This is a genomic window from Micromonospora sp. WMMD712 (assembly GCF_029581295.1).
GTDB lineage: Bacteria > Actinomycetota > Actinomycetes > Mycobacteriales > Micromonosporaceae > Micromonospora > Micromonospora carbonacea.
This window is the reverse complement of sequence record NZ_CP120743.1, coordinates 7,277,489-7,335,159: the sequence shown is the minus strand read 5'-3', so window position 1 is coordinate 7,335,159 and position 57,671 is coordinate 7,277,489. Positions and strand designations below refer to the sequence as shown.

General features: G+C 74.7%; 48 protein-coding genes and 1 riboswitch (2 of these 49 running past the window's edge). Of the genes, 23 read left to right on the top strand and 25 right to left on the bottom strand.

What is annotated here, in order from left to right; genetic code table 11:
- A protein-coding gene (locus tag O7633_RS31075; RefSeq protein ID WP_282324945.1) for an RHS repeat-associated core domain-containing protein crosses the window boundary here: on the bottom strand, positions 1 to 1,907 show its start. 4,429 nt of this gene lie to the left of the window's left edge; 1,907 of the gene's 6,336 nt are visible here — the first part of the coding sequence; the start codon lies at positions 1,905 to 1,907; its stop codon lies off the left edge, out of view.
- Between the two features lie 462 nt (positions 1,908 to 2,369).
- Between O7633_RS31075 and O7633_RS31070 the strand changes: the two genes are divergently transcribed.
- A complete protein-coding gene (locus tag O7633_RS31070; protein WP_282324944.1) occupies positions 2,370 to 6,815 on the top strand; it encodes a LamG-like jellyroll fold domain-containing protein in 4,446 nt (1,481 codons plus the stop codon).
- A gap of 100 nt (positions 6,816 to 6,915) precedes the next feature.
- On the opposite strand, the gene O7633_RS31065 is transcribed toward O7633_RS31070, so the two are convergent.
- Positions 6,916 to 7,956: a phosphatase domain-containing protein gene (locus O7633_RS31065; RefSeq protein ID WP_074476020.1), complete on the bottom strand. Its 1,041-nt coding sequence runs from the start codon at positions 7,954 to 7,956 to the stop codon at positions 6,916 to 6,918.
- Positions 7,957 to 8,107: 151 nt separating this feature from the next.
- On the opposite strand from O7633_RS31065, the gene O7633_RS31060 reads away from it, so the two are divergent.
- The 4 genes from O7633_RS31060 (at position 8,108) to O7633_RS31045 (ending at position 12,498) form a co-directional block, all read left to right on the top strand.
- A complete protein-coding gene (locus O7633_RS31060) occupies positions 8,108 to 9,724 on the top strand; it encodes a hypothetical protein (protein ID WP_282324943.1) in 1,617 nt (538 codons plus the stop codon).
- A 64-nt stretch (positions 9,725 to 9,788) separates the two neighbouring features.
- The gene (gene yaaA / locus O7633_RS31055) at positions 9,789 to 10,604 is read left to right on the top strand and encodes a peroxide stress protein YaaA (RefSeq protein ID WP_282324942.1); all 816 of its coding nucleotides are present in this window, start codon (positions 9,789 to 9,791) and stop codon (positions 10,602 to 10,604) included.
- A gap of 121 nt (positions 10,605 to 10,725) precedes the next feature.
- On the top strand, positions 10,726 to 11,409 hold the full coding sequence (locus O7633_RS31050; RefSeq protein WP_282328692.1) for a hypothetical protein: 684 nt from the start codon (positions 10,726 to 10,728) through the stop codon (positions 11,407 to 11,409).
- Between the two features lie 132 nt (positions 11,410 to 11,541).
- Positions 11,542 to 12,498 (top strand): TAXI family TRAP transporter solute-binding subunit, encoded by a 957-nt coding sequence (locus O7633_RS31045; protein WP_282324941.1) that lies wholly within the window; start codon positions 11,542 to 11,544, stop codon positions 12,496 to 12,498.
- Between the two features lie 76 nt (positions 12,499 to 12,574).
- Here the strand turns inward: O7633_RS31045 and O7633_RS31040 are convergent, their stop codons facing one another.
- Positions 12,575 to 13,996, bottom strand: a complete 1,422-nt coding sequence (locus O7633_RS31040; RefSeq protein WP_282324940.1) for a HAMP domain-containing sensor histidine kinase — start codon at positions 13,994 to 13,996, stop codon at positions 12,575 to 12,577.
- Between the two features lie 10 nt (positions 13,997 to 14,006).
- Positions 14,007 to 14,663, bottom strand: a complete 657-nt coding sequence (locus tag O7633_RS31035) for a response regulator transcription factor (RefSeq protein ID WP_074475831.1) — start codon at positions 14,661 to 14,663, stop codon at positions 14,007 to 14,009.
- 136 nt (positions 14,664 to 14,799) lie between these two features.
- Between O7633_RS31035 and O7633_RS31030 the strand changes: the two genes are divergently transcribed.
- Positions 14,800 to 15,138, top strand: a complete 339-nt coding sequence (locus tag O7633_RS31030; protein ID WP_074475830.1) for a DUF952 domain-containing protein — start codon at positions 14,800 to 14,802, stop codon at positions 15,136 to 15,138.
- Positions 15,139 to 15,299: 161 nt separating this feature from the next.
- Positions 15,300 to 15,842, top strand: coding sequence for an acyltransferase (locus tag O7633_RS31025; protein ID WP_074475829.1), 543 nt, complete (start codon positions 15,300 to 15,302; stop codon positions 15,840 to 15,842).
- A gap of 58 nt (positions 15,843 to 15,900) precedes the next feature.
- Here O7633_RS31025 and O7633_RS31020 read toward each other — a convergent pair whose 3' ends face one another.
- The 4 genes from O7633_RS31020 to O7633_RS31005 form a co-directional block, all read right to left on the bottom strand.
- The gene (locus O7633_RS31020) at positions 15,901 to 17,643 is read right to left on the bottom strand and encodes a CDP-glycerol glycerophosphotransferase family protein (protein ID WP_282328691.1); all 1,743 of its coding nucleotides are present in this window, start codon (positions 17,641 to 17,643) and stop codon (positions 15,901 to 15,903) included.
- Between the two features lie 246 nt (positions 17,644 to 17,889).
- Entirely contained in the window at positions 17,890 to 20,235 is a 2,346-nt protein-coding gene (locus tag O7633_RS31015) for a DUF6077 domain-containing protein (RefSeq protein ID WP_282324939.1), read from the bottom strand.
- Between the two features lie 157 nt (positions 20,236 to 20,392).
- Entirely contained in the window at positions 20,393 to 21,355 is a 963-nt protein-coding gene (locus O7633_RS31010) for a Gfo/Idh/MocA family oxidoreductase (RefSeq protein WP_282324938.1), read from the bottom strand.
- Positions 21,352 to 22,452 carry a DegT/DnrJ/EryC1/StrS family aminotransferase gene (locus O7633_RS31005; RefSeq protein WP_282324937.1) on the bottom strand — a complete coding sequence of 367 codons (1,101 nt, stop codon included), beginning with the start codon at positions 22,450 to 22,452 and terminating at the stop codon, positions 21,352 to 21,354. Before O7633_RS31005 ends, O7633_RS31010 begins: the two co-directional genes overlap by 4 nt.
- 204 nt (positions 22,453 to 22,656) lie before the next feature.
- Between O7633_RS31005 and O7633_RS31000 the strand changes: the two genes are divergently transcribed.
- On the top strand, positions 22,657 to 23,736 hold the full coding sequence (locus O7633_RS31000; RefSeq protein WP_282324936.1) for a lysylphosphatidylglycerol synthase domain-containing protein: 1,080 nt from the start codon (positions 22,657 to 22,659) through the stop codon (positions 23,734 to 23,736).
- A gap of 18 nt (positions 23,737 to 23,754) precedes the next feature.
- Here the strand turns inward: O7633_RS31000 and O7633_RS30995 are convergent, their stop codons facing one another.
- The 9 genes from O7633_RS30995 to O7633_RS30955 all read right to left on the bottom strand — a co-directional run bounded on the left by O7633_RS30995 (position 23,755) and on the right by O7633_RS30955 (position 32,596).
- Positions 23,755 to 24,993, bottom strand: coding sequence for an acyl-CoA reductase (locus O7633_RS30995; protein WP_282324935.1), 1,239 nt, complete (start codon positions 24,991 to 24,993; stop codon positions 23,755 to 23,757).
- Positions 24,994 to 25,069: 76 nt separating this feature from the next.
- The gene (locus tag O7633_RS30990; protein ID WP_282324934.1) at positions 25,070 to 26,119 is read right to left on the bottom strand and encodes an acyl-protein synthetase; all 1,050 of its coding nucleotides are present in this window, start codon (positions 26,117 to 26,119) and stop codon (positions 25,070 to 25,072) included.
- On the bottom strand, positions 26,116 to 27,537 hold the full coding sequence (locus tag O7633_RS30985) for an AMP-binding protein (RefSeq protein ID WP_282324933.1): 1,422 nt from the start codon (positions 27,535 to 27,537) through the stop codon (positions 26,116 to 26,118). Before O7633_RS30985 ends, O7633_RS30990 begins: the two co-directional genes overlap by 4 nt.
- Positions 27,534 to 28,289, bottom strand: a complete 756-nt coding sequence (locus tag O7633_RS30980) for an SDR family oxidoreductase (RefSeq protein ID WP_282324932.1) — start codon at positions 28,287 to 28,289, stop codon at positions 27,534 to 27,536. Before O7633_RS30980 ends, O7633_RS30985 begins: the two co-directional genes overlap by 4 nt.
- A complete protein-coding gene (locus O7633_RS30975; RefSeq protein WP_282324931.1) occupies positions 28,282 to 28,521 on the bottom strand; it encodes an acyl carrier protein in 240 nt (79 codons plus the stop codon). The genes O7633_RS30980 and O7633_RS30975 overlap by 8 nt, the downstream gene beginning before the upstream one ends.
- Before the next feature lie 32 nt (positions 28,522 to 28,553).
- Entirely contained in the window at positions 28,554 to 29,186 is a 633-nt protein-coding gene (locus O7633_RS30970) for an acyltransferase (RefSeq protein WP_282324930.1), read from the bottom strand.
- Positions 29,183 to 30,373, bottom strand: coding sequence for a glycosyltransferase family 4 protein (locus tag O7633_RS30965; RefSeq protein WP_282324929.1), 1,191 nt, complete (start codon positions 30,371 to 30,373; stop codon positions 29,183 to 29,185). The genes O7633_RS30970 and O7633_RS30965 overlap by 4 nt, the downstream gene beginning before the upstream one ends.
- A 120-nt stretch (positions 30,374 to 30,493) precedes the next feature.
- Positions 30,494 to 31,426 carry an NAD-dependent epimerase/dehydratase family protein gene (locus O7633_RS30960; protein WP_282324928.1) on the bottom strand — a complete coding sequence of 311 codons (933 nt, stop codon included), beginning with the start codon at positions 31,424 to 31,426 and terminating at the stop codon, positions 30,494 to 30,496.
- A 27-nt stretch (positions 31,427 to 31,453) separates the two neighbouring features.
- Entirely contained in the window at positions 31,454 to 32,596 is a 1,143-nt protein-coding gene (locus tag O7633_RS30955) for a DegT/DnrJ/EryC1/StrS family aminotransferase (RefSeq protein ID WP_282324927.1), read from the bottom strand.
- Between the two features lie 130 nt (positions 32,597 to 32,726).
- Between O7633_RS30955 and lhgO the strand changes: the two genes are divergently transcribed.
- On the top strand, positions 32,727 to 33,923 hold the full coding sequence (gene lhgO / locus O7633_RS30950) for an L-2-hydroxyglutarate oxidase (RefSeq protein WP_282324926.1): 1,197 nt from the start codon (positions 32,727 to 32,729) through the stop codon (positions 33,921 to 33,923).
- 79 nt (positions 33,924 to 34,002) lie between these two features.
- Here lhgO and O7633_RS30945 read toward each other — a convergent pair whose 3' ends face one another.
- A complete protein-coding gene (locus O7633_RS30945; RefSeq protein ID WP_282324925.1) occupies positions 34,003 to 34,638 on the bottom strand; it encodes a TetR/AcrR family transcriptional regulator in 636 nt (211 codons plus the stop codon).
- Positions 34,639 to 34,862: 224 nt separating this feature from the next.
- On the opposite strand from O7633_RS30945, the gene O7633_RS30940 reads away from it, so the two are divergent.
- From O7633_RS30940 to O7633_RS30925, 4 genes are all read left to right on the top strand, one after another.
- On the top strand, positions 34,863 to 35,759 hold the full coding sequence (locus tag O7633_RS30940) for an ABC transporter permease (protein ID WP_074475813.1): 897 nt from the start codon (positions 34,863 to 34,865) through the stop codon (positions 35,757 to 35,759).
- The gene (locus tag O7633_RS30935; RefSeq protein ID WP_074475812.1) at positions 35,752 to 36,570 is read left to right on the top strand and encodes an ABC transporter ATP-binding protein; all 819 of its coding nucleotides are present in this window, start codon (positions 35,752 to 35,754) and stop codon (positions 36,568 to 36,570) included. Before O7633_RS30940 ends, O7633_RS30935 begins: the two co-directional genes overlap by 8 nt.
- A gap of 144 nt (positions 36,571 to 36,714) precedes the next feature.
- Entirely contained in the window at positions 36,715 to 38,214 is a 1,500-nt protein-coding gene (locus O7633_RS30930; protein WP_074475811.1) for a bifunctional cytidylyltransferase/SDR family oxidoreductase, read from the top strand.
- A 42-nt stretch (positions 38,215 to 38,256) separates the two neighbouring features.
- Positions 38,257 to 39,957 carry a CDP-glycerol glycerophosphotransferase family protein gene (locus tag O7633_RS30925; RefSeq protein ID WP_282324924.1) on the top strand — a complete coding sequence of 567 codons (1,701 nt, stop codon included), beginning with the start codon at positions 38,257 to 38,259 and terminating at the stop codon, positions 39,955 to 39,957.
- 16 nt (positions 39,958 to 39,973) lie between these two features.
- On the opposite strand, the gene O7633_RS30920 is transcribed toward O7633_RS30925, so the two are convergent.
- The 6 genes from O7633_RS30920 to O7633_RS30895 all read right to left on the bottom strand — a co-directional run bounded on the left by O7633_RS30920 (position 39,974) and on the right by O7633_RS30895 (position 45,872).
- Positions 39,974 to 40,519 carry a hypothetical protein gene (locus O7633_RS30920; RefSeq protein ID WP_282324923.1) on the bottom strand — a complete coding sequence of 182 codons (546 nt, stop codon included), beginning with the start codon at positions 40,517 to 40,519 and terminating at the stop codon, positions 39,974 to 39,976.
- Positions 40,516 to 41,613, bottom strand: a complete 1,098-nt coding sequence (locus tag O7633_RS30915) for an XRE family transcriptional regulator (protein WP_282324922.1) — start codon at positions 41,611 to 41,613, stop codon at positions 40,516 to 40,518. The genes O7633_RS30920 and O7633_RS30915 overlap by 4 nt, the downstream gene beginning before the upstream one ends.
- Positions 41,614 to 41,784: 171 nt before the next feature.
- Complete coding sequence (locus O7633_RS30910) at positions 41,785 to 42,660, bottom strand: C39 family peptidase (protein WP_282324921.1); 876 nt, start codon at positions 42,658 to 42,660, stop codon at positions 41,785 to 41,787.
- A gap of 220 nt (positions 42,661 to 42,880) precedes the next feature.
- Positions 42,881 to 43,023: riboswitch (cyclic di-AMP (ydaO/yuaA leader) on the bottom strand.
- A gap of 288 nt (positions 43,024 to 43,311) precedes the next feature.
- Positions 43,312 to 44,085, bottom strand: coding sequence for a hypothetical protein (locus O7633_RS30905; RefSeq protein WP_282324920.1), 774 nt, complete (start codon positions 44,083 to 44,085; stop codon positions 43,312 to 43,314).
- 145 nt (positions 44,086 to 44,230) lie between these two features.
- Positions 44,231 to 44,632: a hypothetical protein gene (locus O7633_RS30900; RefSeq protein ID WP_282324919.1), complete on the bottom strand. Its 402-nt coding sequence runs from the start codon at positions 44,630 to 44,632 to the stop codon at positions 44,231 to 44,233.
- A gap of 49 nt (positions 44,633 to 44,681) precedes the next feature.
- Positions 44,682 to 45,872, bottom strand: coding sequence for an acyltransferase (locus O7633_RS30895; protein ID WP_282324918.1), 1,191 nt, complete (start codon positions 45,870 to 45,872; stop codon positions 44,682 to 44,684).
- Positions 45,873 to 46,069: 197 nt separating this feature from the next.
- On the opposite strand from O7633_RS30895, the gene O7633_RS30890 reads away from it, so the two are divergent.
- From O7633_RS30890 to O7633_RS30845, 10 genes are all read left to right on the top strand, one after another.
- Entirely contained in the window at positions 46,070 to 47,392 is a 1,323-nt protein-coding gene (locus tag O7633_RS30890) for a polysaccharide pyruvyl transferase family protein (RefSeq protein WP_282324917.1), read from the top strand.
- Positions 47,393 to 47,482: 90 nt separating this feature from the next.
- Complete coding sequence (locus O7633_RS30885; protein WP_282324916.1) at positions 47,483 to 48,625, top strand: glycosyltransferase; 1,143 nt, start codon at positions 47,483 to 47,485, stop codon at positions 48,623 to 48,625.
- Entirely contained in the window at positions 48,622 to 49,203 is a 582-nt protein-coding gene (locus O7633_RS30880) for a GNAT family N-acetyltransferase (RefSeq protein ID WP_348776310.1), read from the top strand. The genes O7633_RS30885 and O7633_RS30880 overlap by 4 nt, the downstream gene beginning before the upstream one ends.
- The gene (gene pseI / locus O7633_RS30875) at positions 49,200 to 50,249 is read left to right on the top strand and encodes a pseudaminic acid synthase (protein ID WP_282324915.1); all 1,050 of its coding nucleotides are present in this window, start codon (positions 49,200 to 49,202) and stop codon (positions 50,247 to 50,249) included. The genes O7633_RS30880 and pseI overlap by 4 nt, the downstream gene beginning before the upstream one ends.
- A gap of 188 nt (positions 50,250 to 50,437) precedes the next feature.
- A complete protein-coding gene (pseB, locus tag O7633_RS30870) occupies positions 50,438 to 51,421 on the top strand; it encodes a UDP-N-acetylglucosamine 4,6-dehydratase (inverting) (protein WP_074475803.1) in 984 nt (327 codons plus the stop codon).
- 5 nt (positions 51,422 to 51,426) lie between these two features.
- Positions 51,427 to 52,575 (top strand): aminotransferase class I/II-fold pyridoxal phosphate-dependent enzyme, encoded by a 1,149-nt coding sequence (locus O7633_RS30865; protein WP_282328689.1) that lies wholly within the window; start codon positions 51,427 to 51,429, stop codon positions 52,573 to 52,575.
- A 10-nt stretch (positions 52,576 to 52,585) separates the two neighbouring features.
- Positions 52,586 to 53,428 (top strand): hypothetical protein, encoded by an 843-nt coding sequence (locus tag O7633_RS30860; RefSeq protein WP_282324914.1) that lies wholly within the window; start codon positions 52,586 to 52,588, stop codon positions 53,426 to 53,428.
- Positions 53,418 to 55,343 (top strand): class I SAM-dependent methyltransferase, encoded by a 1,926-nt coding sequence (locus O7633_RS30855; RefSeq protein ID WP_282324913.1) that lies wholly within the window; start codon positions 53,418 to 53,420, stop codon positions 55,341 to 55,343. Before O7633_RS30860 ends, O7633_RS30855 begins: the two co-directional genes overlap by 11 nt.
- Complete coding sequence (locus O7633_RS30850) at positions 55,340 to 56,071, top strand: glycosyltransferase family protein (protein ID WP_282324912.1); 732 nt, start codon at positions 55,340 to 55,342, stop codon at positions 56,069 to 56,071. The genes O7633_RS30855 and O7633_RS30850 overlap by 4 nt, the downstream gene beginning before the upstream one ends.
- Complete coding sequence (locus O7633_RS30845) at positions 56,068 to 57,123, top strand: spore coat protein (protein ID WP_282328688.1); 1,056 nt, start codon at positions 56,068 to 56,070, stop codon at positions 57,121 to 57,123. The genes O7633_RS30850 and O7633_RS30845 overlap by 4 nt, the downstream gene beginning before the upstream one ends.
- Positions 57,124 to 57,172: 49 nt before the next feature.
- On the opposite strand, the gene O7633_RS30840 is transcribed toward O7633_RS30845, so the two are convergent.
- Positions 57,173 to 57,671, bottom strand: the 3' end of a protein-coding gene (locus tag O7633_RS30840) for a hypothetical protein (RefSeq protein ID WP_282324911.1). 1,481 nt of this gene lie beyond the right edge of the window; the window shows 499 of its 1,980 coding nt (coding positions 1,482-1,980); its start codon lies beyond the right edge, outside the window — the gene reads right to left on this strand; its stop codon occupies positions 57,173 to 57,175.

The following is a 57,671-nucleotide window of genomic DNA, read 5'->3' as shown; positions in this document are numbered from 1 at the left end:
GTGGCCGGGGCGGTCGTCACCGGGGCGGTGCACGGCACCGGCAGCTCGTAGCTAGGGGAGATCACCGAGCCGGTCTCGGTGGTGATCGTGCTGATCCGCTGCCGGTAGAAGTTGGGCAGCCCGCCGGCCGTGTCGACCCGGTTGGCCAGCTTGATCCCGGTGAACGACACCGACGGCAGGGTGATCGCCGCCGTCGAGCCGCCCGCGCTCGTGTCGTGGCCGGTGCGTTCGATCGACGTCAACCACAGCGTCGGCGACGTGCCGTCGCCGGTGGCCGGCATGGTGTGCGACAGGGCGTACGAGTCGACCGGCTCGTACGCCGACGTGGCCGGGTCGTACTGCTGCGCCTCGATCGACGTCAGCCGGACCGTCGAGAAGAACGACGGGCTCCAGTCGTCGCAGTCGGTGCCGGAGTTGCAGATCAGGTCGAACGGCACGTCCGGCCAGTTCGCCTTGTTCGCCGAGTTCAGCGGCTGGCACGTGCCCGACAGGCAGCGGTCGCCGGTGGTGAACACCACCCGGTTCGGCACGGTGCCGTAGGCGTTGTCACCGGTGAAGCCGTAGTCGATGCGCGACAGGTTGCTGTCCCGCACGTACGACACGTCGGTGGCGCCCTTGTTGCGGCCGTAGAAGTTGGTGGCCTGCTGGTAGTAGTAGGCCATCGCGTTGCCGTGGACGTCCTTGACGTAGTCGAGGTTCCACCGGTAGGCCATCGTGCACACCGACGAGGAGAACCCGGCCGAGTTGTAGCACGGGTCGCCCGAGTGCGGCGAGTAGACGGGGGTGTGGTCGACCGACTTCGTCTCGGCCTTGCCCGACGTCCAGCCCGGCAGGCGGTTACGGCCGAACTCGTACATCGTGCCGTCGCGCAGCGTCACCCGCCAGTAGTCGGTGTTGTAGGTGCCGGTGCCGTTGTTCGCGTTCACGACGTGGGTGACCACCTCGCCGTTGTCCGACTCCGGCTTCCACTTGCTGGCACCCGCGTCCCACACCAGCGACGTCGACGACCCGTTCAGCGACAGGGTCAGGATCGGCCCGTCGTAGCACCGGTCGTAGGTCTTGACCGGCGACGCGCTGCCGCCCGGGTCGTCCATGCAGGAGGCGAAGGTCTGCTCCACGTACGACCGGGGCGTCGACCACCCGTCGCCCACCCACGACGACTGGGCGTTGGTCGAGGCGGTCTGCCCGTCGACGCTGCCCGAGTCGTAGGACAGCGCCACCGTGGGCACCAGGTCCGACGCCGCCGGCGGCACCGTCACCGGATACGAGTACGTGAACGAGCCGGTGCTCCCGCCGCCGGTCCACGAGCCGGATGGCTTGAGGTCGGTGGCCGCGTAGGTGCCGCCGTTGCCGCCCTCCTCGCCGGCCGAGGCCACCGCCGCCAGCACCACGCGCGCGCCGGACGCGGAGGCGGTCATCGGCACCTCGGCCGAGACGGCCCGCGCCGCCGGGTCGTTGGTGGACGCCAGCGGCTGCGCCGTGCGGCATTCCGCCGCCTTCGGCGTGGTCAGTGCGCACTCGGGCAGTCGGACCAGCCGCAGCCGCGACCCGTAGTTGCCGCCGTACGCCTCGGCGAAGCCCGCGTAGTCCACGCCGATCCGCGCCGCGCCCGACGCCCGGTCCGGCGTCACCGACAGCAGCACGCCGTCGACGCCGGCGGCTTCGGCGGCCTTGCGGTCGGCCACCGTCACCGCGAGCCGCTTCGGCCCGGCGGGTTGTCCGCTTTTGACCAACACCGGCTGCGCCCACACCGGGGTGCCCGCCGCCCGCGCCTTCGGCGACCCCGCCGACAGTGCCTGCGGCGCACCCAGCTCGACCTGCGCCGACGCGGCGCTGGGCCACACCGTCCTCGACGGCCGGTGGATCGACTTCGCGTCGTCGCGCGGCGTCACGAACCGTGTCGGCAACGGCTTGACGCCCTTTACCGACGGACCCGGTGACGGCACGGGAGGCCTTGCCGGCTCCGCGCCCCTGGGCTTCGCCGATGCCGGCGCGCCCGACCACAATCCCGCTACCAGAGCCGCCGACGCGATCGCCGCGACCAACCGTCTCGGACGTGCCGACAGACGTGTTCCCCCGTGCCCGAACATGCCCACCCCGTTTCGTGAGACAACCGGAACGACACGCAGGGTGGTGGGATGCGCACCCCCGTGACGCGCCGTCAATGTTTCACGTCCCGGGACGCAAAAGGTCACGCATCGATAACGATGGCGAAGGTCACGACGGCCATATGGGCCGCACTGAGTCCGAAAGGGACAAGGCGACGCGGCCTACGGCACCCCTGTCGCCGCGCGGGCTGATTCACTGTGGCCGCCCACCGGACGCGAAACCGCGTCCGCCGGACACGAACACGGGGGAGATACCACTCCATGTCCAGGAACAGCCCTCCTGTCAGGACAATCAGGTCGAGGGCCCTCGGCTCGGTCGTCGCGCTGAGCCTCGCCGCGGCGGGCGCCGCGACCGGCCTGACGCCCGCGCCTGCCGCCGAGGCGGCGTCGTCGGCACCCGCCGCGAAGCCGGCCACCGGCCCGCTCGGCGTGGACCGCGCCATGACCGAGGCCCGCCGCACCGGCCGACCCGTCGAGGCCACCGCCGCCGGCACCTCCACCTCCACCATGACCGCCCGACCCGACGGCACCGTCGAGCTGACCCAGACCGCCGTGCCCACCCGCACCCGCGTCGACGGGAAGTGGCGCAGCCTCGACCCGACCCTGGTCCGCCACGCCGACGGGAGCATCACCCCGACCGTCACCACCAACCAGGTCCGGCTCTCCCCCGGCGGCACCGGCCCCCTCGCCCAACTGACGAGCGGCGACCGCGCGCTGTCGCTCACCGCGCCGATGGCGCTGCCCGCGCCCACGTTGTCCGGGCCCACCGCCACCTACCCCGAGGTGCTGCCCGGCGTCGACCTCACCGTCCGCGTCACCGGCGAGGGCGGCTTCTCCCACGTCTTCGTCGTCAAGAACCGCCAGGCCGCCCGACACCCGAAGCTGGCCACCCTCGACCTGACCACGTCGACCAGTGGCGTCACCCTCACCGCCGACACCACCGGCAACATCACCGGCCGCGACCGCGCCGGACAGGCCGTCCTCACCGCACCCGCCCCGACCATGTGGGATTCCGCCACCGGCCGCAACGAGCGGCCCACCGCCGCATCGAGTGCCGCCGCGCCGGGCCGGACCGCGAGGAGCGCCCCCATCGGCGTGCGGATGGCCCCCGGCACGCTGCGCCTGTCCCCCGACCGGAAGCTGTTCGACGACCCGAAGACCGTCTACCCCGTCTACGTCGACCCCACGTTCAACTGGACCCCCGTCGGGCCCAAGATGTCCGGCTGGGCCACCATCTCCTACCAGCACCAGTCCACCAACTTCTGGAAGGACACCCCCGACCCGGTCGGGCGGATGCAGGTCGGCAACTCCGGCGTCCAACGCTCCCAGACCCTGGTCAACTTCCCGGTGCCGTACAGCACCCTGACCGGGGCCGAGATCTACGACGCCATCTTCAAGATCACCAACACCCGGTCCTGGAACTGCACCGCCAAGACGGTCAACATCTACGCCCCCGCGACCACCCTGAGCTCGTCCAACGCCACCTGGAACCACTGGGAGGTCGTCACCAAGGGCAGCGTCGTGGCCGCCAAGAGCTTCGCCTACGGCTACAGCGGCTGCGACGCCGACGCCGCCTCCTTCGACGTCACCAACCAGATCGAAGCCGACGTCACCGCCAAGAAGCCCACCCGCACCCTGTGGATGGTCGCCGCCAACGAGGCCAGCGACACCCAGAGCTGGAAGGAGTTCCTCGAAACCAGCCCCACCCTCACCATCCGCTACAACCACAAGCCCAACACCCCGACGGGGATGACCACCTCGCCCACCACGTCCTGCGCGGCCGCCAGCCCCACCGTCGTCGGCGACACCTCGGTCTCGCTCTACGCCCCGGTCTCCGACACCAACCGCGGCACCCTCGGCGTGACCTTCAAGCTGTGGAAGGCCAGCGCCCCCGGGACGCTGCTGGTCAACACCAACCCGAACCTGCTGACGTACTCGTCCGGCAGCACCGCCGTGTACGTCGTGCCCCGCGCGACCCTCGCCGCCGCCGCCGGCGTCACCGGGAGCAGCAACGGCGCGCCGACCACCTTCGCCTGGCAGGTCCAGGCCACCGACTTCCGCACCCCGAGCAACTGGTCGGCCACCTGCCGGTTCACCTTCGACGCGACCCGCGCCGGACCGCCGCGGATCACGCCGCCCGCCCAGACCACCGTCGGCGTCCAGGCCAGCTTCACCGTCGCGCCGCCGGAGAGCGGCACGCTGCCCACCGCCTACAACTACCAGCTGAACGCCGCGCCGCCGGTGACCGTCACCGCCGACGCCAGCGGCAACGCGACGATTCCCGTCCGACCCACCCGGCTGACGAACACGCTCTCCGTCACCAGCGTCACGGCGGCGGGCCAGAACTTCGGCGAGACGGACACCCTGACCTTCAACGCCGTCCCCCCGGCCACTCCGGCCGCCGACGGCGACCTCACCGGTGACGGCCGGGCCGACCTGCTGAACGTGGGCTCCACCAACAACCTCGCGGCGGGGATCTGGCTGGCGGAGAACAACGGCGCGGCCGGCGTCAACCCGAACATCAGCAACATCGGCGCCCGCGGCGACGGCGTCTCCGGGACGAACTCGCCGTCCGACTTCGACGGCGCCCAGGTCGTCAGCGGTCGCTTCCTCGGCGGCAGCTTCCAGGACGTCCTGGTCTACCACCCGGCCGCCGACCCCTTCCGCGCGGAGCTGATCGCCGGCAACGGCGACGGCTCGGTGCTGCGCCCGGAGCGGGTCGAGAACCAGTTCGCCATCGAGGGTTCGCTGCTCAACGACCCGAACGGCACACCGCCGATCCAGCTCGCCAACGCCGGCGACAGCCGGCAGGCCGGCACCGGCTACCCCGACCTGATCGGCACCAGCGGGGACACCGCCAACGGCTACTTCCTCACCTACTATCCCAACTTCGGCATCCCCGGCGGCTACCTCGGCACCCAGCACACCACCGCGTCGACCCCGACGGGTGGCACGGACTGGAACAACTGGCGCATCGCCACCGCCGAGGCGTCGGACGGCACCGCCATGTTCCTGTGGAACCGGACCACCGGCGCGCTGCACCTGTGGACCGGCCTCGCGTTCAGCCAGGACACCGGGCAGCTCACCTACACCGCCCGCACCCTCGCGGCGTCCGGCTGGAACACCGGCAGCAACCTGAGCCTGCGCGCGGGTGACATCAACGGCGACGGCACCGTGGACCTGTGGACCGTGGGCGCCGACGCCGCCACGACCGCCTGGCTGGTGACCGGCCTCCAGGCCGGCAGCGCCACCGTCACGGCCCAGCCGAAGCAGACCCTGATCACCTCGGACCACACCTGGAAGTTCGACGACACCGGCGACGGGGCGGTCACGTCCGCGACGGACGTCACCGGCGGCAGCACGCTGACCGCCTCCGGCGGCGACGCCTACTGGCGCAGCGACGACCTGTTCAGCCCGGCCCTCATCATGAACACCGACGCGACCGGCACCGCCGTGAACCCCACGGGCGACGGGGCGCTGACGGTCAACAGCCCGCTGATCGACACCACGAAGTCGTTCACCATCTCGGTCTGGGCCAAGCCGACCGCGGCGGGCGGGGTCATCGCCAGCGAGGACGGCGCCAACGCGTCGCGCTTCCTGCTGTGGAACAACACGAGCGACAACACGTGGCGCTTCGGCATGGGCAACGCCGACAGCGGCTGGTCGTACACCCAGGTGGTGACCCCGGCCGGGACGGCGCTCGGCGTCTGGACGCACCTGGTGGCGACCTTCAACGCCAAGACCCGGACGATCTCGCTGTACGTCAACGGGGTGCTCAAGGGCAGCGCCCAGTTCACCGCGACGCCGACGTGGCCCAGCGGCGGCAAGTTCGTCGTCGGCCGCTACCTCTACCAGGGCCAGCCCACCGCCTACTACGCCGGGATGATCAGCAACCTCCAGGTGTGGAAGCGGGCGCTCACCCCGACCCAGGTGGGGGCGAGCAACACGACGCCGGCGGCCGGCGCGCGCACCCCGTTCGGCGCGACCACCTGGACGCCGCCCGGCACCGGGACCACCGAGACGGACATCTACACGGCCGACACCGACGGCAACCTGTGGCGGCACCGCAAGCAGAACGCGCAGCTGGGCACCCCTCGGCTGATGTCGACCGGGTGGAACCAGTTCACCGTCTTCGGCATCGCCGACTGGGACCACGACGGCAACCAGGACATCGTGGTCCGCGACAACACCTCCTGCGAGCTCCAGGTCTTCCTCGGCACGGCCGACGACCTGAGCGCCACGCCGACGTTCCTCGGCAACCAGTGGTGCAACTACCGCCCGTACGGGGTGGCCGACTGGAACCGCGACGGGTTCCAGGACGTGATCACGGCGGGGTCCACCAACGACCTGTGGGTGTATCCGGGCGACCTGGCCGGCGGCACGAGCGCCCGGGTGGACGTCGGCGACGGCTGGTCGACCGACTTCGCCCCGTACGGCATCGCCAACGTCGTCGGCGATGCCACGCCGGACGTCTACGCCCGGGCGGCGAGCACCGGCCTCCTGCGGTTGTACGACTTCCCGGCGGCCAGCATCACCCAGGTCGGCGTGGGTTGGGCCGGCTACACCTCGTTCGGCCTGACCGACTTCAACCGCGACGGCAAGCCCGACGTCGTCGCCCGGGAGAACTCGACGGGGATCCTGTGGCTGTATCCCGGCGCGTCGGCGGGCATGCTGAGCGCCCGCAGCCAGCTCACCACCGGCTGGTGACGTAGGGCGACCGGCTGGCCCGGCCCACGGGCCGGGCCAGCCGCTGTCGGGTGGAGACGGTCGGACCAGGCCCGCGACGGTCAGAGCAGCCCCGCGACGGTCAGACCAGGCCCGCGTCGCGCAGCAGCTTCCACAGGCCCGCGCCGTCCGGCGCGGAGAGCCACTTCTGCCCCACCGGGCCCGACGAGGAGCTGCCCGACGGGGTGGGCAGGCTGCCGGCGAGCACCGACTGGGTGGGCGACAGCCGGCGGATCGCCACGCCGGCCACGTTGTCGGGGTGCCCGGCGGCGAACTCGCGGTAGATCTCCGGGTCGTGCTGGCCGTCGTCGCCGATGAGCAGCCAGCGTACGTCGGGGAACTCCCGGGACAGCCGGGCCAGGGTGGCCCGCTTGTGTTCCCGGCCGCTGCGGAACCACCGGTCGGCCGTCGGCCCCCAGTCGGTGAGCAGCAGCGGCCCGGCCGGGTAGAGGTGCCGGGACAGGAACCGGGTCAGCGTCGGCGCGACGTTCCACGCGCCGGTGGAAAGGTAGAACACGGGCGCGCCGGGGTGGGCGGTGACGAGGCGCTCGTAGAGCACCGCCATGCCGGGGACGGCGGCGCGGGCGTGCTCGTCGAGGACGAAGGTGTTCCACGCGGCCAGCAGCGGGCGCGGCAGGGCGGTCACCATGACCGTGTCGTCGATGTCGGAGAGGATGCCGAACCGGACGGTCGGGTCGAGGACGCGGATCAGCGCCTCCACCGGCTCGGCGTCGGCGACGCCGAGGCGCACCGACGCCCAGCCGGGGGTCAGGTCGGCCTCGACGACCGTGTCGACGAAGCCGCTGCGGTCGGCCTTCGCCTCGTGCGTCACCCCGCCGGCCTCGATGGTGACCGTCACGTGCTTGGCGGGCAGGGTGGCGAAGCTGCGCCAGCCGCGCACCTTCTCCAGCCGCTGCCGGGACCGGGTGTCGGGGCGGCCGAGCAGCACCCGGCACAGCACCCGCGCCCAGCCGGGGGCGCCGTAACCGGCGTACGCGATGATGTTGGTCTGCCACCCGGTGCGCCGCAGCCGGCGCTCGACCAGGTTGTGCACGGCGTCCTCGAACCGCGCGGCCCGGTGCAGGTTCGGTACGGCCAGTTCGCCGGCGGGTGTCGGTGGCACACGGCAACCCTGCCACACGGCGGCGAGGTCGGCCACGCGAGCCGCCGGCCGCGCCGGTGGCCGCCGCCCGCCGCCGGTCTGCGCCGATCCGGCCCGGCCCGCCCCGGGCGCGTGACACACTCCGGTCGGGGCGACGACGGGGGCGTTGGTCGTGTCGACAGCTGTGCGGGACCGTGGGCGGTGGCGTCCGGCGCTCGACCGGCCGGCGCTGGCGGCGCTGCTGCTCGGGCTGGCCGGGTTCGGCTACCGGCTGGTCCTCACGCTGCTCACCGTGCCCGTGTCGAACAGCGACGAGGCCACCTTCGGCCTGGCCGCGCTGCACATCGCCGCCGGCCGCGAGCACCCGGTGTTCCTCTACGGGCAGCGCTACATGGGCATGGCGGAGGCGTACCTGGCGGCCCCGCTGGTCGCCGTCGCCGGGCCGAGCTGGCCGGTGCTGCGGCTGCCGGTGCTGGCGCTGTGGGCGCTGTTCGTGTTCCTGGCGTACCGGTTGACCCGCCGGATCTGCGCGCCGTGGTGCGCCGTGCTGGTCGTCGGCCTGCTCGCGCTCGGCCCGGAGCGGGTGCTGCGCGACCAGTTGCAGGCGGTCGGCGGGCGGCCCGAGGTGAAGCCGGCGGTGCTGGCGATCCTGCTGGTGGCGGTGGGGCTGGCCGACGGGCGGGTGCGGTCCCGGCCGCTGGCGGCGGGGGCGGCGGGGCTGCTGGCCGGGTTCGCCGTCTGGTCGGACTGGCTGATCCTGCCGTACCTGGCGGCGGCCGTCCTGCTGCTGGCCTGGGTGCTGCGCCGGGAGCTGTTCGGCCGGTGCGGGGCGGCGCTGGTCGCCGGGGTCGTCCTCGGGGCGGCCCCGCTGGTCGTCGACAGCCTGCGCGCGCCGCCGGGGCAGGACTCGCTGTCGGTCGTCCGGCGGATCAGCGGGGAGGCCGGCGCGTCGCCGCCGCTGGCCGAGCGGCTGCACGGCGGGCTGCTGGAGGGGGTGCCGTTGGCCACCGGGCTGTGCCCGGCCGGTGGCTGCGCCCGGTGGCAGCAGTGGTTCGGGCTGTGCTATCCCCTGCTGCTGGCCGCCGCCGCGGTGCTCGCGCTGGTCGCGTACCGGCGGGCCGCCGCCGGGCCGGCCGGCGACCGGGTCGGGCCGGCCGCGCAGCTCGCCCTGGTCGCGGGCGCGGGGTTGACCCTCGCGGCGTACGTGCGCAGCCCGCTGGCCGCCACCGATCCGCTGAACAACGCCCGCTACCTGTCGGTGCTCCAGCTGTCGCTGCCGGTGGCGCTGTGGCCGCTGTGGGTGGCGGCGCGGCACGCCTGGCGGGGCACGACGGGCGCGGCGGGGCGGCTCGCCGGCGCGACGGCGACGGCGGCGCTGGCCGGGCTGGCCGCCACCGCGCTTGCCGTCACCGGCCTGTTCGTGGCGGGCCTGGGGCCGCTGCGCGTCGAGGAGCGGCAGGCCCGCCAACTCGCTGACGTCGTGCGCCGGGCGGGGCTGCGCGCGGTGTACGGCGAGTACTGGACGTGCAACCGACTCGTCTTCCAGACGGCGGAGGAGGTGCGGTGCGGGGTGCTCGACGGGCGGCTGATGCCGGGGCAGAACCGGTACCGGCCGTACTGGCGGCAGGTGGCCCTCGCCGACCGCCCCGGGTACGTGCTGGTGGCCGGCGGCCCGGCCGACCGGCGGCTGCGGGAGCTGCTCGGCCCGCGCGGCGGGGCGGCGCTGCTCGCCGAGGTCGGCCGCTATCGCGTGTACCACCCGGAGACGGCCGTGCGGCCGTGGCGCTGAGCGGGGTGCGTACGCTGGCCCGACCGGCGTGCACGACGCCGGGTGCGCGAGGAGTCGTGAGGCGATGCTCATCCTGCTGCCGCCCTCGGAGGGCAAGGCCGACGCCGGGACGGGCCGGCGGCTGGACCTGGCCCGGCTGTCCCTGCCCGAGCTGACCGACGCCCGCGCGCGGGTCCTGGCGGCGCTGGTGGGACTCTGCGCGGGCGTGGAAGGGGCGGCGGGCCCGGACGAGGCGGCGGCACTGGCGGCGCTGGGGCTGACCCCGGGGCTGGCCGGCGAGCTGCGCCGCAACGCGCGGCTGGAGCGGGCGGCCACCGCCGAGGCGGGCCGGCTCTACACGGGGGTGCTCTACGAGGCCCTCGACCTGGCCACGCTGCCGGCGGCGGCGCAGCGGGCGGCCCGCCGGTCGGTGCTGATCAGCTCCGGGCTGTGGGGCGCGGTGCGGCTCACCGACCGGATCCCGCCGTACCGGTGCCCGATCGGGGCGCGGCTGCCGGGCGTGGGCGCGCTGTCGGCGTACTGGCGGCGGGAGCTGGGGCCGGCGCTGGAGGCGGCGGCCGGACGCGGCCCGGTGCTGGACCTGCGCTCCGGCGCGTACGCGGCGACGTGGACCCCGCGCGGCGAGCTGGCCGGGCGGACGGTGACCGTGCGGGTGCTGCACGAGCGGGACACCCCGTCCGGGCCGGTCCGCACGGTGGTGAGCCACTTCAACAAGGCGACGAAGGGGCGGCTGGTGCGCGACCTGCTCACGGCCGGGGCCCGACCGCGCACCGCCGACGGGCTGGTGGCCGCCCTGCGCGAGGCGAAGTACACGGTGCTGGAGCAGCCGGTGGCGGCCGGCCGGCCCCGGGCGGTCGACGTCGTGGTGACGCAGCTGTGACGCTCCGAACTGTCGCAAGATTTCCTCAAGCCTGGCGGCCACGGGTACCACCGGGCCGTCGGGCGGGTCACGGTATGGGGTATCCGACGCCGACAAGGAGACCGTGGTGCCCCTCGAACCCATGTTGCTCGACCGGCCTCGTCTTCCGGCGGTCCCGGCCCCGCTGGACTGGGTGACCCTCGCCGACGCGTTCGAGGTGGCCTGCCTGTTGCGCTGCGTGTCCGCCCCGGCCGCCCCCGTCCGGGCCGGGCGGCGTCCGCCGGCACCCGCCCACCCGCACGCCGGGCCCGCCGCCGAGTTCAACCGGGAGGACGCGGCGCTGCGGATGCGTCAGCTCCTGGCCCGGCTGGAGATCCCGGTGCGGCACGAGGTGGCCACCGGTGGCCTGCGCCGCCGCTACGAGCTGCACCGCCTCCAGGTGGCCCACGAGCACCGGGCGGCGTACGCGACGCTGGTGGAGGCCGGCTGGCGGCAGGGTCGCCGGGAGCTGCTCGGCGGGCCCGCGTCGGGGGCGTCGGCGCCGCGCCGCACGTGGCGGCCCCGGCTGGCCGCCGCGGCGTGGCGGGCGTCGCTGCTGGCCGGCGGCCGGCACGTGCGCCGGCACATCCTCGGGATCCGGTTGACCGACCGGGAGCTGGCCGCCGTGCTGGTCCGGGGGGCCGCCCTGCTGGAGGTGCCCGCCCTGCTCCGGCCCGGGGCCGGCTGCTTCGTGGTGAGCGTGGCCGACGGCCCGGACCGGGACCGCATCCTGCGCAGCGTCACCCTGGACCCGGCGACCGGGCCGGGGGTGGCCGCCGTCGGCTGATCCCCCGCGCACCGGCGCACGGCGTACCGGCGGCCGGCGGCGCACGAACGGGCCGAGGCGGCCCGCGCGGGCGCGGACGGGCCCGGCCCGAGGGCTTGCGCGGGTGGTGGTGCACCCCGCAGAGTGCACCGGGTGAGCCGTAGCTGGACTGTGCCCCCGCGCGCCGCCGGCGTGGCCGCGCTGCTGCTGGTGCTGGTCGCGGCGGCACCCGGGCTCGCCGCCTGCCAGGACTCGCCGGGCGAACCCGTGCCGATCCGCATCGCCACCGGCAGCCCCACCGCCGTCTACCACGCGTTCGGCCGGTCGCTGGCCGGCATCCTCAACCGGGAGCTGCCCGGGGTGCGGGCGAGCGTGGTGGTGACCGCGGCCTCGGCGGAGAACATGCGCCTGGTGGGCGCGGGCCAGGCCGAGCTGGGCTTCACCCAGGCCGACGTGCTGCCCACCGACCGGGAGGAGCACCCGAGCGTCCTGGCGGTCGCGCGGGTCTACGACGACCTGCTGCACCTGGTGACCATGGCGGGCGGCCCGGTGCGCTCGGTGGCCGACCTGCGGGGCCGGCGGGTCTCCGTCGGCGCGCCCGGCTCCGGCACGGAGGTCACCGCCACCCGGCTGCTGGAGGTCGCCCACCTCGGCGGCGACGCCGTGCGCCGGGAACGGCTCGGCCTCGACGACTCGGTCGCCGCGCTGCGCGCCGGCCGCGTCGACGCGTTCTTCTTCTCCGGCGGGCTGCCGGTGCGCGGCGTCGGGGAGCTCGCCGCCGGCAGCGTCGTGCGGATCGTCGACCTGGGCGAGTGGACCGAGCCGCTGCGGCGCAGCTACCGCGAGGTCTACGTGTCCCGCGACATCCCCCGCTCCGTGTACGGCGTGGAGCCGGTCACGACCGTGGCGAACCCGAACTACCTGGTGGTCCGGGCGGACCTGCCGGAGCCGCTGGTGCGCGAGGTGACCCGGCTGCTGATGGAGCGCCGGGCGGAGCTGGCGGCGGCCCACCCGGCGGCCGGCCGGATGAGCCCCCGGTCGGCGATCGCCACCGCCCCGCTTCCGCTGCATCCGGGGGCCGCCGCCTGGTACCGGTCGGCCAAGCCCTGACCCCGGCCGGGGAGGCGGCGAGCCGGCATCGGCCGGGGCGGGGCGGTCAGCCGGCGCCCAGCGGGCCCCGGGCCGGTCAGCCGGCGTCGGCCGGGGCGGGCGCGGGTGCCGCGTCGGCGGCGTCGGCGGCGTCCGGGGCCGGAAACCACAGGCCGGCGACCAGCCCGCGCGGCCGCCCGGGCCGCATGGTGAGCCGACCGTCGGAGGCGTCGACGAGGACCGCCACGATGGTCAGCCCGAGCCCCGCCCCGTCGACGTTCTGCACCTCCGGGGCCCGCCAGAACCGCTCGGTGGCCCGGTCGAGCTGGTCGAGGGTCATGCCCGGGCCGGTGTCCCGGACCTCCAGCGCGATGCCGCCGTCGGCGCGCCCGACGCTCACCGTCACCTCGCCGCCCGGGCCGCTGAACTTCACCGCGTTGTCGATCAGGGCGTCGAGCGCCTGGTCGACGGCGGTCGGCACGGTCCGGGCGTGCGCCGGGCCGTCGGCGCCGGCCAGGCGGAGGGTGACCGACCGGTGCCGGGCCAGCGGCTGCCAGGCGGCGACCCGGGACGCGGCCACGGCCGCCGCGTCGACGGTGACCCGCTGGTTCTCCTCGCGCTCGGCGCGGGCCAGGGTGAGCAGGGCGTCGAGCAGCAGCGCCAGCCGGTCGGTCTCCTCCAGCGCGAGCCGGTGCTCGGCCCGGCCCTGCGGATCGGCCAGGCTCGGCCCCAGCTCCTCCACCCGCAGCCGCAGGGCGGTCAGCGGGTTGCGCAGCTGGTGGCTGGCGTGCGCGACGAACGCCCGCTGCCGGTCCATCACGTCGGACACCACGTCGGCCATGTTGTTGAAGCTCGCCGCCAGGCGGCGCAGCTCCGGCGGGCCCAGCCGGTGCTGGACCCGGGCACCCCGGTCCCCCTCGGCGATCTCGTGGGTGACGGCGTCCAGCTCGGTGACCGGGCGCAGCACCCACCCGGCCAGCCCGAACGCGGTGAGCACGCAGGCCAGCACGGCGACGGTGCCGATCGCCGCGAGCAGCAGCCACCACGCGGTGACGGTCCGGCGCAACGCGCCGGCCGGGGTGGTGATGACGACGGCGCCGAGCACCTCGCCGCCGTCGTTGATCGGCACCGCCACCACGACGGGCCCGTCCGCCCACGGCCACACCGAGCCCGGGGCGCTGAACTGCTGCCCGGCCAGCGCGTTGTCCAGCGCCGACTCGGTGCCGGCCCCGGAGCGCCAGCTGCGCGACGCCACCACCGTGCGGCGGTCCCGGTCGACCACCGCCGCGCCGATGCCGTACAGCTCGTCGTAGCTGCTCAGCTCGCCGCCGATGGGCCCCGGGACGCCGCCGCGCAGCGCCGGGCCGGCGAGCGAGGCGAACCGGGTCGCGTCGGCGAGCCGGTCGGCGCGCACCAGGTCGGTCTCCCGGGTGGCCAGGGTCGCCGCGAGCGGGGTCTCCAGGGCGACGAGCACGAGCACCATCAGCAGCAGGTAGCTGATGACCAGCCGACGACGCACGGGGCTCCCCTCACTCCCCGCGCAGCCGGTAGCCGACCCCGCGCACCGTCTCCACCAGCCGGGGGTCGCCCAGCTTGCCGCGCAGCGACCCGACGTGCACCTCCACGGTGTGCCGGTCGGCCCAGGTGGTGCCCCACACGTCCAGCAGGATCCGGTCGCGGGACACCGCCACCCCGTGCTGCCGGGCCAGCGACACCAGGATGTCGAACTCCTTGCGGGTGAGGGTGACCTCCCGGCCGGCGACCGTGACGGTGCGGGCGGCGACGTCGATGCGCACGGGTCCCGCCTCGATCACGTCCCGCTCCGGGGCGGCGTGCGCGGCCCGGCGCAGCACCGCCTCGATCCGCGCCTGGAGCTCGACCATGGAGAAGGGCTTCACCACGTAGTCGTCGGCGCCCAGCCGCAGGCCGAGGACGCGGTCGCGTTCCTCGCCCCGGGCGGTGACGGCGATGATGCCGAGCTGGGCGCTGCGCCGGCGCAGGGCGCGGCACAGGTCGGTGCCGTCGCCGTCGGGCAGGGTCAGGTCGAGCAGCACCAGGTCACACGGCGCGGCGCGCAGCGCCGCCGCGACGGTGGCGGCGTGCTCCACCTCGTAGCCGCGGCGGGTCAGGGCGGACGACAGGGCGGCGGCCACCCGACGGTCGTCCTCGACCAGCAGGATGCGCAACCCGCCTCCCCGGTTCCTCGTTCTCGACCGTGGAATGGTCGCAGACGTGCGGGCCGGGCGGGAGGGCCGCCCGGTCAGTCCCCGTGCGTCCGTGCCGCGCGGCCCGCCGGGGCCGCCCCGGCCGTAGGCTGCCGGGATGATCTACAAACTGTTGACCGGCGCGGAGTGGGACGCCGCCCGCGCCGCCGGGCAGTTCGCCGGCTCGGCGGTGGACCGCCAGGACGGGTTCGTCCACCTCTCCGCCGCCGGCCAACTGGTCGAGACCGCCCGGCGGCACTTCGCCGGCGTCACCGGGCTGACCCTGCTCGCCGTCGACCCGGCGGCGCTCGGCGCGGCCCTGCGCTGGGAGCCGTCGCGCGGCGGCGAGCTCTTCCCCCACCTGTACGGTCCGCTGCCGCTCACCGCCGTGGTCGAGGCCCACGCCCTGCCGGCCGACGTGCCGGCCGCCGACGCGGTCGCGCGCCTGCTGGGCTGACCGCTCGCTATGCTCACTCCCGGCCGACGCCCCGGCCGGGGCCGCCGAGCCCGCCGCCGGGCGCGGCAGCCCCGATCCCGCGCGGGCGGCGGCGCGTACCCGCCGCCGTCCCGCCGCGTCCACCGCCGGCGCCCGGCGCCCCGAGCGATGCGAGTTGAAGGATGACTGACACCACCGAACGGCCCGACCCCGTCTTCGTCCACCCGAGCGCCGACGTGGAGGAGGGCGCCCGGGTGGGCGACGGCACCAAGGTCTGGCACCTGGCACACATCCGGTCCAGCGCCCGGATCGGCGCCGGCTGCGTGATCGGCCGCAACGTGTACGTCGACGCCGGCGTCACCGTCGGCGACCTCGTTAAGATCCAGAACAACGTCTCGGTGTACCAGGGGGTGACCATCGAGGACGAGGTCTTCGTCGGCCCGTGCGCCGTCTTCACCAACGACCTGCGCCCCCGGGCGCAGAACCCGGACTGGACCGTCACCCCGACGCTGGTCCGCCGGGGCGCGTCGATCGGGGCGAACGCCACCCTGGTCTGCGGGGTCGAGATCGGCGAGCACGCGATGGTCGCCGCCGGTGCGGTGGTCACCCGGGACGTGGCGCCCTACCAGCTCGTCGCCGGCAACCCGGCGCGGCCGAAGGGGTGGGTGGACGAGAAGGGCGAGGTCGTCTCCCGCGACGTGACCAGCCCCCGCCGCCCCGACTGACCGCCGGCACGACGAAAGGGGGCGGCAGGTGCCGCCCCCTTTCACGTGGCATTGCCGGTCAGCCGCAGAGGCGGCCGATCTCCTGCCGGAACCGGTCCATCGAGTTCGGCTCGTCCGGGCCGAGCAGGTAGACCTTCAGGTCCTGGCGCGCCTCGGTCATCGGGTCGTCGCCGGCCCGGGTGAGCGCGACGATCTTCTCCAGCTCGCCGCAGTCCCGCGACAGCAGGTACGCCCCCCGCGCGGTGGGGAAGTTGCGGCGGAAGTCGTCCTCGGGCAGCCCGCTCGGGTTCGCCACCACGTACGGGCGCTGGCTCTGCACGAAGTCGGAGACCACGCTGGAGATGTCGCTGATCAGCAGGTCCGTCTGGTTGAAGCAGTCGAACAGGGCGGGGACCCGGCCGGTGACGACCCGGTGCCGGGGGCCGTCGAGGGAGGTCGCGGCGACGTCGCCGCCGGCCGCGCCGATCAGCTGCACCACCCGCTCGTGGACGGCCTTCGCCTCCTTGGACCGGGTGCCGGTCAGCGGGTGCGGCTTGTAGATCAGCCGCAGCGACGGGCGGGCGGCCAGCAGGCCCCGGACGATCCGCTCCCCCATCAGCACCAGCGACGTGTGGTACGGGTCGTCGTCGAGCCACCCCTCCCAGGTGGGCGCGTAGAGCACGGTGAAGGGCCGGTCGGGCGACTCCGAGCCGAACGTGTGCACGCCCGCGAGCTGCGGCCGTCCGATCTCGACGATGTCGGCGTCCAGCACGCCGACGCCGGCCCGCGCGTACCGCTCCCGGCCGGCCAGGCCGGCGACCCACACCTCGTCGTACACCTTGCTGTACGGGTTGACGCTGGCCTGCTTGTCGCTGTCGCCGTGCCCCACGAAGACGTGCTTCATGCCCGGCTCCCGGAGCATGTGGATGTTCGCGCCGACGTTCGCCGCGTACATGGTGGCGCGGATGCTGCCCAGCTCCAGGTTCATGAAGTCCACCCCGGCCGGCACGCAGACCACCGGCAGCCGGGTGTCGGCCAGCTCGTTGAACGCCTCCCGGCTGCGCATCAGCACCACGGCCCGCCGTTCGAGGGCCTCGGTCGGGGCCAGCCACATGTTGGCCTGGTAGACGTCCTTCGCCGGCCCGGCGAAGTAGAGGGCGACCTCGGGCCGGTAGGAGTCCAGCCACTTCTGCACCGCCGGCAGCACCGTGCTCTTGCCGGTGCCCCGGCCCCGCAGCCAGGTCAGCGCGACGATGCCGCCGGCCACGGCGGCGGCGAGCACGGCGGCGGCCCCGCCGGCCAGCATCGGCGCCGCGTCGTCCCACACCGCCGAGAGCACGGCCGCCGGGACCAGCAGCATGTTGACCATGGCGAGCCGCTCGCCGGCGACCCCGGCCGCCCACTCGGGCGGGCGCGGCGCGGAGCGCATCGGGCCGAGGTCGATGTTGCGCACCAGCGCGGAGACCGGGTTGCGCCGGTCGATCATGCGGTTCAGCGCCCCGGCGAAGACCGCGATCACCCAGGTCACGGCGGGCAGCAGCAGGATCGTGGTCAGCTCGACCGAGCCGGGCCGGATGGCCGAGACCACGAGCAGCACGGCCGAGAGGTCGCGGGTGAGCTGCCGGTAGCCGCGGCCGAGGCCGACCTTCTCCAGCAGCGTCACGGTGGGCGCCGACCAGCGGGCGAGGGCGAACTCACCGGCGATCGCGGCGATCCCGCCCACCGCGAACACCCAGACCGCGCCGAGGGCACCCGCGGCGAGCGCGATCAGGTAGAAGAGCAGCAGCACGGCCCCGCGAGCGGCCACGCCCGCCGGTCCCATCAACTTGCCGAACAACGGTTACTCTCCCCCAACGAGATCGGCGACGGGGCCGGGCCCCGTGCGGGACCGGCCTCCTCGTTCAGTGCGGCTAGCGGCGGGAACCCCCCGTGCGTCGTCCTGGTCCCACTCGCCCTCAGACCTTAACGCGAGACGAACGGCGAGCCATATTCGGGTATTACGGGCTTCGTCCCGTTGCTACCCGATCGGCCCCCGACCGCGCCGTCGGGCGGGTCGGGGACCGGCCGTTCAGGGCTGGCGGAAGCAGCGGACCGAGCCGGGGGCGAACCGCCGGGCGTACATCTCGTAGCCGAGCCGCTTGAGGGTGGCCTTGGCCTCGAGGTTGACCCAGTAGACGCAGATGGTAGTCACGTCGAGCCGCTCGATGGACGCTTTCACCTCCGCGTCGGGGGCGATCGCCGTGCCGTCGGCGAACGCGGCCAACCGCAGCCGGTCGCGGACGAAGTCGGAGTTCTGGTCGTACTCGACGAGGTAGCCGTCGCGGGGCATGACGACCCGCAGCCGGCTGCTGACGACGGGGGCGACCCGCATCAGCGTCGACGGGGCGAGCAGCAGGCCCGGCTCGCGGGGCAGCCCCTCGATCCACCGGACGATCTCCAGGCGCTGCTGCGGCAGCTTCCACAGCGGGCGCGGCGCCACCTCCGTGAAACTGTCCCTGCTCCACATCGGCACGCCGAACGTCGCGAAGCAGAAGATCAGCGAGCTGGCGACGATGAGGCCGACCAGCCGGGACACCCACGGCAGCCGGGGCAGCCGGACGGTGCACAGGATCCCGATCAGGCCGGGCAGGGCGAGGATCCAGGGCACCCGCCACAGCACCGCCGCCACGCCGCTGGCGTCGGCGAGCGCCTCCAGCACGCCCGGCACGAACAGCACGCTCATGGTCAGCGCCGCGCCGGCGGCGAGCAGCCGGGGCACCCGCCCCCGCACGAGCAGGGGCGCAAGCCACAGGGCGAGGCCGCCGATGACGCCGAGCACGCCCACCAGCAGGGTGCGGCGGTAGGTGCCCTCGGCGTCGAAGAACTGGGTCTCGCCCCCGGCGCTGGCGACCGGCCCGAGCACCAGCCGGGACACCAGCACCCCGCCGACCGGGTAGGCCAGCGCGGCGACGCCCGCCGCCAGCGCCGCTCCCCACCGACCCACCAGGAGCATCGCCAGGCCGGCCGAGCCGACCAGCAGCGGCAGGATGATCGCGGACGTCGTGGACAGGCCGGTCGCCACCACGGAGAGCGCGGCGATCAGGAACAGCTTCCACCTCGACCGGGACTCGAACCAGTCGGTCAGGTAGACCCACATCAGCGGGACGACCGCCGAGACGAACATGCCCTTGCCCTCGTAGAGCCGGGGCAGGTGGAAGGTGCCGAGCGCGGCGTCCGAGCCGACCACCAGGTAGAGGTAGGTGATGGCCACGACGAACGCCAGCACCGGACGGCGGGGCGCCCAGCGGTGCACCAGCCGCCACAGCGCCAGCACCGCGAGCACGGCCAGGGCCGGCAGCAGCACGAACCAGGTGGCGTCGGCGGCGTGCAGGCCCAGGAATCGGGCCAGCGCGCCGGCGAAGACCTCGATCGAGGCGGTCGGCGGCTGGGTGCTCAGCGGGGCGGCCACGTTCTCGGTGAACAGGAAGTCCCGCACCGGGACGACGTCCCGCTCGGCCACCCACACCGACTTGCCGAGGTAGAAGACGTCGTCCTTGCTGTTGCGGGCCATGTAGAGCGAGGAGACCGCGACCCCGGCCGAGACGAGCAGCGCGAAGAGCGCCTGCCAGCCGGTGGCGGCGGGCTCCGGCGGGCCGGTGCGGGCCAGCCACGCCCGGCGGGCCAGCAGCGCCGCGCCGACGGACGCGGCGAGCCCCAGACCGGTCGGCACCCACCACGACGCGAGCCCGCCCATGCCGGCGGTGACGGCGGCGGCGACGCCGAGCCCGGCGGTGACCACGCCGACGGCGAGCCACCACCAGCGCCCCCTGCCCGCCGGCGCGGGACCGGCCGGGGCGGCAGGCGGCGTCGGCACGGCGCGGCGACGCCGTACGGCGCGGACCACCCCGAGCACCACGGCGAGGACGGCGAGCGCGGAGCAGCACCACAGCCAGCTCACGAACATCACCGACGGTCGCAGCTCGGCCAGGAAGCCCGCGTGGTAGATCACCGTGAACAGCGCGAACGCCAGCACGGCGGCGTCGGTGATCCGGCGCGGCAGGGCGCCGAAGGCGGCCCCGAACCGGCGCGGGAAGGACCGCCACGCGGAGGCGGTCGGTGCGTCGGGGGTCCCCTGCGGCGCGGACCGCTCCCCGGTCGGGTCGGCGGCCTCGTCGCGCGCGACCGGCTCGTCGCCCGGTGTCGCGGGCTCGTCGCGCGGTGTGCCCGGCGGATCCTGCGGTGTCGCGGGTCCGTCCTGCGGTGTGCCGGGCTCGTCCCGCGGCACCGCAGGGCGGTCGTCGGGCGTTTCCGGCTGGGGCTCGCGCGTGCCGGGCGGGTCCTGCGGCGTCTCGGGCTGGTCGTCCGGGGCGCGGGGCAGGTCCTCCGGCGCGCGCTGGTCCTCCACTGCCAGGGCGTCGTCTGCGACGTTCGGCACAGGGGATTCCTTGATCTCTGTCGAGTGGGAAGGCGGGCCGCCGGGGCTCACCCTCGGCGGGCGGCGGCGGCCGGCCGGGCGCACGGTGGGCAAGCCTACCCGAACGTGATCGCCGGCCGGGCCGGCGACACGGTGCCCTCCAGCCTGGCCCCGCAGGTCAGGCCTGGTCGGCGAAGAGCCGGCCGACGGCCCGGTGCGCCGGGAGGATCGAGCGCCGCTCGGCGTCGGCGTCGGCGACGCCGGCGAGCAGGTCGAGGAAGTGGTCGAGCTGGGCGGCCAGCGGCTCCCGGTTGGAGACCAGCTCCGGCACCTCCATGATGCTCTGCTGCCGGTAGCCCCGGCCGTCGGGCGTCGCCGCGTCCAGCGACACGTGCCGGTAGATGGTGACGTCCCGGCGGATCAGGTCCGCCTCGATCAGCCGGTCCACCTCGCTCACGACCAGCGTCCGCACCTTCCGCTGGCCGATCCGGCTCGCCGAGACGTTGGCCAGCGCCGCGCCGCCGAAGGTCAGCAGGGCCTCGGCGACGTCCTCCGCGCCGGGCAGCGAGCCCGGGTGGAAGTGGCCGAGCACGCCGCGTACGTCGGTCGGCTCCTGCCCGCCGAACACCCGGACGGCCAGGTCCACGTCGTGGATCAGCAGGTCCCAGGCCACGCCGGTGCGGATCCGCGGCGCGTACGGTGAGTGCCGGGTGACGGTGAGGTGCACCGGGCTGTCGACCAGGGCGAGCGCGGTGAGCACCGCCGGGTTGAACCGCTCCAGCAGCCCGCACACCAGCGGGACCCCCCGCTTCTCGGCGGTGGCCACGACGTCCTCGGTCTCGGCGAGACTGCCGCAGACCGGCTTCTCGATCAGCAGCGGCTTGTCGGCGGCGAGCACCTCACCGGCGAGCGCGTGGTGGAACTCGGTGGGGGCGGCGATCACGACCGCGTCGACGTCGGACAGGTCCGACCCGTCGGGCGCCCACCGCGCGCCGTACCGGTCGGCCACCGCCCGGCCGACGGCCTCGCGGGGCTCGACGACCCGCACCAGCCGGGCCCGGTCGGACTGGGCGATGACCCGCGCGTGCAGGGCGCCCATCACGCCCGTGCCGACGAGGGCGAAGCGCACCGGGGCGGTCACGCGCCCACCGCCTTGCGCACGGCCTCGACGACCCGGTCGACCTCGCCGTCGGCGAGGTGGTGGTGCACCGGCAGGGACAGGCACTGCCGGGCCACCCGTTCGGCGACCGGGGCGGGGTCGGCGACCACCCGGGGGTGCTCCCGGTAGCAGTCGTAGTCGTAGACCGCCTTCGGGTAGTAGACGCCGCAGCCCACCCCCTGCTCGCCCAGCCGGGCGGCCACCTCGTCGCGGCTGGCCGGCGCGGCGTCGGTGACCAGGACGGTGTACTGGTGCCAGACGTGCGTCCGGCCCGGCAGCTCGGCCGGCAGGCGCAGGCCCGGCACGTCCGCCAGGCCGGCGTGCAGCCGGGCCGCGTTGTCCCGCCGCCGCGCGACGGTGTCGGCGTAGCCGGCGAGCTGCGGGATGCCGAGCGCGGCCTGCAGGTCGGTGAGCCGGTAGTTGTGGCCGGCGACCTCGTACTGGTAGCGCTGGCGCATGCCCTGGTTGCGCAGCACCCGCAGCCGGTCGGCGAGGACGGCGTCGTCGGTGGTGATCATGCCGCCCTCGCCGGTGGTGAGGTTCTTCGTGGCGTACAGGGAGAAGGCGCCCAGGCCGAAGCTGCCGGCCCCCCGCCCGCCGACCGTCGCTCCGAGTGACTGCGCGGCGTCCTCGACCAGGCCCAGGCCGTGCCGCTCGACCAGGGGCACGATCGCGCCCATGTCGGCCGGCTGGCCGTACAGGTGCACCGGCATGACGACCCGGGTACGCGCACCGAGCGTGGCGGCGAGGGCCGCCGGGTCCAGGCAGAAGTCGTCCTCGCGGATGTCGGCGAAGCGTGCGGTCGCCCCGGCCTCGAGGATCGCGTTGAGGGTGGCGACGAACGTGAACGGGCTCGTCACGACCTCGTCGCCGGGCCGCAGGTCGAGCACCTCCAGGGCGGCGACCAGCGCCGTCGTGCCGTTGTTGACCGCCACCGCGTGCTCCACCCCGACCAGGTCGGCGAACTCGCGTTCCAGCCGGGCCACCATCGGACCCTGCGCGAGCACACCGGAGCGGATCACCTCCACCGCCAGCTGTTCGGCCTTCTCGTCGAGTTTCACGACGGAAATGGGGATCACAGCACGTCTCCTCGGGGTCGGTGGCAGCGAGCACGGTAACAGCGGCGGAGGTCGACACGACGGGCGGTGGCCGGCGTCGGGGTAGGAATTCCGCGCGGGCGCGCCGAGCGAGTGGGGGCGCGGGGCCTGGGCTAGTGTAGTGCCCTGCCCGGTCCGTCCTCACTTTCCGCTACGGACGAAACGCGACGCGGAGGCACGTAACGCATGGTCCAGACCGTCCCGCGGAAGGATGTCGTCACTTCCGGCGCCCCGGAGCCGGGCGACGACGGTCTTCCCGCCGCACCGGCCGGCCCGCTGAAGCGATGGCTGTCGCTGGGTGTCCGCGTCGCCGTCGTCGTCGCCATCGCCGCCGGGATGGTCTGGAGCGTCGTCGACCAGTGGCCGCAGGTCCGGTCGACGTGGCTGGGCCTGGCCTGGCAGTCGGTGGTGCTGTCCGTCCTCGCGGCGCTCGCCGGGATGGTGGCCAACACGATGGCCTGGCGGGCCGCCGTGCGCGACCTGGAACACCGGGTGTCCGTGCCCGCCGCCCTGCGCATCTGCCTGGTGGGACAGCTCGGCAAGTACATCCCCGGCAGCGTGTGGGCGTACGTGCTCCAGGTCGAGCTGAGCCGGCGGGCCGGCCTGCCCCGGGCCCGCGCCTTCCTGGCCACCCTGGTCTCCGTGGGCCTCGGCGTCACGGCCGCGCTGGGCCTCGGCCTGCTCAGCCTGCCGGCGCTGCGCGAGGCGGCCGGCGGCGGCGACTCCACCTACGCCGACTCGGTGCGGGTCGCGCTGTGGATCGTGGCGGCGCTGTTCCCGGTCGCGTTGGTCTGCGCGGTGCCGCGGGTGCTCACCGCGCTGGTGCAGCTCGCCCTGAAGGTGCTGCGCCGCCCGCCGCTGACGCACCGCCTCACCTGGCCGGGCGTGTCGCGGGTGGTGGGCTGGAGCGCGCTGGGCTACACCCTGTTCGGCGTGCACCTGTGGCTGCTGGCCAACGCCCAGGCCACCCCCGGCGTGGAGGGGCTGCTGCGCAGCGTCGGCTCGTTCGCCATCGCGATGACCGTCGGCATGTTCGCCTTCCTCTCCCCCTCCGGGCTCGGCGTGCGGGAGGCCGTGCTGGTCGCCGCGCTGGCCCCGTTCCTGGACGGCAACGGCGGCGTCGGCGCGGCGATGGGCATCGCGCTGGCGTCCCGGCTCATCTTCACCATCGCCGACGTGCTCGCCGCCGGCCTGGCCGCCCTGTCCGGGGTGCGTCAGCTCCGCCGGGACGCCCCGACGGAGACGTCCGCCACCCCCGCCGGCTAGGAGGCCGGGAGGTGCAGGTCAGCGGGTGACGACGCTGGTGATCCGGGTGAACTCGCGCATCAGGTCGTAGCCGTCCCAGGTGGCGGCGAAGCTCAACGCGTCGCCGACCGGCACGATCCGGTCGACCCCGCGCCCGGCCAGCGCACGGGCGAAGGCGACCAGCTCGTCGGCCGTGAACCCGAAGTGGGTGACGGTCTGGTCACGGCGCACCACCACCGGCGCGAGGTCGGCCAGGCTGTCGACGCGGGCCTGCGGGAACGTGCCGACGCCGAGCCAGCGGCGCGGGAGGTCGCCCGGCCCGGCCAGCTCCACCGTCGCCAGGTCGTTGCCGTCGAAGTGGATGGCCGTGGCCGCCCCCTCGACGGCCAGGCCGTAGGTGGCGACCCGCTTCTCCACCGCCATCGCGGCGTCGACCTCGGGCCGCTTGCCGTCGAGCACCCTCCGTAGCCGGGCCAGCAGGTCCGCGCGGGCGGCCCCGGTGCTGGCCGGGTCGCCGACCCAGTAGACGGCGCGGGGCGAGGCGCAGGCCGCCTGGTCGAACCAGTACGCGTCGTTGTAGAGGCCGAGGGCGGCGGCGTCGCGGTCGGCCTCGGCGGCGGCGAGCCAGCCGGCCGCCCCGATCACCGTGAACGACGAGCGGTCCGGGAAGGTCAGGTCCCGGGCGTGCGGGGCCAGCGGGTGCCGGCGGATATCGCCGACGGACCGGTCGCCGCCCCAGATCACCCGCAGGTCCGCCGCGGCCGACAGCGCGGCGGTCACCGCGTCGTCGCGCCCGTACGTGACCATCCGCTGGGTCTGCCGCACCACGTCGTCGGCGTCGGCGAGGGTGTCGCCGAGCGCGTCGAGCACCGCGTCGGCCGCGCCCGCCGACCGGGACGAGATGCGCACCACGTTGGCGTTGCCGGCGAGCGCGGACAGCGCCCACGAGTAGACGAAGATGGTGTCGACGTTGGCCGGCGGCACGTGGAAGACCAGCCCCCGGGGGAAGCGGAGCTGGCCGGGCTCGTCCGCGACCCGGGCGAGCGCCCTGGCGATCTCGCCCCGGCGCAGGAAGAAGCCGAGGGAGGCCAGCTCCGGGTGCCGGCGGGCCACCGCCGGGCGCAGCAGCCGCCGGGCGAACGCCACCAGGAACTCGACGATCCGGTCGTCGCCGACGGTCAGCGGGCCGCCGGCCGGCACCGCGCGCAGCGCGGCGACGAGGTCGTCGACGGCGGTCGCGCCGCCGGCCGGGAACCGCTCGACGACCTTGCCGCTCATGCCCGCACCCCGCCGCGCCCGACGCCGGCCCGGAACGCCGACGCGCCCCGCCCGGCGATCCGCTCGTCGCACCCGCTCATGCCGCCGCCTCCGCGAACGTGTCGCTGCACCCGCGCGCCTCGGCGCGGGGCAGCCGGCCCAGGATGGAGAACCGCTTGCCCGGCCAGGCCCCGTCGTCGACGCCGTGCACGACGCCCCGGTCCTCGGTGAGCAGCAGGTGCCCCGGGTACGACCGGGGCATCGTGCTGACCACCTGCACCACCCCGGGGGTGCCGACGGGCACCTCCGCCCAGGTGTGCGGGTCGCGGACGATGACGTCGGCGAACTCGGGGCAGTAGAGGCCGCCGCCGTCCGGCCCCTCCAGGAACGTCGTGCCGATCTGCTCGACCATGCCGTAGAAGTTGTGGATGCGCCGCAGGCCCGTGTCGGCGGTGAAGCGGCGGCGGAACTCGGCGTTGTCGACCGCCCGGTCGACCAGCTTCTTCCAGCCGCCGCTGTGGATCAGGATGCCGTTGCTCAGGTCGAACCGGTGCTCGCGGGCCAGCTCGTAGAGGTAGAGCCAGGTCATGAACGTGAAGCCGAAGATGAGGAACGGCTGGTCGCCGTGGCGCTCCAGGAAGGCGCGCACCGCGTCGGGGTCGGGCCGCTCCTGCTCGTCGAGGACGAAGGTGTGGTCGCGGCCGAAGTTCATCAGGCCGAGCACCCCGGCGCCCCGGGCGGAGAACGACGTGCGGTTCTTGAACAGGGCCCTCGTGTCGACCAGCAGCATCGGCAGCCGCTTCGTGCCGATCACCGCGCCCAGCGTGGCCGACAGCATCTTCTGCTGCACGCCCGCCGCCTCCCGGTCCAGGTAGATCCGGCTGACGTCGCCGGTGGTGCCGGAGGAGGTGAGGACCTTGAAGACCTCGTCGTCGCCGATGCTCTTGAGGACGTGGTGCTTGAACAGCCGCACCGGCAGCCAGGGCAGGTCGGCGACGCGGTCGTAGCGGCGGCCGGGCAGGTGGCCGAGGGAGGCGAGCAGGCGGGCGTACTCGGGGCTGCGGGCCCGGTGGTGCTCGGTCAGCTCGACCAGCTCCGGCAGGAGCCGGGCCTCGCGGGCCGCCTGGTCGAGGGCGAACAGGCTCATACCAGCGCCTCCAGGGAGCGGTAGTCGATCTTGCCGTTGGGCAGTTGCGGCAACCGCTCGACGGCCCGCACGTCGAAGCCGGACCGGTGCAGCCGCAGCCGCTCCGCCAGCCGCCCCGCGAGGACGCGCGTGCCGTCGTCGGTGCCGCCCTCGACGAAGACGACGACCCGGTCCGGGCCGGAGACGGCGACGACGGGCCCCTGGTCGCGGGCCAGCTCCTCGATGTCGTGCAGGTTGACCCGGATGCCGAAGACCTTGCCGAACCGCTTGAGCCGGCCGCGCAGCCAGACGAACCCGTCGGCGTCGAGGCAGCCGAGGTCGCCGGTGCGCAGGACGCCGCCCTGCTCGTCGCCGCGGGCCAGGTCGGCGGCGCTCTCCGCGTACCCCATCATGACGTTGGGGCCGCGGTAGACCAGCTCGCCGACCACGCCGGGACGGTCGGTCTCCGCGCCGTCGGGGCCGAGCACCGTGAACGAGCCGCCGGGCAGGGCCGGGCCGACCGAGCCGACCCGGTCGGGCAGCGCGTCGGCCGGCAGGGTGCTCATCCGGGGGCCCGCCTCGGTGCAGCCCCACATGACGTGGAACCGCCCGCCCGCCTCCGCGATCCTGGCGTGGAACGCGAGGATCGTCTCGTCGCGCAGCTTGCCGCCGGCCTGGGTGAGGGTGCGCAGCGTCGGGTACTTCGCGGGGCTCCACCGGATCTTGTGCAGCATCTCGTAGTTGTGCGGCACCCCGGCCAGCGACGTCGCGCCGTAGGTCGACACGGCCTGCCAGAACTCGCGGGCCAGCACGCCGCCGTCGACCACGAGGACGGTCGCCCCGGCGGCGAGGTGGCTGTTGAGCACGGACATGCCGAAGCTGTAGTAGAGCGGCAGGCTGGTCGGGGCGATCTCGTCCGGACCGATGGCCAGCACCCGCGCGATGGCCGCCGCGTTGGACTCCACGGCGGCGCGGGAGAGCCGGACGAACTTCGGGTCCCCCGTCGAGCCGGACGTGGCCAGCAGCACCGCGAGATCCGGGTGCGGCCGGTCGGCGCAGGCCCGCTCGCGGACCCACACCGGGCCGAGCACGTCGTCGTCGACCGCGCGGTAGTCCCCGGGCCGCTCGCCGGGGTCCGCGCCCGCGCCGCCCTCGGCGAGGCCCACCACCACGGCGGGCTCGAAGCGCCGCACGAAGTCGGCCAGCACCGCCGGGTCCAGCGCCGGGTCGAGCAGCGCCACCGGGCGCTGCGCGCGCAGCGCGCCCGCGTAGCGCAGCACCGCCGGCACCGACGTGCCGCTGCGGGCGAAGACCACCCCGGGCGGGAGCCCGGCGTACGCGGCGGCGTGCCGACCCACCTCGGCGGCGAGGTCGGCGCCGCCGAGGACGACGCCCGTGGCGGCGTCGATCAGCCGGGCGCTCGGGGCGACCAGGTTCACGGGACGAGCCCTCCGTCGACGCCGAGCACCTGGCCCGTCACGTAGCGGGCCGAGTCGCCGGCCAGGAACCGGATCACGTCGGCCACCTCGTCGGGGTCGCCGAGCCGGCCGAGCGCGGCGGCCGCCGCCTGCCGGTCCAGCACCTCGGCGGGCAGCGACGCGGTGAGGTCGGTGCGGATGACCCCGGGCGCGACGGCGTTGACCCGGATGCCCCGGCCGCCCAGCTCCCGCGCGGCGGAGCGGGCCAGCGCGGCCACCGCGGCCTTCGACGCCGCGTAGACGGACTGGCCGGCCGCGCCGTACGTGCCGACGACCGAGGCGAGCAGCACGATGGAGCCGCCCCGCCGCTCGGTGCCGTCGGCGCTGCGGCGCTTGCGGGCCATCGCCCGACCGGCGGCCTGCACGGCCGCGACCGCCCCGGCGACGTTGACGTCCAGGGTGCGGCGGACGTCGTCGGCGCGCAGCATGCCCAGCAGGCCGCTCTCCATGATCCCGGCGTTGGCGACCAGCACGTCCAGCCCGCCGTGCGCGGCGACGACCTGCTTGACCGTGACGCCGACGGCGTCGAAGTCGGCGACGTCGAGCCCCAGGCCGTGCCCGCCGAACTCCTTGGCCACCGCCTCAGCCCGGTCGGCGTCGCGGCCGGTGACGACGACCGTGGCCCCCGCCTGCGCGAGGGCGCGGGCGGTGGCCAGGCCGATGCCGCGGGTGCCGCCGGTGACCAGGGCCACCCTGGCGGTCAGCTCACTCATCGACGCCGAGGCCCCGCAGCATGTCGAGGGCGACCTTGAAGCTGCTCATGTCGATGACCTGCTCGGTGTCGAGCTGGACGTCGAACTCGTCCTCGATGGCGGCGACCAGGGTCATGTGGCCGAGGGAGTCCCACTGCTCGATGCCCCGGTAGGCGAGGTTCTCGACGTCGGTGCCCTCGGGCAGCTCCAGGGCGTCGACGAAGACGTCGCGCAGGCGGTCGGTGAGGCTCATGATCGTGCATTCTCCGTACTGCTAAGGGATGGTCACTGACCGTCGCGGCGTCGCGCGGGCGAGCCCCAGACGGGGGCCTCCCCGCGCGCCTGCGCCTCCGCCCGCCGGGCGGCGTTCTCGGCGCGGACCCGCTCGGCCTCGGCCCTGAGGTAGTCCTCGTCGTAGCGTTGGAAGACCCGCGCGGGGTTGCCCGACACCAGACTGTAGGCCGGAACGTCTTTCGTGACGACAGACAGCGGGTTAACGGTGGCACAATCACCGATGGTGACGCCCATCATGATCACGCTGTTGCCGCCGATGAAGCAGCCCTTGCCGATCCGCACGGGCTTGCGCTCGATCAGGTCGCTGCCGGAATGGTTCTCCAGCATCATGTTCGCCAGCCAGCTGGAGTGGGTGAACACCAGGCAGTTGAGCCCGATGCTGGTGTGGTCGCCGATCTCCAGGCCGCCGCTGGCGTCCAGGACGGTGTTCTCCCCGATCCAGCAGTGCTCGCCCATGACCAGGTTCTCCGGGCTGACGATCTTAGTCCGCTCCCGGATCCGGGTGGTCTCGGGCAGGCCGAGGTAACGGGCGCGCTCGACGTCGTTGAGCAGGCCACCGACGAGGTCGTCGAGGATGCCGGTACGCAGCCGGTTGCTGCGCTCGTCGTCGGAGAACACGCTCATGCTCGTTCCTTCACCATCCGGTCGAACGCCGCCAGGTGCTGACGGGTGACCACGTCCAGCGTGAAGTGGGAGTAGACCAGGTCGCGCTGGCGCTTGGCGATCCACTCCCGCTCCTGGGGGTCGTCGAGCAGCCGGATCACGGCGTCCGCGAGGTCGGCCGGGTCGTCCGGCCGGACCAGCACGAAGTTCTCCCAGTTGCGCAGGTGCACGGCCGGGAAGTTCGTCTCGGTCACCGTGCCGATCGTCGCCCGGCCGGCGGCCATCGCCTCCAGGCTGGCGGTGCCGAACCCACCGCCCTGTAGGTCGTGGGCCACCACGTCGGCCGCGGCGAAGTAGGCGGGCACCTCGGCCGACGGGACGACCCCGGTGCTGATCACGGCGTGGGCGACGCCGAGTTCGGCGGCCCGCCTGGCGTACGCGTCGTAGTAGACCTGGCCGATGACCAGCACCCGCGTGTCGGGGTGCTTGGCCAGGATCGTCGGCAGCGCCTCGACCAGGGCGATCCGGTCGCGCAGCGGGATGACGTGCCCCAGCGAGACGATCAACGGCGCGTCGCCGATGCCGTGCCGGGCGCGCACGTCCAGCTCCGGCGCGCCGTCGAAGCGGCTCGGCTCGACCGCCACCGGGATGTACTCGAAGTCGGCCGTGGTCGCGCCGTAACGCTGCGCGCAGTAGCGGGCGGCCAACTCGTCCATGATGACGTAGCGTGGGCGGAACCGGCGGATGAGCGGCCTGACGAGGAAGCGGTCCAGCAGCCGGAACAGGGCCGCGTACTTCGGGTCGGGGCTCTCCAGGCGGGTGTGGATGGACAGCAGCACCGGGGTGCGGTGGCGGCGCGCATAATGGCCGGAGATCCAGCTCAGGTCGAAGAACTGGCCGTGCTGGTGGATGACGTCGGGGGCGAACTCGGTCAACAGCCGGGACACCCGGCGCAGGTTGCCGGGCCGGGCCAGGGCGAAGGCCAGGTCGAAGTCGATGGAGAGGCCGAGCTTCGGCATCGGCATCGCGGGCAGCCGGACCACCCGGTAGCCGTCCCGCTCCTCCTCGTCCGGCGCGCCGCGGTAGGCGGCCGTCAACACCAGCACCTCGTGGCCGGCGGCGGCGTAGCGCTCCGCCAGCGCCGCGGAGAGGTGGGAGCTTCCGCCGGGACGGGGCGGGAAGAAGTTGTTGACGACCGCGATCCGCACAGCGGGGACTCCTGTCGAGGTCGGTGTGGGGGCGGGGAGGTGTGAGACCCGAGGGCTCACCGATGGATCGTACGGGCGGTGCGGGGAGGGCGCCGGGAGGCGACGCCCGGCCCGGCCGCGTCAGGCCACCTCGACCTTGATCAGGTCGGTCATCCCGTCCTCGACCGCGATGGTCGGCTCCCAGCCCAGCACCTCGCGGGCCCGGGTGATGTCCGCCGCCCGGCGGCTGACCAGCACCTCGCGCGGGTTGAACTGCGGTTCGACGTCCACCCCGACGGCCTTGATGAGGATCTCGGCGAGGGTGGCGACCGAGGTGTCGATGCCGGTGCCGATGTTGACCGGCACGTTGCCCCGCTCGGCCTCCAGCGCGGCGACCACCGAGCGGGCGATGTCGTGGACGTGGATGAAGTCCATCGACTGCTCGCCCCGGCCGTCGATGACCGGCGGCTGGCCGGTCTTCAGCCGCTTGACGAAGTGGTTGATGACGGAGGTGTAGTACGCGGTCGGCTTCTGGCCGGGGCCGTACACGTTGAAGAAGCGCAGGGCGATCCAGTTGAGGCCCTTGCTGCGCTGGTAGAAGGCGAGCAGGTCCTCGCCGGCCCGCTTCGAGATGCAGTACGGGGTGAGCGGGTCGAGCCGGTCGTCCTCGTGCATCGGCAGCTTCTTCGGATCGCCGTACACGGAGGCGGAGGAGGCGAACACGAGCCGCTTCACGCCGTGGTCGGCGGCGGCGGCGAAGACGTTGTGGTTGCCGACCATGTTGATGTCGATCGACTCGTACGGGTCGGCCTGGCTCTTGTTGATGGAGACCGCCGCGAGGTGGACGACGAGGTCGCAGCCCTTCATGGCCGCGTGCACCGCGCCGCCGTAGCGCACGTCCTGGTCGACGAGCTCGACGTCGCCGGTGGCCGCCAGCTTGGCGACCTGCTCCCGGTCGCCGCGGAACATGTTGTCGAAGATGCGGACCCGGTAGCCCTTGTCCAGCAGGAGCGGCACCACGTGCAGGCCGATGAAGCCCGCACCCCCGGTGATGAAGACGGTCTGCTTCGACATGTCGTGCGATGTCCTTCCTGAAGGAGATCAGCGGCCGGTGGCGGCGCTGGCGACGACGTCGACCAGGGTGGCGACGACGGTCTCGACCTGGGCGTCGGTGAGGTTGGCGTGCATCGGGATGGCCAGGTGCCGGGCGAACAGGTCCGCCGAGACCGGGCACGGCGTCGTCTGGCCGTAGAGCGGCTGCGCGTGCGAGGCGTACGTGCCGAAGGTGCACTGCACGCCGCGCCGGCGCAGCCCGAGGGCGACCGCGCCGCGGTCGACCGAGGGGTCGAGGGTCACCACGTACGACTGCCAGGGGTGCTCGCGGTCCGGTGCCTCGTGGGGGGTGACGATCAGCTCGTGGTCCTTGAGCAGCTCGCCGTAGCGGGCGGCGGTGCGCCGCTTGGCGGCGAGCAGGTCGGGCAGCCGGTCGAGCTGGGCGAGCATGATGGCCGCCGCCACGTCGGAGAGCCGGTAGTTGTAGCCCAGCTCGGTGAAGGCCGGAATCGGCAGGTCGGACAGCTCGGCCCGGGTCAGCGCGCCCTCCACGCCGTACGTGTGCAGCTTGCGGGCGTGCGCGGCGAGGTCGTCGCGGTCGGTGACGTAGGCCCCGCCCTCGCCGGCAGTGATGCCCTTGCGGCCGTGGAAGCTGAAGGTGGCGACGTCGGCCAGGCTGCCGGCGGGGCGGCCCTTGTAGGTGGCGCCCGCCGCACACGCGGCGTCCTCGACCAGGAACAGCCCGTGCCGGTCGGCGACGGCCCGCAGCTCGTCGTAGTCGGCGGGCTGGCCGAAGGCGTCGACGGCGACGACGCCGACGGTGCGGGGGGTGATGGCGGCCTCGACGGCGGCCGGGTCCACCGTCCAGATGTCGGGCCGCACGTCGGCGAAGACGGGCTTCGCGCCCGCCCACATCACCGCGTGGCCGGTGGCCGGGAAGGTGTAGTCGGCGACGACGACCTCGTCGCCGGGCCGGACCCCGAGGGTGAGCAGCGCGAGGTGCAGGGCGGAGCCGCAGTTGGCTGTGGTCAACGCGTGCCGGGTGCCCGTCGCGGCGGCGAAGCGCTCCTCGAAGCGGCGGCAGGTGGGCCCGGCGCCGGCCAGCCAGCCGGAGGCGAAGACCTCGGCGATCGCCGCGAGCTCCGCCTCACCGACGGTGGGCTGGCCGAGCGCGATGACGTCGTCTGACATGAGGCTCCCTAGAAGACGGACCCGGTGAGTGTAGGCACCCCCGGGCGGCAGCGACGAATCGGGCACGCCGGGCGCTGGTTACCATCGGTGGTCGCCCGGCGGAGGTGACGACCGGGCAGGGGAGAGCGAGATGACGAGGTTCGTGGTCGTCGGCGGCGGCATCGTCGGCCTGGCGGTCGCCCACCGGCTGGTGACCGACCGGCCGGGCGACTCCGTCACCGTGCTGGAGAAGGAGGCCGGCTGGGCGGCGCACCAGACCGGCCACAACTCGGGCGTGATCCACGCCGGGGTCTACTACCGGCCGGGCAGCCTCAAGGCCACCCTGTGCCGGGCCGGCAGCGCGTCGATGGTCGAGTTCTGCGCCGACCACGGGCTGGCGTACGAGGTCTGCGGCAAGCTGATCGTCGCCACCGACGAAGCGGAGCTGCCCCGGCTGCGGGCGTTGCACGAGCGGGCCGAGGCCAACGGCCTGCCGGTGCGGCTGGTCGGTGCGGCCGAGGCCGCCGAGCACGAGCCGCACGTGGCGGCCGTCGCCGCGCTGCACGTGGCCTCGACCGGCATCGTCGACTACGGCGCGGTCTGCCGGAAGCTGGCGGAGCTGCTCGCCGCCGCCGGGGCGGACCTGCGCACCCGCGCCGAGGTGACGGGGGTGGCCGACCGGCCGGCGGGGGTGGTGGTCACCACCACGGCCGGCGAGGTGGTCGCGGACGTGCTGATCAACTGCGCGGGCCTGCACGCCGACCGGATCGCCCGGCTGGCCGGGGTGCCGACGCCGGTGCGGATCGTCCCGTTCCGGGGCGAGTACTACGAGCTGACCCCGCAGCGGCGGGGCCTGGTGCGGGGGCTGATCTATCCGGTGCCGGACCCGCAGTTCCCGTTCCTCGGGGTGCACCTGACGAAGATGATCGACGGCACGGTGCACGCCGGCCCGAACGCGGTGCTGGCGACCGCGCGGGAGGGCTACTCGTGGGGGCGGTTCAGCCCGCGCGACGTGTGGGACGAGCTGACCTACCGGGGGCTGTGGGCGCTGGGCCGGCGGCACTTCCGGTACGGGCTGACCGAGGTGGCCCGGTCGCTGTCGAAGGCGCGGTTCGCGGCGAGCCTGGCGCGGCTGGTGCCGGAGCTGACGCCGGCCGACATCGTCCGGGCCGGCGCGGGGGTGCGGGCGCAGGCGATCCTGCCCGACGGCGGCCTGGTCGACGACTTCCTGATCGTCGAGGCGGCCCGGCAGGTGCACGTGCTCAACGCGCCCTCCCCCGCCGCGACCAGCTCGCTGGAGATCGCCCGGCACATCGTCTCCCGGCTGCCGGTGGACACGACCCGCTGAGACGCTCGGGCGGGGCCGCGGGCGCGGGCGGGACAACGGGACGGCGGGACAACGGGACGACGGGTCGGCGGGCGGGCGCTCAGGCGGGGGCGGCGTCGCGCTGCCGGGGCACGACGCCGGCCGCGCCGAGGCCGGTGGCCACGGCCTCCACCAGCGCGTCGAGGTACGCCTCGGTCGGCATCGTGCGGGTGATGGCCAGCCGCCAGTACAGCGGCCCGACGATCAGGTCCACGGCGGCGCCGGGCTCGGTGTCGGCGGGCAGCTCGCCCCGGGCGACGGCGCGGGCGACGAGCGACCCGCCGACCTCCTGCTGCTGGGCCCGCAGCACCGCCTGGAGGGTGGCGTCGATCTCGGGGTTGCGGGCCGCCTCGGCCAGCAGGTCGGGCACGATCTGCGCGGCCAGGGGGTGACTCAGGGCGTGCGCGAGCACCCGCAGCAGCAGGCCGAGGTCGCCGCGCAGGCTGCCGGTGTCCAGGCTTGGCAGCTTGCTGCCGGCGGCGGCGCCGACGACCTCGACGACCAGCTCCAGCTTGGAGCTCCACCGCCGGTAGATCGCGGTCTTGCTGACCCCGGCCCGGCGGGCGACGGCCTCGATGGAGAGCCGGCCGTAGCCGACGGCGGCCAGCTCCTGCATGAGCGCGCGCCGGATGGCCGTGGTGATCTCACCCCGCAGCACCGCCGCGCCGGCCGGCGCGCGCCTCTTCTCGGTGGTCACGGCAGACTCTTCTCGGGCGTCACGGCAGACCCTCCTCGGCTGTCACGTGGGACAATGTACCGCAACGACGGTACGGTTGCGTCCCGACGTTGTTATGGACTACCTTCCACGCAGCGACGAGGCGGCGCTCCACGCACCGGCCACCGGCGAACCCGTCGTCGCGCCCATCCCGTTGGTACAACAGACGCACCCCGCTGGCACGACAAGATCGGAGCGCCCATCCCATGGCCAACACCGCGCTGGCCGACCCCGACGCCGGCCTCTCCCAGGCGCAACTGGCCGCCCGGTACGGGCTGCGGGTCGCCGGCGAGCGGCCGTCCCTGGCGGAGTACACCCGCCGCCTGTGGGCGTACCGGCACTTCATCGCCGCGTACTCGAGCGCCAAGCTGGTCGCCTCGTTCAGCAACGCCCGGCTCGGGCAGCTCTGGCAGGTGCTCACCCCGCTGACGAACGCGGCGGTCTACTACCTGATCTTCGGCCTGGTGCTGAAGCAGAACAGCATCCCGAACTTCATCGCGTACCTGACCGCCGGGCTGTTCATCTTCAACTTCACCCAGACCGCGGTGCAGAACGGCACCCAGTCGATCACCGGCAACCTGGGGCTGATCCGGGCGCTGCACTTCCCCCGGGCCTGCCTGCCCCTGGCCGTCATGCTCACCCAGTTCCAGCAGCTGATGGCCTCGCTGGTGGTGCTGATGGGCATCGTGCTGGTCACCGGCGAACCGCTCACGGTCGAGTGGCTGCTGCTCGTCCCGGTGGTGCTGCTCCAGGCACTGTTCAACGCCGGGCTCACCATGGCCGTGGCCCGGATGGGCTCGAAGGTCGCCGACCTCAAGCAGGTGATGCCGTTCCTGGTGCGCACCTGGATGTACGGCTCCGGCGTGCTCTACAACGTCGCGCTGTTCGAGGAGAACCTGCCGGGCTGGGCGACCCGGATCGTCGAGGCGAACCCGATGCTGGTCTACATCGAGCTGGCCCGGCACGCGCTGCTGGAGGGCGCGCCGCTGCTCAACTCCTCCATGGTCCAGGCGTGGTCGTACGCGGTGGGCTGGGCGGTCGTGATGGGCGTGGGTGGTTTCATCTACTTCTGGCGGGGCGAACAGGAGTACGGCCGTGGCTGAGCACATCGAGGCGTCCAACGACGTCACCGTGACGCTGCCCAGGATCGTCGAGCGCATCCCGACCGTGGTGGTCGACGACGCGCACGTGATCTACCGGGTGCACAAGGGCGCGGCCGGCGGCACCAGCCCGGTGGCCGCCCTGAAGCGGATCGTGTCCCGCACGTCCGCGCCGAACATCCGGGAGGTGCACGCGGTCAAGGGGGTCAGCTTCACCGCGTACCGGGGCGAGGCGATCGGGCTGATCGGCAGCAACGGCTCCGGCAAGTCCACCCTGCTGCGGGCCATCGCCGGGCTGCTGCCGGTCAACCGGGGCGCGGTCTACACCCAGGGGCAGCCGTCGCTGCTGGGCGTCAACGCCGCCCTGCTCAACGACCTGCCGGGCGAGCGCAACGTCACCCTGGGCTGCCTCGCCATGGGCATGCAGCCGGCCGACGTGGCCCGGCTCGCCCCGGAGATCATCGAGTTCTCCGGGATCAACGAGCGCGGCGACTTCGCCTCGCTGCCCATGCGGACGTACTCCTCCGGCATGGCCGCCCGGCTGCGCTTCTCCATCGCGGCGGCCAAGAAGCACGACGTGCTGCTGATCGACGAGGCCCTGGCCACCGGCGACAAGGGCTTCCGCAAACGCAGCGAGCAGCGGGTGCGGGAGCTGCGGGAGGACGCGGGCACGGTGTTCCTGGTCAGCCACCAGCTCTCCTCGGTGCGGGACACCTGCGAACGGACGATCTGGCTGGAATCGGGCGTGCTGCGGATGGACGGCCCGACCGACGAGGTGCTGCGCGCGTACGAGGACTTCTCCAACAAGAAGTAAGGTTGCGGCTTCCGTACGGTGTCGTGCGGGTGTCTTCCCCACCGCGTCGTCCCTGGGGGGCGGCGCGGTGGTTGCGTTATGGTTCACCCGGCCGCCGTGCGGCCGTCACCCCCTGTTCGCAAACCGTGAGAGTGAGGATCGGCAATGACGCAGGACCACACCACTGGCCCGGACGCCACACCGGAGACCCCGGCGCCGTGGCGGCCCTCGCGGACGGTGGCGGTGGTGCTGGCGGGCGGGACCGGGACCCGGCTCGGCCTCGGCATCCCCAAGCAGCTGCTGAAGATCGCCGGCAAGCCGATCATCGAGCACACCCTGGCGGTCTTCGAGGCGGCCCCCGAGATCGACGAGATCATCGTGCTGATGGCCGACGGGCACGTCCCCGACGCCCAGCGGATCGTCGACAAGGCCGGCTTCCGCAAGGTCAGCAAGGTCATCGCCGGCGGCGACACGCGCAACGCCACCACCCGCATCGCGCTCGACGCGGTCGGCGAGGGCGACGTCAACATCCTCTTCCACGACGCGGTGCGCCCGCTGCTCAGCGGCCGGATCGTCCGGGAGTGCGTCAACGCGCTCTGGACCTACTCGGCGGTCGACGTGGCGATCCCGTCGGCCGACACGATCATCCAGGTCGACGACGACGACTGCATCACCGACATCCCGGTGCGCTCCACGCTGCGCCGGGGGCAGACCCCGCAGGCGTTCCGGTCCGGCACGATCCGCGAGGCGTACCGGATCGCCGCCGGCGACCCCGACTTCGCCGCCACCGACGACTGCGGCGTCGTGCTGCGCTACCTGCCGGGCACGCCGATCAAGGTGATCGACGGCTCGGACGAGAACATCAAGGTCACCCACCCGGTCGACGTGCACCTGGCGGACAAGCTGTTCCAGCTCGCCGCCGCGCAGGCCCCCCGGCTGACCGCCCGGGACTACACCGAGGAGCTGGCCGGCCGCACGATCGTCGTGTTCGGGGGCAGCTACGGCATCGGCCACGAGCTGACCGAGCTGGCCCGCCGCCACGGCGCGCAGGTCTTCCCGTTCAGCCGCTCCACCACCGGCACCCACGTGGAGCGCGCCGAGGACGTCGAGGCCGCGCTGAAGACCGCCTTCGAGGCCACCGGCCGGATCGACCACGTGGTCGTCACCGCCGGCATCCTGGAGAAGGGCGAGCTGGCCGAGATGGACCAGGAGACCATGGACCGGGTCCTGCACGTCAACTTCGTCGGCCCGGTCACCATCGCCCGGCAGTCGCTGCCGTACCTCCAGCAGACCAAGGGTCAGCTGCTGCTCTACACCTCCAGCTCGTACACCCGGGGCCGCGCCCGCTACGCGCTCTACTCGGCCACCAAGGCCGCCCTGGTCAACCTCACCCAGGCGCTGTCCGACGAGTGGGCCGAGTTCGGCGTACGGGTCAACTGCATCAACCCGGAGCGCACCGCCACGCCGATGCGCACCAAGGCGTTCGGCGAGGAGCCGGAGCACACGCTGCTGGCCGCCGAGACCGTCGCCCAGTCGTCGCTGGACGTGCTGATCTCCGAGCTGACCGGGCAGGTCATCGACGTACGCCGGGCACCGGGCGAGCTGCCCGCCGCGGGCGTGCCCGCCCAGGCCAGCCGGGCATCCGCCCCGGCCACGGCCGGCTGACGGGTCGACGGCCACCGCGACGGGCGAAGGAAGCGAAGCGACATGCGTGGTGACCTGGTCAGGAAGCTGGCCGCCCGGGTGGCGGCCACCGGCCTGGCGGTGCTGGCGTTCCTCACTCTCGCCCTGACCGGGGCGACCGGCTGGGGCCTGGCGCTCGCGGTGGCGGCCCTCGCCGCCGCCGGTTGGGAGCGCCGGGTCCGCCCGGCCGCCGACAGCACCGCCGAGGCGGTGCTGCTCGCCGCCGCCGTCCTCGTCGGATACGCGCGGCGGCTCGACGCCGGCTTCGACCCGGCGCTGGCGGCGACGGCCCTGGTGCTGCTGGGGCTGGCGCTGCTGGTGGGGCCGCTGCGGCAGGCCGGCGACCTGGAGATCCGGGCGGCGAACCTGCCGGTGCGGTCGTGGACCCCGCTGGTCGCGGCCCGGCTGGGCGACGCCCTGCTGGTGCTGCTCGCCGTGGTGGCGCTGTCCGCCGCCCTGGTGCTGCCGGCCTGGGTGGCCCTGCTGGTGGCCCTCGCCGTCGGCGCGGGGGCCGGGGCGGTCGCGGCGGACCTGGCGAAGCGGCGGTTCCGGCCCGGGGCGGGCGGCTCGGCGGTGGCCCGGGCGCTGCGGGCGCACCGGCCGGAGTTCCTGCTGCACTTCTCCGCCCCGCCCGGGTCGGAATACCAGGTCACCATGTGGCTGCCCTACCTGGAGCGGATCGGCCGGCCGTTCTTCGTGATGGTGCGGGAGCCGGAGTTCCTCGCCCCCATCGCGGCGGCCACCAGCGCCCCGGTGGTCTACTGCCCGACGCTGAAGGCGATGGACGAGGCGCTGGTGCCGGGCCTGAAGGTGGCGTTCTACGTCAACCACGGGGCGAAGAACAGCCACTGCATCCGGTTCTCGCAGCTCACCCACGTGCAGATCCACCACGGCGACAGCGACAAGGCCCCGAGCGCCAACCCGGTCACGGCGCTGTTCGACCGCAACTTCGTCGCCGGGCCGGCCGCGATCGACCGGTACGCCCGGGCCGGGGTGGACATCCCGGCGGAGAAGTTCGTCGTGGTCGGCCGCCCCCAGGTCGAGTCGATCGAGGTACGCCGCGCGCCGGCCACCGGCCTGGCGAACCCGACGGTGCTCTACACCCCGACCTGGACGGGGCACCACGCCGACGCCAACTACTGCTCGCTGCCGGTGGGCGAGACGATCGTACGGGGGCTGCTGGCCCGGGGCGCGACGGTGATCCTGCGCGCCCACCCGTACACGGGGCAGAACCCGGCGTCGGCGCGGCAGCTCGCCCGGCTCACGGAGCTGCTGGCGGCGGACCGGGCCCGCACCGGGCGGCAGCACGTCTTCGGCGCGGCGGCCAGCCGCGAGCTGTCCCTGGTCGACTGCGTCAACCGCTCCGACGCCCTCGTCTCGGACGTCTCCGGGGTCATCTCCGACTACCTCTACTCCGGCAAGCCGTACGCGGTGACCGACATGGCCGGCGACGGCGACCGGTTCGTCGAGCGGTTCCCGCTGGCCGGCTCGGGTTACGTGCTGCGGCGCGACGCGGGCAACCTCGACGAGGTGCTCGGCCTGCTGCTGGACACCGACCCGAAGGCGGCGGCCCGCTGGGGCACCCGGGCACACTACCTGGGCGACTTCCCGGTCGAGTCGTACGCCGAGGCGTTCCTGGCGGCGGCCCGCCGGGAGCTGGAGCCGGGCTGGAACCCGCCGGCCCCGCGCGCCGCCGACGCGATGACCCACTCCCCCACCGCCTGAGCGTCCCACCCGTCGGCTACAGCAGGTGGTGCCGGCGGGCGAACGCGGGGAACTCCGCGCCAGAGCACGGCAGGCGGGCACCGGTCGCCCGCAGCCCCTCGACGAGGCTGCCCGCAGCCGCCTCGGTCTGCTTCCCGGTACGGCACGCTCCCGCGAGGAGCCAGATCGTGCCGTGCACGCGTGCCTCGTTCTTGCGGGCGATCCTCGTGGCGTCCCGGTCATCCGTTATCGCGATGCCTCCACGCAGCTCAGCAGCAGCGAAGACGGACGCCTCGCCGAGATTCCGCTCCGTGGCGCCCAGCAACGAGGTCCATCTCGTGAAGCATCGGATCTCGTCGAGCGTGCCCAGACGGGCGACGCCCAGCCAGTCCGCCTCGCACGCCGCCGCCAGTTCGGGCCGGGCGGCCGAGCCCACCCGTAGTTCCTCGACCACCACCTGCGTTGTCCAGCAGTCCGCATCGATCAACAGGTCGTGCAGAACGTCGAGCCGGTCGGCGAGGGTGAAGTGGCCGAGCACCATGGTGTCCAGCACCAGGACGGCCGTCGGCGCAAGCAGGCTCACGGCTCGATCTCCAGGTCGTCGTTGTCCGGCAGGTCCGGCTCGGTGACTTGACCGTGCATCAGCTCGACCGCCCTGGTTCGGGTGATGCGACCGATCCGCAACGCCTCCATCACGGCGTGCGCGTAGGCCGGCGGCACCCGCACGGAGGCGAGATCCGGCTGCGGAACCCAGCCCAGAGCCTCCATGAACTCCGCCCGGGTCGGCCGGTTCTGGCTCCAGAGTCGCCGGATCGGCGCGTCGATGACCTCCGCCTGCTCCGCCTGCCGCAGCGCCAGCAACCAGGAGGTCCGGTATCGAGCCGCGTGACCCACCAGCAGGTCCCGGGTCACCGGGCCGGCATCCCGCGCGGCCGCCAGCACCTGGGCGGGCAGCAGCAGTTCTGCGGCGAAGGCGTCGATGGCGGACTCACGGTGCGTCCGCGACGCGCTGACGCCCAGATCGCTGGAGTACTCGTCGCCGATGATCAGATGGCCCAGCTCATGCGCGGCCGTCGCCCGTCGGCGACCAGGATCGCCCGAGGTGCTCACCACCGCGACCGCGAGGTCACCCTCGATCAGCGATGCCCCGTCGCCGGGCAGGTCGGTCACCAGAGTCCACTGGCCGGCCCGTTCACAGACCTCGACGATGCTGCCGATCGGCCCGTCATCGATTCCGCACTCGCGCCTGAGCCACTGCGCCGCCTGCCGGGCCTCGTCCTCGACCGTGACGGCGCCCGGGTAACGGAGCGGTGGACGAGTGTCCAGCACGCCGAGCCCCACGAGTTGACGTACGTCACGAAGCCACTCGACGAGGGCGATCTCCAGCCGCTCGGCCGCGCGGGCGGCCTCGGTGCCGATCTCCTCGGTCACCGGCGCGGACCGCCGGGACAGTACAGTCGGCCGTGGCTCGATCAGGTAATTCATCGACACCCGCAGCGCACGCGACAGCCGCGCCAGTTCGAGGCCGTCCAGCCGCCGGGTGCCCGCCTCGACCTTGGCCAGCATGGTGCGGTCGAGACCCACCGCCCCGGCGAGATCCTGCTGCGACATCCCCAGGGACAGCCGGGCGTGCCGCACCTGCTCGCCGACGAAGCACCACTCCTGGTCATCAGCCATGGTGCGATAATCGCACAACCCGCGTCGGAGCGGGCCGATGCACGAGTTCATGCGGCGCGCCGCCGACGCGATGACCCACTCCCCATTGTCTGATCGTCCTGCCTACCCGGAGACGGCACCGGCCCCGGCTCTCTTCGCAGGAGAGCCGGGGCCGGCGGGGGGAGGGTGCTGTCAGGCCGAGTAGCCCCGCGTCGCCGCCCAGTGGGCCAGCGCGGCGGTGCTGATCCAGTACGCCGGGACGGCCGGGTCCGCCGAGTCGGCGATCCGCACGGTGCGCCCGGAGTCGCGGTAGCCGACGACGGCGATGTAGTGGCCGCCGGGGAACGAGTGCCAGCCGCCGTCGACGTCGGTGGCGTCGCCGGCGATGTTGACCACGACGCCGCGCCCGGCGCTGACCGCCTGCACCACGTCGGCCCGCAGCCGCTCCGCCTCAGCCGGGGTGGCGGCGCCGCCGGGGATCAGCCGGGTCCGGTACGGCTCGCCCTTGACCATCTCGTTGAGCACCCGCGTGGTGTCGTAGGCGGAGTTGGTGCCCATCTCGGTGGTGCCGAGGCGGACGGCCAGGGCGTCCTGGGTGCCGTCGACCCCGGTGGCGGAGAGCGCGTTGCGCACCGCCGCCGGGCCGCAGTAGTAGTAGGTGGTCTGGGCCTCGTAGTCGTAGTCGAGGACCTTGGTCGACGGCGGCTTCGGGGCCGCCGGCTTCGGCGTCGTCTTCTTCGGCGTCGACCTGGCGGTCAGGTCGGGGTTCGGGGTGGTCGGGGTGGCGCTCGGCGACGGCGAGGCGCTGCCCGGGGCGGCGGTCGCGGGCGGCGCGGCGACCCGGGCCTGGGCGCGGCTGGCCGCGCCGTCGAGGCGGGGCGCGACCTCGGCCACGGCGGCGTTGGTGGTCCGCTGCGGGGCGGGGTCGTCGTCGACGGCGGCGAGCAGCGCGCCGGTGCCGGAGGCCAGCAGCAGCGCCGCGGCGGAGCCGGCGACGACCTGGTAGGGGCGTTCCGTGGCGAGTCGCCGCAGGTGCCGCTTGAGCTGATCGTTCACGTGTTCCTCCACGGGGCGGGGCGGAAGCGGGGGCACCCGGGCGCGCGTCGGCGCACGGCGGCGCGGACGTGTCCGCGGCCGGTGGGGTCCGCTTTCTGGGGGGACGCCCGTTCAGGCGGGCGTACGCAGGGGTGCGACGGTCAGTGCGCCGGCTCGACGGCGACGGACGCGGGCACCGGGCTCCGTGGTGGAGGAACAACCCGGGGGGTGGGGTCAAACTGCACGAGGATGGAACTCCTTCCGACACCGCCTACCGGGTTAGCTGACGGATTCGGGCGGGAAGATCGCCCTACCGCAGGCCGTGGCCCGCGGATTCACCCCGGACGTGCAATGGGTCCCCGGTTCGTGATGGTCACGATTGAGCGGGTCGGCGCGGCGTCGCCTCTTGCGATCGGGTACCGCACCGGACGGGCCGACACTACTGGCCGACGGAAGCCCTGCCAACCCCACTCCACCTGCGTAAACGTGCCGAGGCCGACCAACTTACGGGTCATACGGAGACTGACGTGACTCAATGGGAGTGTCGACCCGACAGACGTCAGCCGACCCGCAACGGGACAACGCGTCGTGAATGTCGGCGAATTGCGGCCCACGATCGGACCGATCGGACCAGCCTGCCCGATCCGGGACGGCAGTGACCCGCCTCACGCCACCGCCCGTGGGTTAGCTGGATTGGGCCGGGCGCCAGCGGGCCGGCCGCCAGCCGAGGGCCGGGACGAACCGACCGGCCACCGCCGCGCGGGGAGCCGGCGCGGGGGCGGGGCGGACGCGCTCGGCGGCGGCGTACGCCTCGGCGGCCAGCGCCCGGGCGGCCGCGGCGGCCAGTTCGGCGTCGTCCCACGCGGCCCGCTCCCGCGCGGCGGCGGCCCGGTAGCGGGCCAGTCTGCCGTCCCGGACGGCCCGGGCCAGGACGACCTCCTGCTCCACCGGGTGCCGCCGCGGGTCCCAGCCGCCCCGGCGGGCGAAGACGTCGCAGAGCTGCCCGATGGACAGCTCGCCCCGCAGGTGGGCCGCCGTGGCGGCGTGGTGCAGCCAGCGTTCCCGGGCCACGTACTCGGTGGTGGTGCGCGGGGTGTGCGGCGTCGGCAGCGCCCCCGCGTCGCGGAAGCGCCGCGCGGCGGTCTCCGCCTCGTCGTACGCCTGCCAGGCCCGCTCGGCGGCGTCCTGGGCGGCCGTCCAGGCGGCCCGGCGACGGCGGGCGTTCTGCGCGGCCCCGGCGGCGGCCACCGCCACCTCGTCGGCGTACCGGCGCAGGTCGGCGGCCGCCGGGGCCGGCGGGGCGGCGGGCCCGGCGGGGGCCTCGACGGCGGGCGGGTGGTGCCGCTCGGGGCGGGCGACCAGCACCGCGAGCACGGTGAGCGCCAGCACGAGCAGCACGGACCAGATGGCGGCGGCCAGCGGCACCTCGGTCAGGAACTGGTAGAGCACGATGTCCATGGTCGGCACCTTGCGACGGTGGAGGCGGAACGGGATCCACGCCGCCGGGCGGGGCGCGGGCGGCGGGGGGTGGGGCGGCCGGTCCGGCAGGCGGGTGGGCGGCGCGGTTCGTCGGCGACGGCGGCGGGCGGGCCCGCCGTGCTGCTCAGGCGGCCGGCGGCGCGCGGGGGCCGGCGGCGGCGGGGACGAACCCGGTCGGCACCCGCTGCGGGGCCGGCGCGGTGGCCGGCGGACGACCGGCCCCGGCGGGCGACGGCGCGCCGGCCGGCGGCCACGGGCCGATGGTGGCGGTGGCGGTGGCGGTAGTCGCGGCCCCTGCGGATCCGGGTGCCTCCACGACGGCGGCGGAAGCGGCGGGATCGGCGGCGGCGGGATCGGCGGCGACCGCGCCGGCCGGGCCGGGGTCGACGTCGCCGGGAACCACCGCGCCCGCCGGCAGCGCCGCGGCGCCGAGGGAGAACGCGACCACGACGGCGAGCGTCGCCAGCATCCGCGCCGTCCAGCGCACGACCCACCACAGGGGACAGGTCAGCGCGACGGGAAGCACCCGTCCACGCTACCGCCACCGGTCGCGCGACGCGCCGCCGGCGGGCGGGTCAGCTGCTCGGCGCGGCGCGGCGCACCACCGGCGGGTGGGCGGCGGCCGGCGGGCGGGGGCGGCGCGGGGGCCCGAGCCGGCGGGTCAGCGGCATCTCGACCCAGCGGTGCAACAGCGCGGCCAGGCCGAGGTTGACCAGCAGGAAGCCGACCGCCGCCAGGGGGCCCCACCAGCCCGGCAGGCCCGTGCCGAGCCGGTCGGCCAGCCGCAGGACGGTGATCATGACGAAGACGTGCACCAGGTAGAAGGCGAAGGAGACCTCGCCGAGCCAGACCATCGGCCGGGACCGCCACGGCGTCCGCGCGCCGCGCACATCCGCGTCGGCGGCGGCCACGATGACCAGCAGGTACGCCGCCGCGAGCAGCGCCGCCCACAGCTCGGCGCGGATCCACTGGGCGGCGACCACCCAGGTGACGACGAAGATGGCGCTGGCGGCGGTGAGCCCGGGCCCACGCCAGCGCCCCCGGCGCAGCAGCTCGGCGGCGGCCACCCCCATCCAGAACTCCAGCGACCGCACGACCGGGAAGATCTGGGTGAACCACCAGGTGCTCTCCTGCGGCACCAGGCGCTGCCCCGGCCAGAGCGCCACGATCAGCAGCGGCACGGCCACCACCACCGCCCACAGCGCCCCGACGGGCGCCCGGCGCACCAGGGGCAGCGCGAACGGCAGGCAGACGTAGAAGAACAGCTCGCAGGAGAGCGACCAGCTCACCGAGTTGACGCTGTAGAAGTAGCCGGGCGTCGGGTCCCACGCCTGCACGAGGAACAGGTTCTCCAGCGCGGCGCGGACGTTGACCGGGTCGGCGAAGACCCACACCCCGGTCGCCAGCACCACCGCCCACATCAGCAGGTGGTTCGGGTAGATCTTGGCGAGCCGGCGGCGCAGGAAGTCGCGGCGGCGGTCCCCGTCGCGGGCCGACCAGACCAGCACGAAGCCGCTGAGGATGAAGAAGAACTCGACGCCGGACAGGCCCAGCGTGAACAGCCAGTCGACCACGGCCTTGGCCTCGGGCTGGCCGACGATCCGCATGGTGCCGACGTGGTAGCCGAAGACGAGCAGGGCGGCCACCCAGCGCAGCCCGGTCAGCGAGGGCAGCCGGCTGGCCGGGCGGGCCGGCGCGTCGGCGCGTACGACGGTCGGGGCGCCCGGGAGGCCGACGGCCCGACCGTCGGCGGGGGTCACCAGCACCGCTCTCCTCCTCGCGGACGCCCGGGCCGAGGCCGCCGCCCGGGTGACGGCGGGCCGCGCGGTGCCGCCCCGCCGGCACCCTACCCGGTGCGGCCGGGCGCGCCGCCCGCCGTCGGGCGTCCCGTGACGCGCCTGGCGGCGGCCCGGGCGCGATGGCCTAATATCGCGGTCTCGGCCACGACGAGGGGACAACACGGATGCACCAGCGGATCCTGCTGCGGGCCAAGAAGGGGCCGTTCGACGTCAAGTCGCCGGAGGAGACGTTCGAGCGCAACTGGATCGGCGAGAACGCCGGCAACCTCGTGTTCAGCCACGCGGCGCACAAACTGTTGCGGACGTCGACGGCGGAGGTCACCTCGTCGGAGTTCCGGGTCAACCCGCGCGAGGCCGACGAGATCAACGAGCGGTTCGACGTGTTCGTGGTGCCGCTGGCCAACGCGTTCCGGCGCAGCTACGCACACCGCCTGGTCGCCATGACCCAGCTGATCGAGCGGCTGAAGATCCCGGTGGTGGTGTTCGGGGTCGGCGCGCAGACCAACGTCGACGCCGACCGGGAGTACCTGCGGCCGATCGACGACGCGGTGAAGGCGTTCGTCTCGGCGGTGCTGGACCGGTCGCACAGCATCGGGGTGCGGGGCGAGATCACCGAGGGGTACCTGCGGACCCTCGGCTTCTCCGCCGTCGACGTGATCGGCTGCCCGTCGATGTTCCTGCACGGCGACAGCCTGCGGGTCGACAAGCGCAAGACCACGCTCACCGTCGAGGACCGGGTGGCGCTGACCGTCTCCCCGTACGTCAAGTCGATGGCGAAGGTCATCGCCTCGCACCACCGGCGGTACCCGAACCTGCGCTACCTGCCGCAGGACCTGAAGACGCTCGGCACCCTGCTCTTCGGCGACGCGCCGGAGGACCGGGGCAAGAAGGCGGCCATCCCGATCCACACCTCCCACCCGCTGTTCACCGAGGACAAGGTGCGGATGTTCGTCGACCCGTGGACGTGGATGGACTACCTGTCGCGGTTCGACTTCAACTTCGGCACCCGCATCCACGGCACCATCACGGCGCTGGTGGCGGGCACGCCGGGCTATCTCTTCGCGCACGACTCGCGCACGCTGGAGCTGGCCCGGTACTTCGACATCCCGCACCGGCTGATGAAGGACGTCCCGCCGGACGTGGACGCCATAGAGCTCTACGACGAGGCCGACTACAGCGCGCTCAACAACGGGCACAAGGCCCGGTACGCGACGATGACGGCGTTCCTGGCCAAGCACGACCTCGGGGTCTCCTTCGCCGACGGCGACAGCGCCGCCCGGTTCGACCGGCAGGTCGCCGAGACGACCTTCCCCCCGGCGGTACGCGCGCAGTCGGCCACCGACCCGGCGGAGCTGATCGCCCGCATCCAGTGGCTGCACGACCGCAACCAGGAGTTGAAGGAGACCGTCGCGGGGTTCGAGTCGCACCGGCTGCGGGCCCGGGTGCGGGCGGCCGGCGGCCGGATGAAGCGGATGCTCAAGCGTTAACCCTCCGTAGGGGGTCTGTTCAGCGAGCCCACCCCCGGCGGATACGTCAGGTTCCGGGGCCGTCCATCCGGGCGGTCGAGGGTGTCGGGCGTGGTCAATGAGCCGACGCGGAGCCCACTGCTGAGCATCGTCGTCCCGGTGCACGGGGTCGAGGCGTACCTGTACCAGTGCCTGGAGTCGATCCTCGGCGGCCTGTCCGCCGCCGAGGCCGCCGAGGTCGAGCTGGTCGCCGTCGACGACGCCTCCCCGGACCGGTGCGGGGAGATGCTGCGCTCGTACGCGGCCGGGCGGCCCCAGGTGCGGGTGGTGTCCCTGACCCGCAACGTGGGGCTGGGGCTGGCCCGCAACGCGGGGCTGGCGGAGGCGACGGGCCGGTACGTGTGGTTCGTCGACAGCGACGACTGGCTGCCCCCGGGCGCCCTGCCGACGGTGCTGGCGCGGCTGCGCCGCGACGAGCCGGACGTGCTGCTGGTGGATCACCTGCGGGTGCACGAGGGCGGCCGCCTGGAGGTCGACGCGAGCAGCCACCTGCTGCGCGGGGTCGACGGGTGCGTCCGGCTGGCCGACCGGCCCGAACTGCTGCGGGTGCAGCACACCGCGTGGAACAAGGTGGTCCGCCGGGCGTTCCTCGACGAGTTGGAGCTGCGCTTCCACCCCGGCTGGTACGAGGACATCCCGTTCAGCCACCCGCTGCTCATCGCCGCGGACCGGATCGGGGTGCTGGACCACGTCTGCTACCACTACCGGCAGGGCCGGCTGGGGGCGATCACCTCGACCCGCAGCGGCCGGCACTTCGACGCGTTCGTGCAGTACGAGCGCCTCCAGCAGTGGGTGGCGCGGCACGTCACCGAGGAGTGGATCCGCACCGACCTGTTCGGTCTGATGATCAACCACTACCTGGTGGTGGTGGGCAACGACGGCCGGGTGCACCCGAGGCTGCGGCGGGGGTTCTTCCGCCGGGTCGCCGAGCACTACCGCCGCTACCTGCCCTCGGGCGGGTACGCCCGGCCGGGCGGGGTGGCCGGGCTGAAGCACCGCCTGGTCGCCCGGGACAGCTACCTCGCGTACAAGACGTTGCGGCGGGCGCACCGGCTGGCCGGCTCGCTGCGGCCGGCGTCGCCCGCCGGGGCGGCGGCCCCCGACGCGGCGTCCGGCGGGAGCGGGCCGCTGGCCGCCGACGCCGCCGCGCCGTCCGAGGCGGACCGGGGCGGCGCCCTGGCGGGCCGGGGATGACCGGGCCGGGACCGGGCGGCACCGCCACCAGCGCCGGCACCGCCGCCGACAGCGCCGGAAGCGCCACCACCAGGGCCGGCGGCGGGCTGCGGCCCGCCCGCGAGGCCGACCTGGCGACGATCCTGCGCTGGCGCAACCACCCGCAGGTCCGCGAGGTCAGCCTCACCCGGCACGAGATCGGCCCGGCCGAGCACGCCGCCTGGTGGGCGGGCGTACGCGTCGACCCGGACCGGCGGGTGCTGGTGCACGAGCACCTCGGGCAGCCCTGCGGCGTGGTGACCTTCTCCGGCGTGACCAGCCCCGACCGGGCGCTGACCTGGGGCTTCTATCTCGACGTCGAGGGGCTGGACGCCCGGCGGGCGCTCCTGCCGGCCTGGCTGTCGCTGGAGGAGGCGGCGATCGCGTACGCGTTCGGCACCCTCGGCGCGCGCACCCTCGGCGGGGAGACGCTGGCCACCAACCGGCCGGTGCTGGCGCTGCACCGGCGCTTCGGGTTCACGATCGTCCGGCGCTACGAGCGGGACGTCGACGGCACGCCGCACCAGATGGTGTGGACGCAACTGAGCAGGGGAACATGACGACAGTCAAGATCGGCCCGCACGCGGTGGGCACCGGCGAGCGGCCCTTCGTGGTGGCCGAGATGTCCGGCAACCACAACGGCAGCCTCGACCGGGCGCTGGCCATCGTGGACGCGGTGGCGGCCAGCGGCGCGCACGCGCTCAAGCTCCAGACGTACACCCCGGACACGCTGACCATCGACGTGGACGCGCCGGAGTTCCGCATCTCCGGCGGCCACGAGCTGTGGGGCGGCGAGCGGCTCTACCAGCTCTTCGAGCGGGCGCACACGCCGTACGAGTGGCACGGGCCGATCTTCGAGCGGGCCCGTCGGCACGGCCTGACGGTCTTCTCGTCGCCGTTCGACGCCACCGCCGTGGAGCTGCTGGAGGAGCTGGACGCCCCGGCGTACAAGATCGCCTCGTCGGAGCTGGTGGACCTGCCGCTGATCCGGCTGGTGGCCGCCACCGGCAAGCCGATGGTGATCTCCACCGGCATGGCCACGGTCGGCGAGATCGACGCCGCGGTGACCGCCGCCCGCGCGGGCGGCGCGGGCGGCATCGTGCTGCTGGCGTGCACCGCGTCGTACCCGGCCCCGCCGCAGGACAGCAACCTGCGCCGGCTGCCGGTGCTGGCCGACACGTTCGGCGTGCCGGTCGGAATCTCCGACCACACGCCCGGCATCGGGGTGCCGGTGGCGGCGGTGGCGCTGGGCGCCTGCCTGATCGAGAAGCACGTGACGCTGCGCCGCGCCGACGGCGGGGTGGACTCGGACTTCTCGCTGGAGCCGACGGAGCTGGCCGACCTGCGCGTCGAGTCCGAGCGGGCCTGGGCGGCGCTGGGCGTCACCACGATCGGCCCGACCCCCACCGAGCGGGAGGGGCTGCGGTTCCGCCGGTCGCTGTACGTGGTGGCCGACGTGCGCGCGGGCGAGCCGGTGACCCGGGACAACGTGCGTTCGATCCGCCCGGCCGGCGGCCTGCCCCCGGCCGACCTGGACCGGGTGCTGGGCCGCACCTTCCGCCGCGACGTGCCCCGGGGCACCGCGCTGGGCTGGGACCTGGTCTGACCGGCGGACATGTCCCGTTCACCTGGCGGCCGCTGTCGACGCGGGACGGGCATGCCGCATTCACCGCCCGCGTCGCGCCCGTTCACCGTCCGGCGTGGGGCCGTTAACTCTGCCGGCTTAGCGTCACGAACCGTCCGCCGGCCGGCACCGTCCCCGGCCGGAAGATCAACCGACCTTGGGAGCACCAGTTGAGCGAGTTGAATGGGTCCTCCATTCTGATCACCGGGGGCACCGGGTCCTTCGGCCGCACCTTCCTGCGGCACGTCCTGGCCGAGGCCGACCCGGCCCGGGTGGTGGTGTTCTCCCGCGACGAGCTCAAGCAGTACGAGCTGCGCCAGCAGCTCGGCGACGACCCCCGGCTGCGCTGGTTCATCGGCGACATCCGGGACCGGCACCGCCTCACCCGGGCCATGCACGGCGTCGACCACGTCGTGCACGCCGCCGCGCTCAAGCAGGTGGACACCGCCGAGTACAACCCGTCGGAGTTCATCGCCACCAACATCACCGGCTCGCAGCACGTCGTCGACGCGGCCATCGAGGCCGGGGTGAAGAAGGTCATCGCGCTCTCCACCGACAAGGCGTCCAGCCCGATCAACCTGTACGGGGCGACGAAGCTCGTCGGCGACAAGCTGTTCGTCTCGGCCAACCACTACGCCGCCCACCACCCGACCCGGTTCGCCGTGGTGCGCTACGGCAACGTGGTGGGCAGCCGGGGCTCGGTGGTGCCCCTGTTCCGCCGGCTCGCCGCCGAGGGCAGGAGCCTGCCCGTCACCGACAAGCGGATGACCCGGTTCTGGATCACCCTGGACCAGGCCGTGCAGTTCGTCGTGGACTCGTTCGACCAGATGCAGGGCGGGGAGCTGTTCGTGCCGCGCATCCCGAGCATGCGCATCCTCGACCTGGTGGAGGCCGTCGCCCCGGACGCCACCACCCACGAGATCGGCATCCGGCCCGGCGAGAAGCTGCACGAGGAGATGATCGCCCCGGACGACAGCCGGCGGACCCTGCGCACCCCGGACCGGTTCATCGTGCAGCCGACCATCGCCACCTGGGGCTACCAGCCGCCCGCGCACTGCGAGCCGGTGCCGGACGGGTTCGCCTACCAGTCGGACAGCAACGACGAGTGGCTCGGCGTGGAGCAGCTGCGCGACATGCTCGGCATCGCCGCGTGATGGCGATGCTCCCGTACGGGCGGCAGTCCGTCACCGACGACGACGTCGCCGCCGTGGTCGCCGTGCTGCGCAGCGACTGGCTCACCACCGGCCCCCAGGTCGACGCGTTCGAGGCGGACCTGGCCGGCTGGACCGGAGGGGTCGGCTGCGCGGCCGTGTCCAACGGCACGGCCGCCCTGCACGTGGCGTACGCGGCGGCCGGCGTCGGCCCCGGCGACGAGGTGGTCGTGCCGCCGATGACGTTCGCGGCCACCGCCAGCACCGCCGTCGCGCTCGGCGCGCGGGTCGTCTTCGCCGACGTCGAGCCGGAGACGTACACCCTGGACCCGGCGGCGGTCGGCGCGGCGCTGACCGGCCGGACGAAGGTGGTGGCGGCGGTCGACTACGCCGGCCACCCCGCCGACTACGACGCGCTGCGCGCGGTGCTCGGCGGCGGCGACAAGCTGCTGCTCGCCGACGCCGCCCACTCGATCGGCGCGGCCTACCACGGCCGGCCGGTCGGGTCGCTCGCCGACCTGACCACGTTCTCGTTCTTCCCGACGAAGAACCTCACCACCGCCGAGGGCGGCGCGGTCGCCGCCGTCAGCCCGGCCCTGCTGGAGCGGGCCCGCCGGTTCCGCAACCACGGCCTCGTGCGCGACCGCGCCGCGCAGCGCTGGCCGGACGAGGGCGGCTGGCACCAGGAGATCCACGAGTTCGGGCTCAACTACCGGCTGCCGGACGTGCTCTGCGCGCTGGGCCGCAGCCAGCTGCGCCGGCTGCCCCGGTTCCTGGACCGCCGCGCCGAGCTGGTCGCCCGCTACGACGCGGCCCTGGCCGACCTGCCCGGCGTGTCGGTGCCCGGCCGGCGGTCCTGGGCCGAGCCGGCCTGGCACCTGTACCCGATCCGGGTGCACGAGGGTCGCCGCCGCGCCGTCTACGACGCGATGCGGGCCGCCGGGATCGGCGTGCAGGTCAACTACGTCCCCGTGCACTGGCACCCGGCGTTCGCGGAGCTGGGCTACCGGCGCGGCTCCTGCCCGGTGGCCGAGGGGTTCTACGCCGAGCAGCTCTCCCTGCCGCTGTTCCCCGACCTCACCGACGCCGACCAGGACCGCGTCGTCGACGCCCTGGCCGCCGCCCTGCACGCCGCCCCGGCGCGCGCCGCCGCCTGAGGGGACCGGGATGCACCACGCGAACCACTTCTACGGCCACGCGCACGTGCTGGCCCGCTACTGCGGCCTCGGCGACGGGCACCCGCCCCGGATCGACGGGTACGTCCAGCACGGCTGGAACATCGGCGACGGCCTCGCCCCCGGCCACCCGTACGTCGAGGGCACGCCGAGCCTGCTGTGGTCGGAGCAGACCCGGCGGCGGGCCTGGTCGGTGGGGCGGCGCAACGTCGTGGTGACCGGCGCGCCGTTCGCGTACCTGCTGGCGTTGCGCGCCGACGACCCGCCGGAGCCGCAGCGGGAGGGCACCATCTGGTATCCGTTCCACGGCTGGGAGGGCCAGCACGTGCGCGGCGACCACCGGGAGCTGATCGCCCGCATCCGCGCCACCGAGCCGGGCCCGGTCACCGTCTGCCTCTACTGGCACGAGTACGGCATGCGCCGGGTCCGCCGCCTCTACGAGCAGGCCGGGTTCCGGGTGATCTGCCACGGCTACCGGGGGCACTGGTGGAAGGACACCGACCCGCTCTTCCTCGACAAGCAGCTCACCGAGCTGCGCCGGCACCGCCGGGTCGCGTCCAACCGGCTGACCAGCGCCATCTTCTACGGCATCGCGGCCGGCTGCGAGCCCGCCGTCTACGGCGACCCGATGATCCTGGCCGACGAGGACCCGACGTTCGGCGGCACCGCCCGCATCCGCCGGCAGTGGCCGGACCTGCACGGCGAGTCGGTGCACCTGCCGACGGCGGTCGAGACCGCCCGCGCCGAACTGGGCACCGACCACCGTTGCACGCCGGCCGAGCTGCGGGAGCTGCTGGGTTGGGCGACCCTCCAGGAGGAACACGTTGACCACTGACACCTCGACCCGCATCGCCCTGCCCGGCGGGGAGATGCTGGCCTGGTCTGACCTGACCGGCCGGCGGCTGCCCGGCGGCGGGCCCCTCGCCGCGCTGGCCGCCCGGGTCGTCCCGGCCGGCGCGCGGGTGCTGCTGGCCGGGCCGCACGACCCCGCGCTGGTCGACCGGCTGGCCCACGCCGACGTCACCTGCCTGCTGCGCAGCTGGCCGGACGGGTCGGCGCTGGCCGAGGACCGGGCCGTGCGGGTGGTCGTCGGCGGCCCCGGCGGGTTGCCGGCCGACGAGACGTTCGACGTGGTGATCGCCGCCGCCGGCCTGGACGCGGTGGAGTCGGTGGAGGGGACCCCGGTCGGCTGGGACGGGCTGCTGCGCCGGCTCGCCGCCGTGCTCGCCCCGGGCGGGACCCTGCTGCTGCGGCTGGACAACCCGGTGGGGCTGGCCCGGATGGTCGACACCGCGCCCTGGTACGCCGGCCGCGACGACGCCGACTGGACAGTCGGCGGGGTGCTGGACGCCGGCCGCCCCGCCAACCTGGAGCAGGCGCGGCAGCGGCTGGCCGGGGCGGGGCTGCGCCCCGGCGGCTGCTTCGCCGCGTACCCCGAACCGGGCGCGCCGACCGCCCTCGTCGACGCCGACGCGCTGGCCGCGTACCCCGGCAGCGGGCTGCTGGACGCGGTGCTGCACGGCGCGTGCGCGCCGGGCCGCGCCGGCCGTCCCGTGCTCCAGGACCCGGCCCGGCTCGCGGTCGACGCGCTGCACGCCGGGCTGGGCGCCGCGCTCGCCCCGGGCTGGCTGCTGCTGGCCCACCGCCCGGCCCCGACCGTTTCCGCCTCGGCCGCCCCCGCGGTGGGCGACCCGCCGGACCCGGCCGGCACCGCCCCGGGTGCGGCCCGGACCGCGCCGGCCGGCCCCGGCGGGCTGCCGGTGCTGTGGGTGCAGACCGGGCCGCCCGGGATCGGCGTGGTGGAGGTGACGGCGGCGGCGGACGGCTGGCGGTGGCGGGTGCCCGGCCCGGTCGCGGCGGCCGCCGACGCGCCGTTCGCCACCCGCGCGGCGGCCTGGCGGGACCCGGCCGTGCTCACCGGCGCGGTGCCCGACGGGCGGCTGCTGCGCACCGTGCTGCTCGACGCCTGCCTGCGCCGCGACCTGGCCGCCCTGCGCCGGCTGCTGCGCGGGTACGCGGCCTGGCTCGACGCGCACGCCGACGACGCCGGGCGGCTCACCGGCGCGACGGCCCTGGCCAGCCTCGACAACGTGGTGCTCGCCGACGGCGGGGCCGCCCCGGCCCGCGACGCCGCCGGCGCGTCCCCGGGGTTCGCGGTGCTCGACCCGAGCTGGCGGGCCAGCGACCCGTGGCCGCTGGACGTGACGCTGGCCCGGGGCCTGTGGCGGTTCGCCGCCGCCCTGGCCACCGGCGGGTACGCCCACCCCTGGTCGTCCACCCTCGACGTGGCCGGGCTGACCGTGGTGCTGGCCGGCACCGCCGGGCGCGACCTGGACCGGGCGACGGTGACGGCCGCCGTCGACGCGGAGGTGGCGGTCACCGCGGCGCTGCGCGGGTTGGACGGCGCCGACCGCGTCGCCCTCGCCGACGAGGTGCGCGCCGTGGAGCCCACCGCGCCCCCGGTCGGCCTGGACAGCCACCAGCAGCTGCGCGAGGCGTGGCTGCGACAGAAGGCGGAGCTGACCCGGGTGACGGCCCTGCTGCGCTGGACGGAGGAGCTGCTCACCTCCCGGGAACGGGCGCTGCGCCGGGCCGAGGCGACCATCAACCTGCTCAGCGGCTCGCTCAGCTACCGGGTCGGCCGGCTGGCGATCACCCCCGCCCGGCTGGCCAAGCGGGGCGCCCGCGCGGCGAAACGGCGGGCCAAGGACGCCCTCGCGCCCCGGCGCGCCGAGGAGGAACAGCAGTGACCCGGATCGTGGGGATCGTGCAGGCCCGGATGGGCTCGTCCCGGCTGCCCGGCAAGGTGCTGCGGCCGCTGGCCGGGCGCTCGGTGCTCGGCCGGGTGGTCCGGGCCGCCGCCGACGGCGGGGTGCTCGCCGACCTGGTGGTCGCCACCAGCACCGACGCCGTCGACGACGCGGTGGCCGCCGAGTGCGCCCGGCTCGGCGTGGCCTGCCACCGGGGCCCCGTCGACGACGTGCTCGACCGGTTCGTGGGCGCGCTCGACGCGCACCCCGGGGACGCGGTCATGCGGTTCACCGCCGACTGCCCGCTGCTCGACCCGGAGATCGTCCGGCTGGTCGCCGACGTGTACCGGGCCGTGCCGGGGCTCGACTACGCGAGCACGTCGATCGCCCGGACGCTGCCGCGCGGGCTGGACGTGGAGATCATCCGGGCGGACACGCTGCGGACGCTGCACCGCATCGCCACCGACCACCACCGGGTGCACGTGACCTCGTACGCGTACACCCATCCGGAGCTGTTCCGGGTGCTCGGGGTGACGCTCACCCCCGACCGGTCGGCCCTGCGGCTCACCCTCGACACCGAGCAGGACTGGGCGCTGGTGCGGGCGGTGGCCGACCACTTCGGCGACGTCAGCGTCCCGCTGGCGAAGCTCGCCGACTGGCTGGCGGGCCAGCCGGCCCTGCGCGCCCTGAACGCCGCCGTGCGGCAGAAGCGGCTGGAGGAGTCCTGAGCACCGTGCGCGTCGGGGTGCGCTGCGACGCCGGGCCCACCCGGGGGGTGGGGCACCTGGTGCGCTGCCTCGCCCTGGCCGAGGAGTTCCTCGCCCGGGGTCACCGCGTCGAGTTCTTCGGCACCGTCGAGGGCGTCGGCTGGGCGGGCCGGCAGCTCGCCGCCCGGGGCATCCCGCTGCACCCCGGCCCCGAGCGCCCCGCCGACCTCGTGGCGGCGGCCCGCCGGCACGGCCTCGACGTGGTGGTGCTCGACTCGTACGAGCTGGACCCGACCGGGGCGGGGGCGCTGCGCGCGGCGGGGGTGGTGACCCTCGCCGTGGTCGACGGCGACACCCGGGGGCAGGACGCCGACGTCTACCTGGACCAGAACCTGGGCGCGGCGCACGGGCCGCTGCCCGGCCGGCTGCTCGCCGGGACGGCGTACCCGCTGCTGCGCGACGCGGTGGTGGCCGCGCGGCCGGCGACGCCCCGCCCCGCGACGCCCGTGGCCCGGCCCCGGGTGCTGGCCTTCTTCGGCGGCACCGACGCGTTCGGGGCGGCCCCGGTGCTGGCCCGGGTCCTGCTGGCCACCGGGCACCCGATGGACCTGACCGTGGTCGTCGGCCGCGCCGACGTCGAGGCGGAGCTGGCGGCCCTGACCCCGGGCCGGGGGCAGGCGGTGCGGCCCGTGCCGCCCACCGACGACCTGCCCGCCCTGGTCACCGCCGCCGACCTGGTGGTCAGCGCCGCCGGCACGTCCACCTGGGAGTTGTGCTGCCTCGGCGCGCCGGCCGCGCTGGTGTGCGTGGTGGACAACCAGCGCGAGTCGTACGGCCGGGTGGTGGACGCGGGGCTCGTGGCCGGCCTCGGCGAGCTGCCCGCGCTGGCCGCCGCCGGGCTGCCCGGCCGGACGGCCCGCGCCGGGGCCGCGCGGACGCTGCGCGCCCTGCTCGACTCCCCCGAGCGCCGGGCCGCTCTGGCCGCCCGAGCCTGGGCCACGGTCGACGGGCGCGGCCGGGCCCGGGTCGCCGACGCGGTGCTCGCCCTCGTCGGCGCGCCCAGCCGCAGCTAGCCGCCCACGGAACGCCCCGCGCCGCCGCCCGCCGGGCAGCCGCTCCGGCTCAGGGCAGCCGCTCCACGCTGACCCGTTCGCGCAGCTCGGGCCGGGCGGCGAGCAGGTCCTCGACGATCCTGGCCGCCGCCGCGTCGGCGGCCAGGAACCGGATCGGCCCCGGGACCGCCGCCACCACGGCGGCGCTGCGGGCCGGCTCGGCCAGCGGCAGCCGGTACACCGCCGGCCCCGACGCGCCGGCGGTGCCCTGGAGGGTGGAGACGAACAGGGTGACCAGGTAGCCCTCGCGGCGGCGGTCGCTCACCACCACCGTCACGGTGCCCGGCGCGGCCGGCGGCCGGGCCAGCGCGCGGGCCGTCGACGCGGCCGGGCCCGGGCGGGCCAGCGACCCCGACCACCAGGCCGCCGCCCAGGTGGTGACCCGGTCGCCGAACGGCTGGGCGAAGAGCCCGGTGCCGCGCGGCAGCCCGGCCGCCCCGGCGCAGGCCGCCACCAGCGCGACCGCCACCGCCCACCGCGCGCCGGCCCGCTGCCCTGCGGTCCGCCGG

Coding starts and splice junctions, on each gene's coding strand:
- O7633_RS30880 (WP_348776310.1), top strand. CDS start 48,622: ATGACCGGGCCGGGACCGGGCGGCACCGCCACCAGCGCCGGCACCGCC.
- O7633_RS31050 (WP_282328692.1), top strand. CDS start 10,726: ATGTTGCTCGACCGGCCTCGTCTTCCGGCGGTCCCGGCCCCGCTGGAC.
- O7633_RS31030 (WP_074475830.1), top strand. CDS start 14,800: ATGATCTACAAACTGTTGACCGGCGCGGAGTGGGACGCCGCCCGCGCC.
- lhgO (WP_282324926.1), top strand. CDS start 32,727: ATGACGAGGTTCGTGGTCGTCGGCGGCGGCATCGTCGGCCTGGCGGTC.
- O7633_RS31000 (WP_282324936.1), top strand. CDS start 22,657: ATGGTCCAGACCGTCCCGCGGAAGGATGTCGTCACTTCCGGCGCCCCG.
- O7633_RS30995 (WP_282324935.1), bottom strand. CDS start 24,993: ATGAGCGGCAAGGTCGTCGAGCGGTTCCCGGCCGGCGGCGCGACCGCC.
- O7633_RS30890 (WP_282324917.1), top strand. CDS start 46,070: ATGCACCAGCGGATCCTGCTGCGGGCCAAGAAGGGGCCGTTCGACGTC.
- O7633_RS30905 (WP_282324920.1), bottom strand. CDS start 44,085: ATGGACATCGTGCTCTACCAGTTCCTGACCGAGGTGCCGCTGGCCGCC.
- pseI (WP_282324915.1), top strand. CDS start 49,200: ATGACGACAGTCAAGATCGGCCCGCACGCGGTGGGCACCGGCGAGCGG.
- O7633_RS30930 (WP_074475811.1), top strand. CDS start 36,715: ATGACGCAGGACCACACCACTGGCCCGGACGCCACACCGGAGACCCCG.
- O7633_RS30940 (WP_074475813.1), top strand. CDS start 34,863: ATGGCCAACACCGCGCTGGCCGACCCCGACGCCGGCCTCTCCCAGGCG.
- O7633_RS30955 (WP_282324927.1), bottom strand. CDS start 32,596: ATGTCAGACGACGTCATCGCGCTCGGCCAGCCCACCGTCGGTGAGGCG.
- O7633_RS30990 (WP_282324934.1), bottom strand. CDS start 26,119: ATGAGCCTGTTCGCCCTCGACCAGGCGGCCCGCGAGGCCCGGCTCCTG.
- O7633_RS31025 (WP_074475829.1), top strand. CDS start 15,300: ATGACTGACACCACCGAACGGCCCGACCCCGTCTTCGTCCACCCGAGC.
- O7633_RS30975 (WP_282324931.1), bottom strand. CDS start 28,521: ATGAGCCTCACCGACCGCCTGCGCGACGTCTTCGTCGACGCCCTGGAG.
- O7633_RS30915 (WP_282324922.1), bottom strand. CDS start 41,613: ATGGCTGATGACCAGGAGTGGTGCTTCGTCGGCGAGCAGGTGCGGCAC.
- O7633_RS30960 (WP_282324928.1), bottom strand. CDS start 31,426: ATGTCGAAGCAGACCGTCTTCATCACCGGGGGTGCGGGCTTCATCGGC.
- O7633_RS31070 (WP_282324944.1), top strand. CDS start 2,370: ATGTCCAGGAACAGCCCTCCTGTCAGGACAATCAGGTCGAGGGCCCTC.
- O7633_RS30970 (WP_282324930.1), bottom strand. CDS start 29,186: ATGAGCGTGTTCTCCGACGACGAGCGCAGCAACCGGCTGCGTACCGGC.
- O7633_RS30860 (WP_282324914.1), top strand. CDS start 52,586: ATGCACCACGCGAACCACTTCTACGGCCACGCGCACGTGCTGGCCCGC.
- O7633_RS30980 (WP_282324932.1), bottom strand. CDS start 28,289: ATGAGTGAGCTGACCGCCAGGGTGGCCCTGGTCACCGGCGGCACCCGC.
- yaaA (WP_282324942.1), top strand. CDS start 9,789: ATGCTCATCCTGCTGCCGCCCTCGGAGGGCAAGGCCGACGCCGGGACG.
- O7633_RS30865 (WP_282328689.1), top strand. CDS start 51,427: ATGCTCCCGTACGGGCGGCAGTCCGTCACCGACGACGACGTCGCCGCC.
- O7633_RS31020 (WP_282328691.1), bottom strand. CDS start 17,643: ATGGGACCGGCGGGCGTGGCCGCTCGCGGGGCCGTGCTGCTGCTCTTC.
- O7633_RS30925 (WP_282324924.1), top strand. CDS start 38,257: ATGCGTGGTGACCTGGTCAGGAAGCTGGCCGCCCGGGTGGCGGCCACC.